The sequence below is a fragment of the Nonomuraea sp. 10N515B genome (genome assembly GCF_052245915.1).
Taxonomy (GTDB): domain Bacteria; phylum Actinomycetota; class Actinomycetes; order Streptosporangiales; family Streptosporangiaceae; genus Nonomuraea.
This window is the reverse complement of record NZ_JBQQBQ010000018.1, coordinates 113,644-168,500: the sequence shown is the minus strand read 5'-3', so window position 1 is coordinate 168,500 and position 54,857 is coordinate 113,644. Positions and strand designations below refer to the sequence as shown.

The following is a 54,857-nucleotide window of genomic DNA, read 5'->3' as shown; positions in this document are numbered from 1 at the left end:
CTGTCATCTCCTCGAGGACGTATTCCTGCACAGCCATCGCTGCTCCTCATATGGACGCAGGCGGCCTCTGCCGAGCAGAAAGAGCCCATGCAGAGGCGCGCCTCGCTCTACTCTCGAGACGAAAGCCCGCTGCTGGACTTCGGATCCAGTGTCCCCCGTGTCGTCAGAAGTATTCCTCCCTCGTGCGGTGACAGTAGGGTTGCTGCGTGACAATGCCGGATAACGGCGACGGGCCTGCGGCGGCCCTGAGCCTGACGTCGTCGACCGTCGATGGGATCACCGTGATCCGAGTCGACGGCGTGCTCGACGCGACGACGCGCGAGCAGTTCGCCGATTACCTGTCGATGGCGGGTTCCAACGTGATCCTCGACCTGGCGGGGGTGACGTTCATGGACTCACGCGCCCTCGGCCTGATCGTGCACCACTGGCAGACGAGCCTGGCGTCGGGCGCGCGGTTCGCGCTGATCGGAGTGGAATACTCCAAGTCCAAGGTGATGTGGATCACGGGGCTGGCTCAGCGGCTGCCGCTCTACGACACGCTCGACGACGCTCTGGCCGCCATTGGATAGCTGAGGCCGGACGGCCGAGGCCGGATGGCCGAGGTCAGCGGCGTGACTTGCGCTGGTGCTCGTCCACCAGGAGCCTGGCCAGGTCGGCCACCTTGACCTGGTGGTGCTGGGAGATCCTGCGCAGCTCCTCGAACGCGGCCTCGGGCGTGCATCCGCTGGTCTGCATGATGATGCCCTTGGCCTGGTCGATGACGGACCGCCCGGCGAGGGCGGCCTGCAACTGGGCGGCATCCGTACGCACCTCGTCGAACTCCGACATGTTGGCCATGGCCACACCGAGCTGCTCGGTCAGCATGTCGGTGAGCGAGTGCGCGCCCTGCGCCGAGAACGCGCCCGGGCGTACGGAGTAAAGGCCCACGACCAGTTCGGCGGGCGCCACGTCGATGGGCACGACCAGCGCCGAGCGCACGCCCCATCGGGTGGCCAGCGCGTCGTAGCGCGGCCACCGGCTGTCGGTCAGCACGTCCGTCACGGAGGCGCGGGCCCCGATCTTCCTGGCCTCGATGGACGGGCCCTCGCCAAGCTCGCGCTCGCCCTCGACGAGCATGATCAGCTCGCTGTGCGAGCCGGAGACCAGGACCCGTTGGTCGCGCCAGTGCTCGGCGGAGGCCCCCGAGCAGCCCGGTACGCCGGCCGCCAGGGCCGTGGTGAGCCCGCGCAGCACGCTCTCCGTCGACGTGTCCTCGCTCAGCCGGCCCAGCGTGGCCAGGTCGCGGGCGAGGCCGGGAGTGATCATCGCGGTCGATTCCATAGCGATAAGGCTCTACCCCCATATAGCAGTCAATATCCCGAGTGGCGTAGCGTCAGAGGGTGAGCATGCCGGACCTCGAACACGCGCTGGACGCGCTGGCCGGGCGCGTCTCGTCGCTGCGTGAAGCGAGGACCGCCTACCCCGCCGACCAGGCGCAAACCCTGGACGCCGCGCTCGCCGAGCTCGACACGGCCGTCGAACTGCTGGCCGAGGCCCGCGAGCAGCTACGCAAGGGCGCCAAGCGGAGCGGGGGCAAGAAGGACGGCACGCAGCGGGAGCTGAAACTGCTGCGCCAGGTGTTCCGGGCGTTCCCGGTGCCGGTGATCGTGCTGGACGGCGGCGGCGTGGTCAGGAGGATCAACCCGGAGACCTCGCGGATGCTCGGCAGCCCCGACGGTTACTTGGTGGGGCGCTCGTTCCCGCTGCTCGTGGACGTGTCGCGGCGGGCGGCGTTCCGCTCGCATCTGACGTCGGTCCTGCAGACCGGGCAGCCGTCGGCGTTCGAGACCCGGCTGGCGCACCAGGGGCGCACCCACACGGTGCAGGTGGCGCTGACCCGGCTGACCATGCCGGGCGAGCCGCAGCAGATGGTGGCGGCCGTGGCGCTGCCGACCGAGGTGCAGCTGCCCGAGCCGGGCGCGCGGCGGCCCGAGCAGTCCGACGGGGCGTTGCTGATCGCCGCGGCCAAGCGGCAGGACCTGCTGGTCAAGATGGGCAAGCTGCTGCTCGACGAGCAGGCGCTGCTGCGGCCGGTCGCGATGGCGCGGGCGACCCGGCTGCTGGCGGCCGAGTGGGCGGACTGGGTGGTCGCGGATCTCGTGCGTGGCGGGCTGCCGCGCCGCGCGGTCGTGATGGGGCCCAAGGATCATCCGGTCGGCGAGCTCGTACGCCAGGTCGAGGCGGCCGATCCGGCCGCCGGCCAGGTGGTGCTGCAGGTGTTGGAGCGGGGCTCCGGCGTCGTGCAGGAGATGGTGGACGACGAGACGTTGCTGGGCTTCTGCGCCGAGGGGCCGGTGCTGACGGCGATGGGCGCCGGCTCGATGGTGTGCGTGCCGATCGGGGCCGGCGACGGGGCGCTGACGCTGGTACGCACGCACGACAGGCCGCCGTTCACGCTGGCGGACCTGGCGGTGATGCAGGAGGTGGGGCTGCAGCTGGGGCTGGCGGTCCGCGCGCAGAGCAGTTACCAGAGCCGTTCGAGCGCGGCGGACGCCCTGTCGGCGAGCGTCGCGCCGCGCAACCTGCCCGACGTGCCCGGCTACGAGGCGGCGGCCGTCTACTACCCGGGCTCGTCGGTGGGCGCGGAGTTCTACGACGTCTTCCCGGTCTCCAAAGGATGGGCGTTCGCGCTGGGCGGCGCGGCCGGCAAGGGCGAGGAGGCGGCGTCGGTCAGCGCCATGGTGCGCGGCGGCCTGCGGGTGCTGAGCGCCTGGGAGTCCGATCCCGACCTGGTGATGCGCAAGGTCAACGAGGCCCTGGTCGCGCAGGGCACCGGCATGTTCGTGATGGCGGTGGCGGGGTTCGTACGGGGCCGCGAGATCCGGCTGTCGTCGGCCGGGCACCATCCCGCGGTGCTGCTGCAGCCCGACGGCGGCGTGCGGTACGCGGCGGGCGGCGGCGTGCCGCTGGGCATCGCGCCCGAGGCGGAGACCGGGGCGGAGACGCTGACGGTCTGCTCGGGCGAGACGCTGGTGCTGTACTCGGAAGGGCTGATCTCCTCCAGGAACGAGCGCGGCGAGCCGTACGGCGAGGAGCGTCTGGCCGACGTGCTCGGCCGGTGTGCGGGCCAGGCGCCGTCCACCGTGGTCAAGGCGGTGGAGTCGGACCGGAACGCCTTCTCCAGCGGCCAGGTGTGGGATGAGATCGTGGTGCTCGCCCTACGGGGTGTCTGATCTGTAGGGGTTTGCGAGCGCAGTAAACCTGGGTATCGTCGTAGACGTAGACGCATGTGCCTAAGACGCAGGCACACCTTAAACGCTTTCCACGCTGCTGAGGTGTGCCATGAATATTGCGATCGTCGCATCCGCCGGGGGAAACCAGCGCCATCGCCTCCTCGCCGTCGCACGCGAGCTGGGGCGCGAGCACCACGTCACGATCTACTCCCGCCGTGACAGCGCCGAGGGCAGGCCCAGGACGCGGGTGGCCCCGGGGGTCACGCTGGAGCAGCTGGACGTGGGCCCGCCCAAGGATCTGCCCGCCGACGACGTGCTGCCGTACCTTCATGACCTCGGCGAGCACCTGATGCGGCGGTGGAGCCAGGACAGGCCGGACGTGATCCACGCCCACAGCTGGACCTGGGGCCTGGCCTCCGTGGCCGGGGCCGAGGGGTTGTCGGTGCCGGTCACGCAGACGTTCCACACTGTCGACGCGCTGCACAAGGACGTGGAAAGGGCACTGGGCCGCAGGGCCAACGCGGTCATCGCGGGCTCCGGCGACGAGGAGTCGGCGCTGATCCGGCTCGGCGTGCCACGCGGCAACATCGCGATCGTCCCCTACGGCGTCGACACCGAGCGCTTCCAGCGGCGCGGCCCGGTGGCCACGCGCGGCTCGCGCAAGCGGCTCCTGCACGTCGGCCCGCTCACGCCGGACCGCGGCGCGCACACCATCGTGCGGGCGCTGCAGGGGCTCTCCGACGTGGAGCTGGTCATCGCGGGCGGACCCGAGCCCGATGACCTCGACGACGACAGGGACGCGCGCCGCCTGCGCTCCCTGGCCGAGCAGCTCGGCGTCGACGACCGGGTGACGCTGCTGGGCCAGGTCAAGCGGCCGGCGGTGGCGAAGCTGATGCGCAGCGCGGACGCCGTGGTGTCGGTGCCGCGCGAGGCCGTCACGGGGATCGTCGCGCTTGAGGCCATGGCCTGCGGCGTGCCGGTGATCGCCTCGGCCGTCGGGGCGCATCTGGACTCGGTCATCGACGGCGTCACCGGCCTGCTGGTGCCGCCCGACCGGCCGGCGCGTACCGCGCGGCTGGCCCGCGAGCTGCTGTGGGACCCGACCCTGCGGACCGCGCTCGGGTACGCGGGCGCCGACCGGGCCCGCTCGCGTTATTCCTGGGAGCGGGTGAGCCAGGAGCTGGTACGCGTCTACGAGCACGCCTGCGCCTGACCTGCGAAACGGCTCCGGCTCTGCCGGGGCCTTTTCCGTGGCCGGGAACGGGCGGCGGCGGACGGGGCTGTTACCAGAGTGAAAACTTTGCTTCTATGGGGCGCATGCTCAGACGCAGTTCGATCCTGGCGGCGACGGCGCTCCTGAGCGTCGCCGCGCTCCCCCAGACCGCGCAGGCGCAGACGTGGGGCGCGCCCGTCCTCGTCGAGAACTTCACCGGCTCCTCGATCAACACGAACAGGTGGATGATCTACCACTCCCCCACCGCCGAACGGAACCCGCGCACCGGGCGAGCGGCCACGGTCGCGAACGGCGTGCTGCGCCTCAAGGGCGGCATGTACGGCGGCAAGGACCTGTCGGGCGGCGTGGCCGCCAGGCACGCGCAGCAGTACGGCCGGTGGGAGGTCAGGTTCCGGGCCGAGGCGGGCGCCGGTTACACGCCGGTGGCGCTGCTGTGGCCGACGGCGCAGGGCCAGGGCGGCGGCTACGCCGAGGTCAACTTCGCCGAGATCGTGGACCCGAAGCGGCAGGGCGGCGGAATCTTCGTGCACGGCGGTCAGGGCCGGGCCCAGCGGCAGTTGCGTGCCGACTTCACCCGCTGGCACACGGCGGCCGTGGACTGGCTGCCGGGGCGGCTGACGTTCTGGCTGGACGGCAGGAAGGTGTGGGACTACCGCGGCGCGTACGTGCCCGGCGGCGGCCGGATGGCCCTGGCACTGCAGAACGACGTGGTGTGCGAGCCGCGCTGCCGCGACGCCTCGACCCCGGCCACCGTGTCGATGTACGTCGACTGGGTGAAGGTCTACAAGGCGTCCTGACCGAGCAGCCTGGCGGCCTTGAGCGCCAGGTGTACGGCCAGGCGGTCGTCGCCGTCCGAGAGGTCGCGGTGGGTGAGGCGCTCGGCCTTGCCCAGCCGGTAGTAGAGCGTCTGCCGGTGGATGCCGAGGTCGGCGGCCGCCTTCTGGGCGTGGCCGCCGAGGTCGAGGTAGACCTCCACGGTCTGGGCCAGCTCCGCGTCCAGCGCGGCGGTCTCGGCGGCCAGCTCACGCAGGTCGGGCCGGCCGAGGCGGGCCAGGAGGCGGTGCACGCCCAGGTCCTCCCAGCGGGCGACGGGCGCGTGCCGAGGGAAGTGCTCGGCGATGCGCAGCGCCTGGCGGGCCTCGCGCCAGCTCAGCCAGGCGTCGCCCGGATCGCTCCGGGGCGCGCCGAGGCCGGCCGCGGTGCCGTACGCGCTCTGCACGGTCTGCGCCACCTCGCCGGCCAGGTGGGCGGGGGCGAGCAGGGCGACCGGTGAGCCGGGGCGGGCCAGGACGCCGCGCGGGAGCGTCCAGAGGGCGGCGAGGCGCTCCTGCGACTCCCGTACGGCGATGGCCGTGACCGGCCCGGGCACCTCGATGGACACGCCGGCGCGTTCCTCGGGGTCGGGCGAGAACAGCGCGAGCAGGCCGCGGCCGAGGTCGCGGCGGCTCCTGGCCTCCTGGGCGAGCGCGGCGGCGGCCCTGGCCACGAGCGGCGCGGCCGAGCGCAGCCGCTCGCCGGTGAGCGCGCCCGAGTCGAGCAGCCACAGGTAGCCGTAGACGACGTCGCCGTGCCGCAGCGGCCAGCACACCCTGGCCAGGACCTTGAGGTCGGCGTCGCCGGGGATCTTGACCGGGCCTTCGGCCTTGGCGATGCCGTAGCGCTCGAAGTAGTCACGCACCTCGCCGGTGGCGCGCCTGCGCAGGATGGACTCCTGGCGGACCGTGTCGATGTCGCCGTGCTGAGCGCCGTAGGCCAGCAGCCGGAACGTGCGGTCCTCCAGCGTCGCGGACGCCCCCAGCCGGGCGGCGATCTCGTCGACGAGCTCTTGTAGGTCGGCCGAATTGTGCATTTGTACAACAGCCTGCCACACGCCGCGTTACGCGCGTCGATGGCCCCCTCTGAGCTGCGTTTTTAAACTGAGCACATGCTCGGTCACCTGCTGCTCGCCGCTTCAGGGAGCGGTGTCGTACGTCGCACCGTCTCCGGCTTCCCGCTCACCAGGAAGGTGGTCGGGCGGTTCGTCGCGGGCGAGAGCGCCGGGGAGGCCCGCGACGCCGTCGAGCGGCTGCGTGACGCCGGCCTGGCCGTCACGATCGACCACCTCGGCGAAGAGACGCGCGACGCGCGGGCCGCCGAGGCCACCGCGGACGCCTACATCAGGCTGCTGGAGGCGCTGCGGCCGCTGGAGCTCGGCGCCGCGGGCGAGGTGTCGGTGAAGTTGTCGGCCGTCGGGCAGCGGCTCGACGAGACGATGGCGCTCGAGCACGCCCGCGAGATCTGCGCCGCCGCCGCGGCGAACGGCTCGCCCGTCACGCTCGACATGGAGGACCACACCACGGTCGACTCCACGCTCGGCATCCTGCGCAAGCTGCGTGAGGACTACCCGTCGACGGGCGTGGCGATCCAGGCGTACCTGTTCCGCAGCGAGGAGGACTGCCGCGACCTGGCGGCGGAGGGCTCCCGGGTGCGGCTGGTCAAGGGCGCCTACCGCGAGCCCGCCTCGGTCGCGCACCAGGGGAAGACCGCCGTGGACAAGGCGTACGTGCGATGCCTGCGGATCCTCATGGCGGGGAAGGGTTACCCCATGGTGGCGACGCACGACGACCGCATGATCGCGATCACGGAGCTGCTCGCCGACCGATACGGGCGGACGATCGGCGACCACGAGTTCCAGATGCTCTATGGAATCCGGACCGACCGGCAGGAGGCCCTCGCCGGGGCCGGTCACACGGTCCGCGTCTACGTCCCGTACGGCGACGACTGGTACGGCTACTTCATGCGCCGCCTCGCCGAGCGCCCGGCCAACGTCGCCTTCTTCCTTCGTGCCCTTGGGGGTAAGTAATGGATGCCATCAGCAACGTCCCCGTTCCCGCCAACGAGCGGGTCTACGGCTACGCGCCCGGCAGCGCCGAACGCGGCACGCTCGAGGACCGCGTCAAGGAGCTGGCCGGGGCGTCGATCGACCTCACCATGACCATCGGCGGCGAGCAGCGGCTCGGCGGCGGCGCGCCCATCAACGTGGTGCAGCCGCACAACCATGCCTCCGTCCTGGGCCGTACCAACGACGCTACGGTCCAGGACGTGCGGGACGCGATCTCCGCCGCGCTCCAGGCGGCGCCCGCGTGGCGGGCGCTGTCGTTCGACGAGCGGGCCGCGATCTTCCTGAAGGCGGCGGACCTGCTGGCCGGACCGTGGCGGGCGACGCTGAACGCGGCCACGATGCTGGGCCAGTCCAAGTCGGTGCAGCAGGCGGAGATCGACGCGGCCTGCGAGCTGATCGACTTCCTGCGGTTCAACGTGGCCTACGCCCGGCAGCTCTACGCCGACCAGCCGATGTCGTCGCCGGGCGTGTGGAACAGGATGGAGTACCGGCCGCTCGAGGGGTTCGTGCTCGCGATCACGCCGTTCAATTTCACCGCCATCGCCGGAAATTTGCCGACATCTGCCGCTTTGATGGGGAATGTCGTCGTCTGGAAGCCGTCGCCGACGCAGCAGTTCGCCGCGCACTTCACTATGCGGCTGCTGGAGGCGGCCGGGCTGCCGCCCGGCGTGATCAATATGGTCACCGGCAACGGCCAGGCCGTCTCCGACGTCGCGCTCACGCACCCCGCGCTGGCCGGCATCCACTTCACCGGCTCCACCGCGACGTTCCAGCACCTGTGGAGCACGGTCGGCGCGAACATCGCCTCCTACCACGGCTACCCGCGGCTCGTCGGCGAGACCGGCGGCAAGGACTTCGTGGTGGCCCACCCGTCCGCCGACCCGGCCGTGCTCGCGACGGCGCTGGTCAGGGGCGCGTTCGAGTACCAGGGGCAGAAGTGCTCGGCGGCCTCGCGCGCGTACGTGCCGCGCTCGGTCTGGAGCCGGATGCGCGACGACTTCGTCGCCGCCACCGAGTCGCTGACCGTGGGTGACGTCTCCGGGGACCTGTCGACGTTCATGGGCGGGGTCATCGACGGCCGGGCCTTCGCCAAGCACAAGGCGGCCATCGACCGGGCGCGGGCGGCCTCGAACATCGATGTGCTCACCGGCTCGTACGACGACAGCGTCGGATATTTCGTGAAGCCGACCATCCTGGAGTGCGCCGACCCGGCCGACGAGATCTTCGTCAAGGAGTACTTCGGCCCGATCCTTGGCGTGCACGTCTACGAGGACCGCGACTTCGACCAGGTGCTCGACCAGATGGAGGGCATCGCCCCGTACGCGCTGACCGGGTCGATCATCGCGCAGGACCGCTACGCCATCGCCGCGGCCTCGGACCGGCTGCGCTTCGCGGCCGGCAACTTCTACGTCAACGACAAGCCGACCGGGGCGGTCGTGGGGCAGCAGCCGTTCGGCGGCGCCCGCGCCTCCGGCACCAACGACAAGGCGGGCTCGATCTTCAACCTGATCCGGTGGGTGAACGCCCGCACGATCAAGGAGACGTTCGTCCCGCCCACCGACCATCGTTACCCGCACATGGGCTGATTTCCCGGCCCCGCCACTCCGAGAGCCTCCGGGTCCTGCCCCCGGGGGCTCTCGGCATCCTGGTCTCGGGGCGGCGCCATGGCGGCAGGCGTCAGTCGATCCGCTGGCAGATGCTCACCGGCAGCCGAGCAGACCACCTCTTGGTGGCTTCGTCGTAGGCGCGCGCGTACCCGTTCTTGCTTCCGGCGCAGGGAGCGGCGATCGTCGTGTCGACATAGATGGTTCCGCCGGGCGTGATGGAGTGCGGCTGAGCGATCTGCCACTTGGAGAACGCCGCCCGGCCGGAGTTGTACTTGACGGTCAGGAAGACGCGGCCCCCCATGGTGAAATTGCCGCCAGCGATCTTGAGATGGCCGTTGAAGGTGTAATTGAACAGGAAGGGCCGATCCTGCCTGACCTCGTCGAAGGTGCCGGCGGACATGGTCGATGCGTTCGCGGGGGCGCTGAGGGCCGGGACGCCCAGGGCGACGATGCCCGCGGCGGCGGTGACTCCCAGCAGGGTGCGGATGGTGCGGCTCATCGGGATCTCCCCTGTGATGGTGTGAAGCATGCCGAGCCTGTCGGGGGCTCGCATCACCATTGACAGGTACGCCGCCTGCAACGTGCTTTCAGTAGCCCGACGGCCGCATGCAGACCGCTGTAGGTTGGCTCACCGCGCAACCAGGGGCCCTCGCAGCGTCTTGGCCGCCGGCGAGCGCCCCCAACTACTGGGGCAGGCCGTAAGATCGCGGCATCGCCGTTGATCGCACGGGACGTGTATCGTCGGGAACCATGTTCCGCCCTCTGCACGCCGGAGAGCCGACCCGGCTGGGTGACTACCGCATCGTGGCGGGCCTCGGTGAAGGCGGACAGGGCGTGGTCTACTTGGCCGAGGACGCCTCGGGCGAGCGGGTGGCGGTCAAGGTGCTGCACGCCAGGCTGGCCGGGAGCAGTGAGGCGCGCGAGCGGTTCTTACGCGAGGTGGACGCGGCCATGCGGGTGGCGGCGTTCTGCACGGCCCGCGTGCTGGATGTGGCGGTCGACGGCGACCGGCCTTACATCGTGTCGGAGTTCATCGACGGCTTGTCGCTGGAGAGTTCCGTCCGCGAGCACGGGCCCAGGTCCGGCGGCGCCCTCGACCGCATCGCGGTCAGCACGGCGACCGCGCTGGCGGCGATCCACCGGGCCGGGATCGTCCATCGTGACTTCAAGCCGTCCAACGTCCTGCTGGGCTCCGACGGCCCCCGGGTGATCGACTTCGGCATCGCGCGCGCGATCGACCTCACGGCCACCGGCGGCTCGGTGGGCACCCCGGCGTACATGGCTCCCGAGCTGATCCACGGTGAGCCGGCGCAGCCCGCGTCCGACGTGTTCAGCTGGGCGGTGACCGTGGCCTTCGCCGCGACCGGCCGCGCGCCCTTCGGCCAGGACACGCTGCCCGCGGTGATGTACCGCATCCTCCACGCCCAGCCGGATCTGGACGGCGTTCCCGAGCCGCTGCGCGCCCTTCTCGCCCGCTGCCTGGCCAAGGAGCCGCAGGCACGTCCCACGGCGGCCGAGGTCCTGCACCTCCTCCTCGGCCACGGCCAGACCTCGACCAAGCCCGTCGCACCACCCACTCCGGGAACGCCGCCCACGGGTGGCGTTCCGCCCGCCGACCCCACCACAGACGCGCGCCGCCGCAAGCGGTCCAGGCTCCTGGTGGCGGGCTCGGCCGCCACCGTGGCGGTGCTGGTGAGCGTGATCGTGGTGGCCCTGGAAGGGGGAGGGAGCGACTCCACGGCGACACCCACGCGCTCGGCGAACTCGGGCATACCGTCGGCGACGGCCGGCTTCGCCGCCCGGCCGTACGGCAGGCGGATCGCGAAGGCCATCCTCGGCGGCGAAGTGAACACCCTGGCGGTGAGCACCTACGGCGGACAGCGCGCGGTGCTGGCCGGCAGCACCAAGGGCGTGGCCAAGGCGTGGACGTTCGATACGCGCCCCAGCGAGCTGACCGAGCTGAAGAACTCCGGGAGCGAGGAGACGGACGCCGCCATCGACGTGGGCGAGGTGGACGGGCAGGCGGCCATGTTCCAGCGGCTGCAGAACGGTGGGGTCATCGTCTCCGGCGGGGACAGCCTCGAGCCGCTCGGCCCCGCCTACAAAGGCCACCAGAAGATCGTCTACACGATCGCCGCCGCGCAGGTGGCGGGCAAGACGGTCCTGGTCAGCGGTGACGAGGCCGGAAAGGTCCGCGTGTGGGACCCGAAGACGGGCAAGGACTCCGGGCCCCAACCCAAGACGGCGGGCGGCGAGCCGATGTTCGGTGTCGCGACCGGCACGATGGACGGGCACCCGTTCGCGGTGACCGCGTCGGCCGACGACACCGCGCAGGTGTGGAACCTGGAGACCGGCGCCCTGGCCGCCACCTTCCGCAGCCACATCGGTGACGTCTTCACCGTGGCGACCGCGGTGATGGACGGCCAGTCTCTGGGGGTCAGCGGCGGTTCCGACCACAAGGTCCGCGTCTGGGACCTGCGCAGCGGCCAGGAGATCACCTCGTTCTCAGGCCACACCGCCGAGGTCGCCTGCCTGGCGGTGGGCCGGGTCAAGGGTCGCGCGGTCGTCGCCTCCGGCGGGTTCGACGGAACCATCCGTGTCTGGGACCTGCGCAGCGGCAAGCCGATCGGCGACCCGCTGAAGTCTCCCGGCGGGCGCGTCTACTCGGTGGTGATCGCCGAGGACAATGGGGAGTCCTGGCTGGCCGCGGGCGACGTCAAGGGAAACGTCACAGGATGGAGTCTCGGCCCGGCCTCCCCTTAGAGCGGCCCCGCACCCACTCCTCCTCGGGTGCCCCCGCCTTCTCCTCGCGCCTCCGCCGGGCGTGATGGAGTGCGGCCGAGCGGTCTGCCACTTGGAGAACGCCGCCCGGCCGGACTGGCTGCGCTCTCCAGAGCTGGTGGCCTGGCACCAGGGCAACGTCATGGTCACGCATCAGGGGCATCGCCCTGACGGCAGAACAACGCCCGGGAAGACCCTAGAGTGCCCTCTCAGCGTCTTGTTCGTCGGGGATCGCTCCCAGCGGCAGCACGTCGAAGTGGATGACCACATGGCCAGCCGACCCATCACTCGGCGACGGCTCGCGTTCGCGGAGATCGGAAACCGTGCGGTACCTCTCCAGCACCTCCAGCACCTCGTCCCGCAACCGGGCCGTCTCCGCCACCGTGAGCCGCAGCGACCGCCGCCCGAACCCGCTGGCCTGCACCCACTTCTCCGGCGCCCGCGCCCCCTCCTCGCGCCACCTGGCCAGCTCCGCGCCCCGCTGGCGCACCAAGTCGTCGAGCAGGAGCTCCAGAGCGCTGGCCGCCTCGGGATCGGGCGGGGTCTCACCGTAGCTGAAGCCGCCGGGCACGATGCGCCAGTACTTCTCCTTCCCGCGCCCCATCTCGGGCACGACCTCGATCATGCCGTGCCTGGCCAGCTCCCTCAGGTGGTAGCTCGTCGCCCCGGTGTTCTGCCCGAGCAGGCCGGCGAGTCCGGTCGCCGTGGACGGTCCCCGCTCGTCCAGCAGCTCGTAGATCCGCAGTCGCAGGGGGTGCGCGAACGACTTCAATGCGTTCGCGTCGAGCGTACGAGCGGAAAAGCTCTTGCCTTGCTTCACTGTGCAAGCCTATCTTTGCAAAGAAATCTATGCACACTTTCTTTTGGACACTTCCACCCTATAGGAGCGAGTCGTGGCAGGTCTTGGGCGTCCGTTCGCCTTCCTGTGGTCGTCCACCGCGTTGTCCAACCTCGCGGACGGCGTGCTGAAGATCGGCGCGCCGTTGCTGGCGGTGTCGATGACCCGCTCTCCGACCCTGGTCTCCCTGGTAGGCGCCGCCGCGACGGCGCCGTGGCTGCTCCTGGCGCTGCACGCGGGGGCGATCGCCGACCGGGCCGACCGTCGCCGCGTCATGGTGCTGGCCAACGCCGCCCGGTCCACGATCCTCGCCACCACGGCGCTGCTCGCCGCGTTCGGCCTGCTCGACCTGTGGGTCCTGCTCGCGGCGGTGCTGGCGGCCGGGGTGAGCGAGGTCTTCGCCGACACCTCGGCGCAGTCCATCCTGCCGATGACCGTCCCTGCGGATCACCTGACCAGAGCGAACGGCCGGGTGTCCAGTGCCCAGCTGATCGGCAACGACTTCGTTGGCGCCCCCGTGGCCGGGCTCCTCGTCGCGGTGCTGCCCACCGCCCTGTTCGGCGCCCCGGCCCTGCTGTACGGCGCCGCAGGGCTGCTCCTGCTGGGCATGCGCGGCACGTACCGGTTAGCCGAGCCCCGCGCGGACCGCCGCCCGCTGCGGCAGGACATCGGCGAGGGGCTGCGCTTTCTGCGTTCTCACCATGTGCTGCGGAGCCTGGCGATCACGGCGGGCATGCTCAACCTCGCCAACGCCGCCTATTTCGCCGTCTTCGTGCTGTGGGTCGTGGGCGACGGGTCAGCGGTCGGGCTGGAGCCAGGCGGCTACGGTTTGATGATGACGGCGTTCGCGGCCGGTGCGGTGTTCGGGTCCCTGCTGAGCGGGCGTGTCGCGGGGATCTTCGGGGAGTTCCGCACGCTCGCGTGGGCCTGGCTGGTCAGCAGCCTCCTTCTCCTGGTGCCCATACTGCTGCCGTCTCCGTGGACGCTCTACCCGACCGCCGTGCTGTGGGGCGTGGTAGGGGCGGGGGGCAATGTGCTGGTGATCTCGGCGCGGCAGCGGCTCATCCCGGCGGAATTGCTCGGGAGGGTCAATTCGGCATACCGCCTCGTCGGGATGGGCGGGATGCCTTTGGGGGCGGCGCTCGGGGGCGTCGTGGCCGAGTTCGCCGGGCTTGCGGCCGTGCTCGCGGGCGCGACAGGAGTGTGTCTGGCGGCAGTCGGACTGGTGTGGCGCGCGTTGTCGGAACGAATTTCCAGGCCGCTGACCAGCGCACCTACACTTTCCGACATATCCGGATCACGTTAGTCACCCTAGACACTGTGCTGAAGTGACATGATTATCCCCGAGCTTGAGGGGATGGTATGCGGAAGATCGGCGGACGGTACCTCCTGAATGAGGAGGCCGGTCGTGGAGGTATGGGAGTCGTCTGGCGTGCGTTCGATCAGCTCCTCCACCGGACGGTGGCGCTTAAGGAGCTGACCTTGGCCGGTGAGGTCGAGATGGTGCGCCGCCGGGTGCTGCGTGAGGCCAGGATGGCTGCTGGGCTGACGCACCCCAACATCGTCACGGTGCACGACCTGATCGAAGAGGGCGGCAAGCTCTGGATCGTGATGGAGTATCTCGACGGACTCTCCTTGCACCAGTTGCTCTCCCAAGTGGGCACGCTGCCGGCGCAGTCGGTCGCCGCGATCGGGCAGCACCTGCTCGCCGCGCTGCGGACCGCTCACCAGGCCGGGGTGCTGCATCGTGACGTGAAGCCCGCCAACGTCATGCTGACCGGCGACCGGGTGGTGCTGACCGACTTCGGCATCGCCACGGCCGAGGGCGACATCCGCATGACGACGTCGCGGCGGCTGCGCGGCACGCCTGCCTTCATGGCCCCCGAGCGGCTCCACGGCGGGCCGGCCAGCAAGGAGGCCGACATGTGGTCCTTCGGCGCCACCCTCTACAGCGCCGTCGAAGGGCAGCCCCCTTACCCGGGCCAGGACGCGGCCACCGTGCTCGGCATGGCCAGGAGCGGCCCCTACCCGCCGCCCCGGCGGGCCGGGGTGATGCGGCCGCTGATCGAGGGGCTGCTGCACAACGACCCGGTGCGCCGCTTCACGCCGGAGCAGACGGCGGGTCTATTGGCCGGCATGCGCGCCAGCACGTTCCAAGCCGCCATCTAAGGCACCGCCGGGGACAGCGAAACGGCTGTTCTTGGTGAAAGCGGATCGCTGGGTGCGCAGGGCTGTCAACGCCGACAGCGGACGGCTAGCGTGGAGGAGGTGGATGTCGTCTACACCCCTTACGATCCGTCGATCAACGACGATCCGTACCCTGTCTACGCGCAGCTGCGCCGGGAAGCGCCGATCTACCACAATCCGGACCTCGACTTCTGGGCGTTGTCCCGGCACGCCGACGTCTCGGCCGCGTTGACCGACAGCACCCGCTACTCCAGCGACCACGGCCCCATGCTCGATCGCGGCGCGTGGGGACCGCACGCGCGGACGTTCCTGTCGTTCGTGGCCATGGACCCGCCCGAGCACACCCGGATGCGGTCGATCGTGTCACGCGCTTTCACACCGCGCCGGGTCGCCGCCCTCGAACCCATGATCAGGGAGATCGCCCGGGGCTACATCGCACTGGGCCTCGAGAAGGGCACGTTCGACTTCGCCCGCGATCTGTCGGCCAAGCTGCCGCTGGACGTGATCTCCGAGCTGATGGGCGTGCCGCCGTCCGACCGGGCCGAGGTACGCCGCAAGTCCGACACCCTGGTCAGGTACGACCCGCAGGGCCAGATGTCCGACGCCGGGCTCAAGAGCATCCTGTCGCTCGGCGACTACTACGCCTCGATCATCGCCGATCGCAAGATCACGCCGCGCGACGATCTCGTCTCCGCTCTCGTGGCCGACGGCGGCCTGACCGACGAGGAGATCGAGGCGTTCATCTTCCTGCTGATCGGGGCCGGCTCGGAGACCACGACGCACCTGCTCAGCGCCGCCTGGTACTGGGCGTGGCGCTATCCGGACCAGCGCGCCGCCGCCTTCGGCGGGGCGATCACGCCGTGGGTGGAGGAGTCATTGCGGTACGACACCCCGGCGCACGGCCTGGCCCGCCGCCTCGCCGAGCCCACCGAACTGCACGGCACACTCGTCCCCAAGGACGCCAAGATCTGGATCCTCATCGGCGCCGCCAACCGGGACGGGTCGGTCTTCCCCGTTCCCGACGCCTACGACCTGACCCGCGACACTTCCCGCGCCATCAGCTTCGGCGTCGGCCGCCACTACTGCCTCGGCGGCCCGCTGGCCCGGCTGGAGGCGCGGGTGACGCTGGAGGAGCTGACGAAGGCGGTCTCGCCCGGCTACGAGGTTCACGAGGAGGGCATCAGACGCACCGCGCACGGCAACGTCCGGGGCATGGTCCATCTCCCGACCACCGTCAGACCAACCTGAAGAGACTGCTACCTTCTGGTCATGGCTGAGATCGTGTACCCGCCGGTTATCGCCGCCGCGCGGACCCTCTTTCGCGCGCTCGACATCCGCTTCCATATGGAGGGGACCGAGCACGTGCCACAGTCCGGGGGGGCCGTGCTGGTGAGCAATCACATCAGCTACCTCGACTTCATCTTCGCCGGGTTCGCCGCGTTGCCGTCGAAGCGGCTGGTGCGGTTCATGGCCAAGCAGGACGTGTTCGAGCATCGGATCTCGGGGCCGTTGATGCGCGGCATGCATCACATCCCGGTCGATCGGGGGGCGGGCGCGGGGTCGTACGCGACGGCGCTGCGGATGTTGAAGGCCGGCGAGGTGGTGGGCGTGTTCGCCGAGGCCACGATCAGCCGGTCGTTCACCGTCAAGGAGATCAAGAACGGCGCGATCCGGATGGCGCAGGCCACCAACACGCCGATCATCCCGGTGGCGTTGTGGGGCAGCCAGCGGCTCTGGACCAAGGGGCGGCCGCGCAAGCTGCTGCAGCGGCACGTGCCTCTCACCATCCTGGTCGGGGAGCCGATGCACCCGAAGCGGGGCGAGGACGTCAACCAGCACACCACCGACCTGCATGCCCGCATGTCCGAACTGGTGGACCGCGCCCAGCGCACCTATCCGGAGATTACCCCGGGAGCGTGGTGGCAGCCCGCCCACCTGGGCGGCACGGCCCCGACCCCGGAGGAGGCGGCGGCCATGGACGCGGCGGAGGCCGAGGCAAGAGCGAAGAAGGCATAACGCCCGTCGAGGGTGGTGTGCGGGGCCAGTCCCGGCATGGTGGTGACGCCCAGGTCGAGAGCGAGCCGGTGCCCGGCCCGAGCGAGGCGGCCGACGACACGCTCCAGCTCTACTTCCTGTGCGCACACCCGCCCCTGACGCCGGCTGCGGCCGTCACGTACGGTTCAACCAGCCAGGTGACGTCGCCACGGTGCTGCTCCACCACGCACGGCGTCCCGCTCGGACCGCTCCCGACGGGAGGCTCGTGCCTCTGGCCGAGCAGGACCGCGGCCTGTGGAACACCCGCCTGATCGCCGAAGGCGTCGACGTGCCAGGCAGCCCTCGCCCGCGACCGGCTGGGCGAGTTCCAGGCCCAAGCCGCCATCGCCGCGTTCCACGCCGACGCCACGACGGCCGCGGAGACCGACCGGGTGCAGATCGTCGAGCAGGCCGCACGGCTCAACGCGCAGCTGCGCAGTTGAGCCCCAATGCGATTGACATTTCCGCCTCTTTCAGCGAGCAGATGGGTACGCCTACACCACGTGGAAGGAGGGAGGGGCTTGCTCGTCGGGCTCAAGCCCCCGACGTCCCGACCCCTCGAAGAAGGAATGAAGAAGCTCATAAATGCGGCGAACTCGGTCGTTGAGGACGCGTTGAACGGCATGGCCGCGGCCCATCCCTCGCTGCGGATCCGCGATCAGGTGGTCTACCGGGCCGAGGGCCCGCGTCCGGGCAAGGTCGGCCTGGTCTCGGGCGGTGGCTCCGGGCACGAGCCGCTGCATGCCGGTTTCGTGGGATACGGCATGCTCGACGCGGCCTGCCCCGGCGAGGTCTTCACCTCGCCCGTGCCCGACCAGATCATCGATGCGACGAGGGCGGTGGACAGCGGCGCGGGCGTCCTGCACATCGTCAAGAACTACACCGGCGACGTGCTCAACTTCGAGATGGCCGCCGAGCTGGTCGAGAGCGTCGAGGTGGCGAGCGTGCTGGTCGACGACGACGTGGCGGTGCGGGACTCCCTCTACACGGCGGGCCGCCGCGGCACCGGGGCGACGTTGTTCGTGGAGAAGATCGCGGGCGCGCTGGCGGAGGAGGGCGCGCCGCTGGCCGAGGTGGCGAGGGTGGCGGGCGAGGTGGACGAGCGCAGCCGGTCGTTCGGGATCGCGCTGACCTCGTGTACGACGCCACACGCCGGCAAGCCGACCTTCGACCTGCCGGAGCACGAGGTGGAGCTGGGGATCGGCATCCACGGCGAGCCGGGGCGCGCCCGGGCTCCGATGGCGTCGGCCCGCGAGCTGGCCGGGATCACGATGGAGACCATCCACGGGGACATGCCGCTCCACGGCGATCTCCTGGTCATGGTCAACGGCATGGGCGGGACGCCGCTCATGGAGCTGTACGTGGTGTTCGCCGAGGTGGCGTCCTTCGTCAAGGGGAAGGGCGCGCGCGTGTCCCGATCGCTGGTCGGCAACTACGTGACGAGCCTGGACATGCAGGGTTTCTCCGTGACGGTCTGCCTGCTGGACGATGAGCTGATGCGCTTGTGGGACGCGCCGGTCGAGACGCCGGGACTGCGCTGGGGGCGTTGAATGGACACCATGGAGACCTTGGACACCGCCTTCTTCGTGGCGTGGTTCGCGGAGGCGGCCAGGCTGGTTCGCCAGGACCGTGACCGGCTGACGGAGCTGGACGCCGCGATCGGCGACGCCGACCACGGCACGAACCTCGACCGCGGGCTCACCGAGGTCACCAAGGCGCTGGCCGAGTGGCCGCCGGAAACGCCGGTGCAGGTGCTGACGTCGGCCGGGGCGGCGCTGATCCGCCGGGTGGGCGGGGCTTCCGGGCCGCTGTACGGGTCGGTGTTCCGGCAAATGGGCAAGGCGTTGCGGGCGCCGGTGACGCTGGCGGGGTTCACGGCGGCGTTCGAGGAGGGGGTCGTGGCGCTGGAGCGGCTGGGCAAGGCGGCTCTGGGTGACAAGACCATGGTGGACGCGCTGGCGCCCGCGTCCCGTGCGCTGGCGCTGGCCGTACGGGACGGGGTGGGGCTTCGGGAGGCGTTCGAGCAGGCGGCGCGGGCGGCGGAGGAGGGCGCTGAGGCGACGATCCCGATGCAGGCCCGCAAGGGGCGGGCCAGTTACCTGGGCGAGCGCAGCGTCGGGCACGAGGATCCGGGCGCGGCGTCGGCGGCGTTGTTCATGGCTGCGCTGGCCACCGTGGCGGCCTGATGCAAGCCGCGCGATGACGGAGGCCGGGTGATGGTGGGCCTGGTGCTGGTGTCGCACAGTGCGGGCCTGGCGGCGGAGGCGGTGCGGCTCGTCCGGGGTATCGCCGGTGCCGGCACGCCGGTGGCGGCGGCGGGCGGCACGGACGACGGCGGGCTGGGCACGAGCCTGGATCTCATCGAGGCCGCGGTACGGGCGGTCGACCAGGGTGATGGGGTCGTCCTGGTGCCCGATCTGGGCAGCTCGGTGCTGACTGCCCGTCTGGTGGAGGAGCCGGGGCGGGTGGTGCTGGCGGACGTGCCGTTCGTGGAGGGCGCGATCGCGGCGGCGGTGGCGGCGAGCGCGGGGATGCCGCTGGCCGACGTGCTGGCCGCCGCCGAGGAGGCCCGCACCTTCCGCAAACTCTAGAAACCCGGCGATCGCTCGGCGCGCCGGGATCTCGAGCGCCCGTGGATCAGTGGCCCTTGAACGCCTCCTCCAGCCACCACGAGCCTCGATCCTTCGTGACCTTGGCATGCACGAGCAGGGGCCGGTCCCGTGGCCCCTTGAGCCATTCGGCCACGCCGGCCAGGTCGGCCTGCTCGGTGACGGTCACGGCGGCGAAGCCGTGGCCGCGGGCGATGGCGGCGAGGTCGGCCGGTGGGAAGGTGACGGTGTCCAGGGGATGGCCGTGGGGTCCGAAATGGTGCACCTCGGCCCCGTACGCCTCGTCGTCGTACACCACGACCACCATCGGCAGACCCAGGCGGACGACGGTTTCCAGCTCCGCGCTGCCCATGAGGGCGCCGCCGTCGCCGAGCGCGACCACCGGCAGCCGGTCCGGCTGGGCCAGGGCGGCGCCGATCGCCGTCGCCAGTCCCAGCCCGATGGACTGGAACGCCTGCGTGAAGCAGAACCCGCGCTCGTCCGGGACGTCGAGGAACATCGACGGGTATCCCATGAAATTTCCGGAGTCGATGGAGAGGATGCGTTCGAGCGGCAGCAGGTCGTCCAGGCCGATGGTGAGCGTCCTGGGGTCGATCCTGCCGCCGCCGCTCTCGTCCTCGTACGGCACGTCCCGCCAGCGACCCTCGGCCTGGATGCGTCGCGCGAGCGCCGGGGAACGATAACCCCGGACGCCGGTCGGCTCGGGGGTCAGGGCGGCCGCGACGGCCGCCACGTCACCCACCACGCCCAGGTCCACGGGCACGTACGTGCCGAACGCCGACCGGTCGAGGTCGACCTGTGCCACCTTCCCGTCCCGCGGGATCAGGGTGCCGTGGCGGGTGGTCCACATGTTGAGCGCGCACCCCCACCCGACGACCAGGTCCGCGCCGCCGATCAGCTCGGCCGCCAGCGGGGTCGCGAAGCCGCCGCTCACGTCCAGGTCCCATGGACTGCCGCGGAACAGCCCTCTGGCCACGGCCGAGGTGGCCAGAAGGGCGCCCACCCGGTCGGCCAGGGTCTCCAGCTCACGGCGTGCGTGCCGGGCGCCGCGCCCGGCGATGAACACGGGCCGCCGAGCGTGGCTGAGCAGGCGCGCCAGCTCCGGCACCGCACCGTCACTCGTGTTCACGGCACCGGACTCACCGCCGCCGGTGGGCCGGACGCCGGGCGGATCGCAGGGCATGGCCTGGACGTCGAGCGGGAGGTTGAGCAGGACCGTGCGCCGTTCCTCCACGGCCACCCGGTACGCCTCCACCGCCTGCTCCCCCGCCCCCTCCGGCGAGGCGACCCGCAGTGGCACCGCCCCCACCGCCGCGGCGAGGGCGTCCTGGTCGATGTGGAAGTTGGAACGGGGATCGGTGACCTCGCCGGCGAGGACGATCAGCGGGGTGCGGCTCTTGGCGGCCTCCGCGATGCCGGTCAGCGCATTCGTGAGCCCGGGCCCCTGATGCACGGACACGATCCCGGCCCGCCCGCTCATCCGGGCGTAGGCGTCGGCCATCGTCGCGGCCCCGCTCTCGTGCCGCGCCGCGACGAACCGCACGCCTGCGGCGACGAGCGCGTTCGTGACGTGGAAGTTGCCGCTGCCGACCACGCCGAAGACGGTCGTGGCGCCGCAGGCGGCCAGGGCCCGGCCCACGGCCTCCGCGACGATCAACGTTCCACCAGGGCCAGCACCCGGACAGGGCTGCCCGAGCCGCCCACGATGGGCAGCGGCGGCGCGACCACGACGGCGCCGGTCACCGGCAGGCGGTCGAGGTTGCGCAGCTGGGTCAGGCCGTATTTGCCGGCGCCGAGCAGGAACGAGTGGCAGGGGAACGCGGGGTCGAAGGAGTGGGCGGCGCCGGCGTCGGTGCCGACGGTCTCGACGCCCAGGCCGATGATCGGCGTGTCGGACGCCAGCCAGGAGGCGCATTCGACGGAGACGCCGGGCGTGTGGGGCCCGGTCTCGTTGGCGTTCAGGAAGGCGGCCTGGTCGGAGGAGCGGGTGTCCCAGCCGGTGCGGTAGAGCAGCCAGCCGCCGTCGGGCAGCGGCCCGTTGGCGCGTTCCCACTCCTTGACGTGGTCGATCTGGAGGAGGAAGTCGGGGTCCTTGGACGCCTCGGCGGAGAAGTCGAGGACGACGGCGGGCGCGATCAGCTTGCCGGCGGGCACCTGGGAGACGTCCTGGCCGTCGCGGGCGGTGATCCAGTGGACGGGGGCGTCGAAGTGCGTTCCCGTGTGCTCACCCGTGTGGATGTCGTTCCAGTACCAGGCGGGGCCGCGGTCGTCGTACCGGCTGATCTCCTCCAGCCGGAAGGGGATCGTGTTGCCGAACGGGTCGGGCAGCTGGAGGATCGGCGTCTGCGACGAGAGCGGCGCGGTGAGGTCGATCACCTCGATCGCGCCGCTGCGCACGTGGTCCACGAAGCTCTGCAACACCGACATGGCATCCTCCTTGATGGCTTGTGCGCATCCTCCTATGTCGGTGTTCAGGCCTTCAAGCCGGTGAAGCAGATCGCGGCCCTGGACTTCCCGGCCGCGGGTGCTGCCTACTCTTCGGCTCGATCCTTCTGCTCGGAGGTCTTGAGCTTCTCCCACTTCTCGAGCAGCCCCGTCATCTCGCCCTGGATGAAACGGAAGAAGTCCCGCATCTCGCCGACCCGGCCGCCGGCGCGCGTCTCGGGCCCGCCGAGCGCTTGGGCTCCGCCATCGGCCAGGTCGGCGATCATCGCGTAGACCCCGCCCGTGGTGGTGCTCGACAGGTACCAAGCGTTGTCCCGCAGCGAGTAGACATCGCGCCGCGAGCCGGGGATCGGGCGCCGGTCCATCAGGCCGATCTGGATGAGGTAACGCACGGCGCCGGAGATCGCCGACGGGCTCACGCCGAGGCGGCCGGCCAGCTCGCCGGCGGTGAGCGTGTCCTCCTCGGCGCACATCATGGTCAGCAGCACGCGCGCGGCCATCCGGGGGAAGCCCCACTCCGCGAACATCCGTGCGGTGCTCTCGACGAACTGCTCCACAGCCCGCTCGTCCCTAGATGTCACGGATCCTCCTTGATGCCGACATGCGCCAAGTTTACAGGTTTTTCAAACTTCACACTCGCGTGAAACGTGTGTAGGTTAATAACCATGACAACTGCGATCACGATCGCGAACCTCGTCAAGACGTTCGGCGAGACCCGTGCGCTCGACGACCTCGACCTCACCGTTCACACCGGCGAGGTCCACGGTTTCCTGGGCCCGAACGGGGCCGGCAAGTCCACAGCCATCCGCGTGCTGCTCGGCCTGATCCGCGCCGACTCCGGCACCGTGCGGCTGCTCGGGGGCGATCCCTGGCGCGATGCCGCCGAGCTCCACCGGCGCCTGGCCTACGTCCCCGGCGATGTGTCCCTGTGGCCCAACCTGACCGGCGGGGAGACCATCGACCTGCTGGGGCGGCTGCGCGGCGGCCACGACACCAGGCGCCGCGCCGAGCTCCTGGAGCGCTTCGAGCTCGACCCGCGCAAGAAGTGCCGCGCCTACTCCAAGGGCAACCGGCAGAAGGTCGCCCTGGTCGCCGCGCTGAGCTCCAACGCCGAGTTACTCATCCTCGACGAGCCCACCTCAGGGCTCGACCCGCTCATGGAGGCGGTCTTCCAGGAGTGCATCGCCGCGGAGCGCGGGCGCGGCCGTACGGTGCTGCTGTCCAGCCACATCCTGTCCGAGGTCGAGGCGCTGTGCGACCAGGTCAGCATCATCCGGGCCGGCCAGGTCGTCGAGACCGGCAGCCTGGAGGAGCTGCGCCACCTGTCCCGGACCTCCATCACGGCCGAGATCGGCTCCCCACTCCCCCGGCTCGGCGACCTGCCGGGCGTGTACGACGTGCACCACCAAGGAAGCAAGCTCAGCTGCCAGGTCGACCCGGCCGCGCTCCCGGAGGTCCTGCGGCTCCTCGGCCAGGCCGGCGCCCGCAGCCTGACCAGCCGGCCGCCCACCCTGGAGGAGCTGTTCCTGCGCCACTACACCCTCGCCGACCGGCACGCCGGGGCGCTGCGATGAACGCGCTCACCGGCACGGGCCGGCTCTTCCTGCTCTACCTGCGCCGCGACCGGCTCGTGGCCACCTGCTGGGTGGTGTTCCTGCCCCTGCTGGTGGTGAGCCAGGTCGCCTCCTACGAGACCATGCTGCCCACCGAGACCGACCGGGTGAACTTCGTCGCCCAGGTCGGCGGCAATGCCGCGCTCACCGCGTTCAGCGGCCGGCTCTACGGGGACGCGCTGGGCAACCTCGCGATGTGGAAGATCGGCGACATCGCCTACACGCTGGTGGCGTTCATGGCCGTGCTCAGCGTCATCAGGCACACCCGGGCGGAGGAGGAGTCGGGGCGCGCCGAGCTGGTCGGCTCCACGGTCGTCGGCCGGTTCGCCTCCCTCACGGCGAGCCTGCTGCTGGCCTGGGCGGTCTCGCTGGCGGCCGGGCTGCTGACCGCGCTCGGCATGATCGGGTACGGGCTGGATACGCCCGGCTCGTTCACCGTCGCGCTCGGGATGACCGGGCCCGGACTCGTGCTCGCCGCCGTCGCCGGGCTGGCCGCGCAGCTCACCGAGCGGGCCCGTACGGCCGGCGCGATCGCGTTCACCGTGCTCGGCCTCCAGTACCTGATCCGTTTCACCGCCGACGGCGGCGGCATCCTGTGGCTGCGCTGGCTCTCCCCGAACGGGTGGAGCCACCTGATGCGGCCGTTCGGCGGCGACCTGTGGTGGGTCTTCCTCCTGCCGGTGGCCGCGTGCCTGGCGATCAGCGCCGCCGCCTACCGGCTGGCCGCCCGGCGCGATCTGGGCGCGGGCGTGCTCCAGAGCCGCCCCGGCCCCGCGGTGGCGGCGCCCGGGCTGCGTAGCTCGCCGGCCATGGCCTGGCGGCTGGAGCGCGGCCAGCTCCTCGGCTGGACCGGCGCGTACGCCGGGTTCAGCGCGATCACGGCGGGCGTGGCCAACGGCATCCCCGAGATCGCCGAGCAGGCGGGCCCGCAGATCGAGGAGTTCTTCCGCCGCTACACCGCCTCCCCCGACGCCGACCTGTCCGACACCTTCATCTGGATGGTGCTGCTCAGCCTCGCCGGGATCGCCACGCTCTATCCCATGTTGTCGGCCGTGCGGCTGCGTGCCGAGGAAACCAGCGGGCGCGCCGAACTGCTGCTGTCGACGCCCGTGGGACGCGTGCGCTGGGCCGGCGGTCATCTGCTCTTCGCCGCCCTGGGCTCCCTGACGACCATGACCGCCTCCGGGCTCGCGGCCGGGCTCGTGTACGGCCTCACCACCGGCGACGTGGGCGCCCACCTGCCACGCGTGCTCGGCGCCGCCCTGTCGCTGGTGCCCGCGGTCTGGGCCGTCGGCGCGGTCGGCATCCTCGCCCTCGGCCTGATCCCCCGCTGGGCGGTGGCCACCGTGTGGGTGGTGTTCATGTTCCAGCAGCTCTTCGGCGAGCAGATCGGCCCCGCCCTGGGCATCGACTACTGGATCGCCAACGCCGTCGTGCCCATGCACCACATCCCGAAGGTCCTCACCGGCGCCGAATTCGACGCGACCCCGCTGCTCGTCCTCACCGTCCTGGCCGTAGCGCTCGGCGGCGTGGGCCTGACGGCGCTCAAGCGCCGCGACCTCACCTGACGCGAGCGCTCCGGAGGATCACGCTCGGGTCCACTCCGCGCAGCCGCCGGTCTGGAACGCCTTGTCCGTCGGCTCGATGGTGACGGTGGCCGGGCCGGTCGGCATGTCGGAGGTGATGATGTCGGCCAGGTTGGCGGACGTGCTCTTCATCCGGGCCCAGAAGCACATGGAGAACCCCGTGGTGGGCCCGGCGCTGCGGTAGGTGCCGGGTTGGATGTCCCTGCCGACGACGAACGTGCGGAGGGAGGCGGGGTTGATGGCCGGAGTCGCGCCGGCCCCAGCCGGTTGCGTCGTGCCGGGCTGCGTTGTTCCAGGCTGCGTTGCTCCGGGCTGGGTCGCTCCGGGCTGCGTCGCTGCGGGGTCGCTCGGCGCACTCTGCTGGGGTGCGCTCGAGGGCGGCGTGCTCTGGGCCGGCTGGTCGACGGGCGGGTCGGGGTCCTCCGCCGTCACCGTGATCGTGGGCGCGGGGCCTGCCGGTATCGTCCCCGCGCCGAACCCCACGAAGACCCCCAGGAGGAAGCCCAGCAGCGCGGCGAGTCCGGACACGAGCAGAATGATCGTCGGACTGCTCGTCGCCCGCGGGTAAGGAGGCGGGTACTCAGGAGGTCCGTACATCACGGACCCAAGCGTGCCATCCCTGTCAACGGTGGAGATAGTCGACGAGCGACGCCTTCTCCGTCTCCAGCTCCTCGATGGCGCTCTTCACCACGTCGCCGATGCTGACGATGCCGACCAGCCGGCCGTTCTGGACCACGGGCATGTGCCGGAAGCGCTGCGTGGTCATGATCCGCCGCAGCGCGTCGACGTTCTCCCCCGGCCCGACCGTGCGCACGTCGGTCGTCATGATCGCGGAGACCGGCTCGTCGAGGACCGCCGCGCCGCGGTCGTTCAGGTGGCGTACGACGTCACGCTCCGAGACGATCCCCTGGATCGTGACGCCGTCGGTGGAGACGACGACGGCGCCGATGTTGTGCTCGGCCAGCTTGGCCAGAAGGTCCCGGACGGACGCCTCCGGTGCCACGGTCGTCACGTCGCTGCCCTTGCCGCGAAGGATCGTCCCGATGAGCATGTGCACCACCTCTGCCCTCAGTGTTCCAAATCCTGGGTCCAGGCAAACAACCATGCGGGTACGCCGTCAAGGCGTCACGTAGGCTGCTTGCCGTACTAAATCCGATATAAGGACACAGACTAGATGACCGAGCCGCTCAACATCGGAAGCCATGACCTTCCCATCACCGAGGAACTGGCCGCATTCATGCGCACCGGCTGGGCGGATACGAGTCGGGTGGATGTGGCGGCGCTGCCGATCGCGCCGTGGGCGGCCAAGCGCCGCGCCGCGCTGGCGGGCCGGTTTCCCGGTGAGCGGCTGGTGGTCCCGGCGGGCACGCTCAAGGTCCGCAGCAACGACGCCGACTACCGGTTCCGGCCACACAGCGCGTCTGCGTACCTGACGGGCGCGGGCGAGCCGGACGACGTGCTGGTGATCGAGCCGTCCGGGGAGAGCGTGCTGTACCTGCGGCCGCGCTCGCCCCGCGAGGAGGGCCAGGAGTTCTACCGGGACCGCCGCTACGGCGAGTTCTGGGCCGGGCGCCGTCCTGACCTGGCGGAGGCCGCGGCGCTCTACCAGATGGAGTGCCGGCACATCCGCGACCTGGAGCTCGACAAGCCCGCCCGGGTGCTGCGCGGCGTGGACGCCTCGGTGGACGCGGGGGCGCCGCGCGGCGAGGGCGACGCCGAGTTCGAGTCGTTCCTGTCGGAGATGCGGCTGGTCAAGGACGAGTGGGAGGTCGGCGAGCTGCGCTCGGCCGTGGACGCCACCGTGCGCGGCTTCGAGGACGTCGTGCGGGCGCTGCCCCAGGCTGTCGGGCATCCGCGCGGCGAGCGGTATCTGGAGGGCGTGTTCGGGCTGCGGGCGCGGCTGGAGGGCAACGCCGTCGGCTACGAGAGCATCGTGGCCTCTGGGTCGCACGCGTGCGTGCTGCACTGGATCCGCAACGATGGTGCGCTGAGCGCCGGCGACCTGCTCCTGCTGGACGCGGGCGTCGAGTCGGACACGCTCTACACCGCCGACGTGACCCGCACGTTCCCCTTGTCGGGGCGCTTCAGCCCGGTGCAGCGGCAGGCGTACGAGCTGGTGTACGAGGCCCAGACGGCCGCCATCGCCACGCTCCGGCCGGGCGCCCGCTTCCGCGACTTCCACCTGGCGGCCATGCGGGTGATCTGCGACGGCCTGCGTGACTGGGGACTGCTCAAGGGCTCCACCGACGAGCTCATGGAGACCGGGCTCTACCGGCGCTACACGCTCTGCAGCAGCGGCCACATGCTGGGCCTGGACGTGCACGACTGCGCGAAGGCGCGGGCGGAGGTCTACCTGGACGGCGTCCTGGAGGAGGGCTACGCGCTCACCGTCGAGCCGGGGCTGTACTTCCAGCCGGACGACCTGACCCTGCCCGAGGAGCTGCGCGGCATGGGCATCCGCATCGAGGACGACCTCGTCGTCACCGCGGACGGCGCGGCGCTGCTGTCGTCCGGACTCCCGCGGCGCGCGGACGAGATCGAGTCCTGGATGAGTGCCCTGGCGTAACAGAGCCATCACGTTTCGTGCTGGGCTGACAAGGTGTGAGCTGGGTCTCATACCTTTTCCTCAAATTCGCCAGAAAGCGTCGACTACTAGAAAACCCGTCAGTAGGGTGACTGATCCGTAGGCGGCGGAGGTGGTCAGCTCATGGCCTTGTCCGGATTCGTCGGACGCAAGGCCGGGTCGGTGCTCGGGCAGGTCGGTGACCTGTTCGTCATCGCCCTGGAGGGGCTGCGCCGCAGCTGGGACGTCAAGAGCTGGTGGTGGGAGTTCGTCGACCAGTGCTGGTTCCTGGCCCGCGTCACCAGCGTGCCCGTCCTGCTCGTCTCCCTTCCGCTGGGCGCCACCGTGGCGCTGCAGGTGGGCGAGCTGGCCTGGCAGCTCGGCGCGGGCTCGGCCACCGGCAGCGCCGTCTTCGTCGGCCTGATCCGCGAGGTGGCGCCGCTGGCCAGCGCGTTGCTGATCGCCGGGGCCGGCGGCAGCGCCATGACCTCCGACATCGGCGCGCGCCACATCCGCGATGAGTTGTCCGCGATGGAGGTCATGTCGGTCAACCCGATCCATCGCCTGGTCACGCCGCGCATGTGGGCGGCCAGCACGATCGCGGTGTGCCTGTGCCCGCTGGTCATCCTGGCGGGCGCGAGCGGCGGCTACTTCTTCAACGTGGTCGTGCAGGGCGTCACGCCGGGCGCCTACTTCGACGGCGCGCTGTCCCTGGTGGTCGCCTCGGACCTGTATGTCACGCTGTTCAAGGCGTGGATCTTCGGGTTCATCGCGGCGGCGGTCGCCTGCTACAAGGGCATGACCTGCGCGACCAGCCCGGTCGGGGTGGGGCGGGCGGTCAACCAGTCGACCGTGGTGACGTTCATGCTGGTGTTCACGTTCAACTACGTGATCTCCGCGGTCTACTTCCTGGCCTACCCGCCGAGGTCGCTCTGATGGTGACGCGGACGGCCGGCCTCCGACTCGCCCTCCGGGGGCGGGATCTCGCCGAGCGGTTCGCAACGCTGGCCGACTGGCCGCTGTTCGTGTGGAAGGTCCTGTACTACTCCGTCCGCGACGTCGTGCTGCGGCTGCGCTACATCAAGGTCGTCTTACGGCAGGTCAGCGACGTCGTCGTGGGCGTCGGCGCGACCGTCATCGGCGGCGGCATGATCTTCGTGGTGTTCACGATGGCGTTCGTCGTGGGCGCGACCGTCGGCCTGCAGGGCTACCAGGGGCTGCAGGCGATCGGCGCGGAGTCGTTCATGGGCCTGGTGGGCAGCTTCGCCAACGTCCGCGAGATCACCCCGATCATCGCGGCGACGGCGCTGGCGGCGCAGGTCGGCTCCTCGTTCACGGCGGAGCTGGGCGCGATGCGGATCTCGGAGGAGATCGACGCGCTGGAGGTGATGGGCATCAACGCCTTCACCTACCTGATCTGCACCCGGGTCGTGGCGGCGCTGCTGGCGCTCATGCCGATCTACCTCATCGCGTTGTTCGCCAGCTTCTTCGCCACGCGGCTGATGTGCACGGTGTTGTTCGGGCTGGCGCCCGGCGTCTACGACTACTACTTCTACCTCTACCTGCCGGTCAGCGACATCGTGTTCAGCGTCGCCAAGGTGGGCGTGTTCGCCTTCGCGGTCATCGTGATCCATTGCTACCACGGTTTCTACGCCACCGGCGGCCCCGTGGGCGTGGGAGTGGCGGCGGGCCGCGCCATCCGCCAGTCGATCGTCACGATCGTGCTGCTCAACCTGCTGTTGTCGTACCTGTTCTGGGGCGGCGGCGGCAACATACCGCTGACGGGGTGAGCCGGTGGCCCGATTCGAACTCTCCCTCGCCGCCCGGGTGGGCATCGCCTTCGTCATGCTCGCTGTGCTGGCGGCGGCCACCGTGTACGTCATCCGCACCGCCACCCAGATCAGCGGGACCCGGATCGACGCCGTCTTCGCCCGGTCGGGGCAGGGCCTCGACACCAACTCGCCCGTCAAGATCCGCGGCATCACGGTCGGGGACGTGACGGCCGTGTCGCTCGACGCCAAGGGCCGGGCGGTGGTGACCATGCACATCGAGCCCGGCGTCAAGGTGCCCCAGACCGCGGTCGCCTCCATCGAGCCGTCATCGGTGTTCGGCCCGAAGTTCCTCGCGCTCACGCCCGGCACGGGCGAGACCACCGGCCCCTACCTGGCCAGTGGCGCCGTCATCACCGACACCGAAGGGCCGCTGGACCTATCCGACACGCTCGGCGCCGCCTACCGCGGCCTGGACGCCGTCGACCCGCGCGAGGTCACCGTGATCGTGCACACCATCGCCAAGGGGCTCGACGGCAAGGGCAAGCACCTGCGCGAGCTGATCGGCGACGCCGGCACCGTCATCGCCGTCGCGCACCGGCACCGCGGGCGGGCCAGGCAGTTCCTGCACGACACCGCCGCGCTCGGCACGGCACTGTCGGACAAGGGCGACGAGCTCGTCTCCATCTCCTCCGACGTCAACGTCATCACCCCCGATCTGCTCAAGCGCGCCGACAAGGTACGCGTCCTGCTCGACGAGGTCACCTCCGTCTCCGGCCAGGCGGCACACGGCCTGCGCAAGCACCGCCAGAACCTGCGGGCCGGGGTGCACTCGGGCGAGCGGGTGGCCGCGCTCATCTACGCCCAGCTCGGCCTGGCCGGCGACGGCATCCGCGGCGTCAACCGGCTCGTCGACCTGCTGAACGAGCTCATCGAGGCCCAGGGCCCAGGCGACACCCGCCAGCTGCAGGTCGAGGCGTTCCTCGCGACCGACATCTGCGAGCTGATCGTCGGCTCCTGCGGACCCACCGACGGGAGGCGCTGACATGGCCCGCCGGGGATGGTTGTTCGCCAGGTTCGCGCTGTTCATCGGGCTGACCATGACGCTGATCGTGCTGATCAGCGTGCAGATCGAGCGGGTCGGCACCGGCGGCGGCTACCGGCTCGTCGCCACGTTCGACGACGTGTCCGGGCTGACCGAGGGCGACCAGGTCAAGATCGCCGGAGCGCCCGTCGGCCAGGTCTCCGGCATCAGAGTCGTCGACGGGCGGGCGGAAGTGACCTTGGAGGTGCAGGACGCGGTCACCGTGCCGGCCGACACCGAGGCCGCCATCCGCTGGCGCAACGCCGTCGGCCAGCGCGTCGTCTACCTGATGCCCGGTACCGCCCCCGGCAAGCTGCCGCCCGGCGGCCGCATCGCCCGCACCTCATCGGTGGTGGACATCGGCGAGCTGGTCAGCGACCTCGGCCCGCTGACCCGCAGCCTGGATCCCGAGCAGATCAACCAGCTGCTCACCGCCGCCGCCAAGGCGCTCAAAGGCAACCAGCACAACATCCCGCGGCTGCTCGACAACGTCAACGCCATCACCACGACCGTCAACGAACGCAAGAAGACCATCGAGCAGCTGCTGGAGGACTACGCCACCGTGACCGGCGTGGTCGCGCGGCGGGACAAGCAGATCGAGCAGCTCATCGACAATCTGGTCGTGTTGTCGGACGCCTTCGCCGGCAACCGCAAGCTGATCGACGACTCGCTGGTGGAGCTGTCCACCACGATCCACACCCAGAACGAGGTGCTCGGCAAGAACGCCGGCGAGCTCGGTGCTCTGGTCGACAACCTGACCGGGCTGACCGGCGGCATCCGGCGGAACATCGGCAAGATCGACAAAGCGGTCGGCACGCTGCAGCCGTCGTTGGCGCGCGGCTACGCCACCGTCAACCGCGGCCACTACTTCATCACCGCGGTCCCCTGCCTGGCGCTGACCCCGGCGCCGTGCCCGTACGGGATGCAGACGCCGCCACCGCTGCGCAACACCCGGGTGCAGAGCTCCCAGGACCTCCAGAAGCTCATGGTGGGTGGCTGATGGCGCTCAAATCCTTCAGGGATCGCAACAAATACGCCGTCGGCCTGGTGTCGATGGCCACGCTCGCCGTCATCCTGGCCGCCACGTTCCTGGTCGGCAACCTCGGCCTGCTCGAGGGCGGCTACACGATGTCGGGCGTGTTCGCCGACTCCGGCGGCGTGCGCACCGGCAACGACGTGAGGGTCGCCGGGGTACGCGTCGGCGAGGTCACCGAGGTGCGCCCTGATTACGCGCAGGGCCAGGTGATCGTCACCTGGCGGGTCGACGACGGCGTGCGCCTCGGCCGCGGCACCCGCGCCGACATCGCCCTGTCGAACCTGCTCGGCGGCCGCTACGTCAAGCTCACCGGCGCGGTGTCGGCCCCGTACATGGACCAGCTGCCCGAGGCCCGGCGGCGCATCCCCATGGACCGCACCGGCGTGCCCACGCTGATCAACGACGCCATCAAGGACGCGACCCGCCTGGTCGAGCGCCTGGACACGGAGGCGGTGGACGACCTGCTCACCGAGCTCGGCAAGGTCGACCTCGCCAAACGCGGCCGCATCACCCGGCTGATGAAGAACATCGGCGACCTGTCGGACACGATCAGCAAGAGCGAGCCCCAGCTGCAGCGGCTGCTCGACCACGGCACCACGATCATGGAACTGCTGGAGAAGAAGGACAAGCAGCTCGTCCGGCTCATCGACGGCATCGAGATCATGCTGAACGAGCTGCGCAAACGCAGGAACGAGCTCCGCGTCCTGCTCGGTGACGGCAGCGACCTGGTGCGGAGCACCACCCGGCTGATCAGCGAGCACGAGCGGTCGCTCATCCAGGTCCTCGACGACAACGCGGCCATCACCACCCGGCTCAGCGACGGCAACGAGCAGCTCAATTCGCTCCTGGCATGGGCGGGCCCGACGTTCTCCGGCCTGTCCACGATGGGCGGTCAGGGCCCGTGGCTCGAGGCCATAGCCACGGGCCTCGGCCCCATCAACCCGGAGGTGCTCACCGCCATCACCAAGGACAGGAGGAACGACCGATGAGGCGGCTGACAGCGGTGCTGGTCGCCTGGGTGTTCCTGGCGTCCGGGTGCTCCGTGCTGGGGGCGGAGCCGTACCGGCTGGTGGCGATCTTCAGCAAGGCGCCCTCCTTGTACGAGGAGGCGCGGATCAAGGTGATGGGCCTCGACGCCGGGTACGTGGACAGCATCCGCATCGAGGGCGACAAGGTCCGGGTCGGGCTGCGGGTGGACCGGGACGTGCCGCTCCCGGCCGAGGTGAAGGCCGTGGTCGCGCCGCAGAACACCCTGGGCGAGCGCAACGTCGTGCTCTACCCGCCGTGGAAGCCGGGAGATGCGAAGATCGCGCCTGGGACGACCATCCCGCTGGAGCGCACCGACCTGCCGGTGGAGATCGACGACGCGCTCGACGCGTTCACCAAGCTGACCGACGCGCTGGACGACGACAAGCTGGGCGACGTGGCCGGGGACCTGGCCGACGGGGTCAGGGGCCGCGGCAAGACGATCAACAACGCGATCGCCGACACCGCCGAGCTCACCGGCACTCTGGCCAAGCAGGACCAGCAGCTCATCGACCTGGCCAAAGGGCTGAACCGGCTGGCCACCACGCTCAACGAGCGCGAGAGCCAGGTGACCGGCGCGATCGACTCCTTCTCCGAGGCCAGCGCGATCCTGGCCGAGGAGCGGCGGCGGCTGCGCGGCTTCGTCACCGGCATGGCCGAGTTCGTCCGGCGCGGCGACGTGATCATCGAGCAGTACGCGGAACGGCTGCCGCAGGCCGCCGGGACGCTGGCCGAGCTGGTGCTGACGGTCCGGGCCAACAGCGCGTCCATGGCGCAGGCGGTCAAGGGCGCGGCCGACTTCGCCGACGTGATCATCGACGCCTGGGACAGGAAGCAGCACGTGCTGAAGATCCGCGTCGTGCTGAACGCGATGACGAAGGCGTGGCTGACGCCGCTGTTCGAGGCGCTGAACCTGGGGAGGGTGCCGTGCCTGCCCGGCCGGCTGAGCAACTGTCCCTTCGAGCGGCAGGGGAGGCGGCAGTGAGGCTCTTCGCCGCGGCGCTCGCACTGGCCGTCACCACGTCGTGCTCGCTGCAGACGCTCGGCGCCACCACGGGCGACCTCACGCTGTACGCGGTCTTCGACGACGTGCAGAGCCTGGTGGCCGGGCACAGCGTGCAGATCGCGGACGTGCGGGTCGGCACGGTCACCGAGATCCGCCTGCAGGGCTACCGGGCCAAGGTGACGATGTCGGTCAAGTCGGAGCACCGGTTGCCCCAGGGCAGCACGGCGACCGTGGCCAAGACGTCGGTCCTGGGCGAGAACTACGTGCTGCTCACCCCGCCGAAGGGCAAGGACCTGTCCACGGGCCCGTACCTGGCCAACGGGGCCACGATCGCCGACACGTCGGTCGAGCCGGACATCGAGCAGGTCACCGCCAAGGCGGGGCCGCTCATCGAGGCGCTCGGCGCGCAGGACGTCAACGCCATCCTGGACGCCGCCTCGACCGCGTTCGCCGGGCAGGGCGACGAGGTCAACAAGCTGATCAAGCAGACGGCCGAGGTCACCGACGCCTACTCCGCGGCCCGCGCCGACCTGGCCACCACTATCGACGCGCTGGCGAAGCTGGGCGACGACCTCGCGGCGGGCAGCAACGAGCTGGACCGGCTGCCGGGCACGCTCGCCGCTGCCACCTCGCGGCTCGCGCACGGGCGCAAGCACATCAAGAAGACCATCGTCGCGCTGACGAACCTGGCCAGGGAGGCCAACCTCACCGTGTACCCGCGGCACGCGGCGCGGCTGCGTACCCTGCTGCGCGAGCTTCAGGCCATCTCGTCCTCCATCCAGCGGGGCAAGGAGGATCTGAAGGCGCTGGTGGCCAAGATCCAGACGTTCCTCGACGCGCCGCCGATCACGGCCAACGGCCAGGTGCTGATCTACGTCTGGCTGAAGGGTGTGCTGCTGCCCCAGAGGTCCGCCGAGGGGCCGCGGCCGAACCTGGTCGAGGACTTCCGCCTGCTGCTGGAGCCGCCGCGATGAGAAACCGGATTTATCTGAATTTGGGGTTCTTCGCGGCGCTCGGGATCGTGATGACGATCTGGGCGTTCAGCACGATCATCCGGCTCGACGCGATCGAGCGGCCGTACCGGGTGTCGGCGGAGTTCCTCTCCTCCCCCGGTCTGGTGCGCGGCTTCGATGTGGCCTATCTGGGGGTACGCGTCGGCAAGATCGGCGATGTGGGCCTGGCCCCCGGCAGGATCGTCGTCGGTCTGGACATCGACAAGGAGATCCGGCTGCCGAAGGGCGTGACGGCCGAGGTGCGGCGCAAGTCCGCCATCGGGGAGCCGTACGTGGAGCTCTCACCGCCGGCCACCGGTGTCGCAGGGCCGTCACTCGCGGCCGGGGACACGATCCCGCTCACCAAGACGACCGTCCCGCTCGACTACAAGAAGTTGTTCGAGGGCGTCGGCAAGCTCCTGAACGCGGTGCCGCCCCGGGACGCCAAGACGATCACCCATGAGCTGGCTGTGGCGCTGGACGGCCGGGCGCCGGCGATCAGGAGCCTCATCGACGACGCCCATTCCCTGACCGACACCCTCGCCGACAACGCCGACGTCCTCGACGATCTGTCGGTGCAGCTCACGCAGCTGACGCACACGCTGGCGGGCAAGAGGGAGCAGCTGGCGTCCGGGATCACGGACCTGAGCACGGTGACGGCGACGCTGCGCGCCTCACGTACCGACCTGAACACCATCCTCGACCAGGGGCCCGGGGTGTTCGCGCGGCTCGACGCGGCGGTCAGGACGTCCCGGCCCGGGTTCTCGTGCCTGCTGACGGCGGCGGGGCTGCCGCACCGGCCGGCGTTCTCGGCGGAGACCGGGCGGAACGTGCACCACCTGCTCAGCATCGTGCCGACCGCGCTGAGCCTGACCGACGACGTCAGCGACCGGCGCGACGGCACCGTCTACGCCAAGGCGGCGTTCGTGTTCAGCGTGCCGGGCGGGCCGACGCCTGCCGAGGAGTACGCGGGGGCGATCGGCCCGCCCAAGGTGCCCCGCCTGCGTGCGTGCCCCGATCGGCCGGCCGTGCCCGATCCCGCCGACACCGATCCCGACGACACCGATGCCGACGACACCGATGCCGACGACGTCGCGGACCGGGGCACCGGCCCCCGTCAGGACGCCGCTGCATCCCCGGGGCCTGGGGCGAAGAAGACCGAGGAGCCCAAGGAAAGCAAGCGCGTCGCCAAGACGTCGCCCAGCGGCGTGGCCGCCACCGGCGCCGCGTCGTCCCGCACCACACCGAACCCCGTCCCGCTGATTGTCGCGATATTCCTCGCCGTTGTGGCATGTGGTGGCATCGTGGGCTGGACCGCGGCGGGCCGGGCCGCTCGCCGCCGTGAGGAGTCATCGTGACCCCCAAGCAGGACCTCGCCGACGCCGCGTTCACCTCCGCCACGACGGATGGCGACATGCCCGACAGCGCCACCTCCGCCACGATGGAGGGCGCCGCAGATACGGCCGCCACGGACGGGGCCGCAGAGACCGCCGGCGCGGACGGGACCGCCGCTCCCGGCGGCGGCACCCGTGCTACCGGCTCGGCCACGGCCGACGCCGAGGCGTCCTCCTCCGCGGCGGATGCCGACATTCCGGACGGCGTCGCCTCCACCGCGGCGGCCGGTGCGGCGCCGGTCGCCGGGAAGGACGGCAGGCCGCGAATTGGGCGGGTGACCCGTGCCCGCCTCGTCGGGGCGCTGGCCGCCATGCTGGTGGCCGCCGTCGCGGCGACCGCCGTGCTGCAGTGGGTCGCCGCCGCTCAGGCCGACGACGCGCGGACCAAGCTGGAGGCCGAGCGGGCGCTGCGCCTGGAGGTGTCGGGCGCGGCGAGCGCGTTCAGCAAGGCCCTGCTCAGCTACGACTACCGGGATCTCCAGACCACCCGGGCGACCCTTACCGCGCAGGCCACGGGCGACTTCCTGACTACGTACGACACGGCGTTCGGCGGGGCGATGGCGCAGGTCATCGTGAAGCTCAAGGCCGTCTCGCAGGCCACCGTGCGCGAGGTGTATCTGGCTGATGTGGACGAGGCCACCGCGCACGCCATCGTCGTGGTCGACCAGCAGGTGAACACCTCCGAAGCGATCCGCTCAGTGAAGGATTCGCACCTTAAGATCGCTCTTGTGAAGGATAAAGGCACCTGGAAGGTCCACGACGTGACCGTGCTCGGCGCGGCCTCCGAGGATCAGTACACCCTCGACGGCGGCGACCAGAAGAAGAAGGACTGACCATCGGCCCCGTCGCGATGGGCGGCCACCCGGACGAGGTGCGCGCGCCGGAAACATGGCTCACCGACGTGGAACGGGAGCGGGCGGACCAGTTCAGGTTCCCCCGGGACCGCGCCGGCTTCGTCGCCGCCCACCTCCTGGCCCGGATCTGCGCCGGCGCAGCGCTCGGCGCCGAACCCGCCGAGCTGACGCTGCTGCAGCACTGCGAGGTGCACGGCCCCGGGCACGGCAGGCCGTACCTCGAACAGGCCCCCGAGCTGGGTATCAGCTTGAGCCACACCCGCGGCTACGTGTGCGCCGCGGCCGGTCCCGGGAAGGTCGGCGTGGACGCCGAGCAGGTGCCCGCGGGCCGGCTGGACGAGATGCTGGCCGAGCGCGTGCTCACTGCCCGCGAACGCGCGCTGGTCATCGGGAACGACGACCTGATCAAGCACTGGACGCGCAAGGAGGCGCTGATCAAACGCGGCGAGTTGTCGCTCGACCGGCTGGCCTCGGGCGGCGACGACCTGAACGGCCGGCATCTGCTGGAATGGCGCGCCGAGCCGGACATCAGGGTGGCCGTCATCGCGGACGCCCCGGTCAGGAGGCTGCCCATCCCGCGGATAGGCTGACCGCATGTTCTACAAGAAATCGGTCGAGGAGCGGATCGCCGACCGCATGGCCAAGCGCCGGCCGCTCGAGGAGGGCAAGACCTTCGAGCACGGCCCGGCCAAGTTCATCTTCGTCTCCTTCATCGTGATCATCGTCGTCGTGCACTTCGTCGGGCTCGCGATCATCATGGAGTTCAGCTGAGCCCACGGCCAGGCCGGGGACGTGCGATAGATTGGAGATCATGAGCGCGCCTCGCTGGCTATCTCCCGCCGAACAGCGTGCCTGGCGTACGCATCTGGCCTTGCACAAGCTGCTCATGCACCGGCTCGACCGCGAGCTGCAGGAGCATTCCCTCTCGTTGAACGACTACGAGATCCTCGTCAACCTGTCCGAGAGCCAGGACCGGCGCATGCGCATGAGTGACCTGGCGGACGCGACCATCCAGTCACGCAGCCGCCTGTCGCACCAGATCTCCCGCATGGAGGCCAAGGGCCTGGTGACCAGGGAGGACTGCCGGGACGACCGGCGGGGCACCTTCGCGGTGCTGACCGACGAGGGCTGGGAGACGATCCAGCGGGTGGCGCCGGACCACGTGGCCGGCGTGCGCGAGCACTTCGTCGACCGGCTCACCGACGACCAGCTCAACGCGATCGAGGCGGCGTTCGCGCCGATCGTCGAGCATCTCAAGAAGCTGCGCTGACACCCAACCGATATCCGCGACCCCGCACGACGTTCCCAAGCGCTCGCTACGATCCGGGCATGCTCAGAAAGCTACTGATCGTGGCCGTTCTCGCGCTGGCGGCGGCGTGCTCGTCGGGCGGCGGCGGGGCCGAGCTGCCCACCGGTCCCGACCTGATGAAGAAGGCCGCGGAGGCCATGAAGACGGTCAAGTCGGCCACCTTCTCGATCTCCACTGAGGGCAAGCCGAAGGTGCCGGTCAAGAAGGCCGACGGCAGGCTCACCGCCGCCGGTGACGCCGATGGCACGATCACGATCGACATTCTGGGCAACCTGCAGGAGGTCACCTTCGCCCTGGTCGGGGAGACCGTGCACTTCAAGGGCCCGACTGGCGGCTTCCAGAAGATGACCAGGCAGCAGCTGGCGCAGTTCTACGACCCGTCGGTCATCCTCGAGCCGACCAAGGGCATCGCGCAGCTGCTGTCCGCGGCCACGGACCCGAAGGTCGAGGCGGTGGAGGACGGCTCCTACCGCGTCGCCACGACGTTCCCCGGCCAGGTGGTCGGGCAGATCGTCCCGGGCGTCACGCAGGGCGTCAACGGCAAGGTCTGGGTCGACCAGGCCACCAGCAGGCTCACCAAGGCCAGCCTGCCGTTGCAGGACGGCACGGTGACGGTGTCGTTCAGCGACTACGACGCACCGGTCACGATCACGCCGCCCGCCGCGGGATGAGGGCCGCCCGCCGGGTCGCGCTCGGCGCCGGGGGCGCGGTGGTGCTGCTGGCCGCGCTCGACGCGTACGTGGTGGTGACCGTTCTCATCGACATCGCCAGGGATGTGGGTGTTCCGCTGAACCACCTGGAGCGGGCCACGCCGATCGTCACCGGGTTCCTGCTCGGGTACGTGGCGGCGATGCCGCTGCTCGGCCGGCTCTCCGACCGGTACGGGCGGCGGCCGCTCATCCACGCCTGCCTGGCGGCGTTCGCGGTCGGGTCGGTGCTGACGGCGCTGGCGGCGGGTGAGGTGATGGTGGTCGCGGGGCGTACCGTGCAGGGCGTGGCCGGCGGGGCGCTGCTGCCGATCACCATGGCGCTCATCGGCGACCTGTGGGACGAGCACGAGCGGCCCCTGGCGTTGGGGGCGGTGGGGGCGGCCCAGGAGCTGGGGAGCGCGCTGGGGCCGCTGTACGGCGGGTTGGTGGCGCAGATTTCCAGCGTCATGCTTGTGGGAGTGGAGCTGGGTGGCTGGCACGCCATCTTCTGGATCAACGTGCCGCTGGCGGCGCTGGCGGCGGTGGCGGTCCAGCTCACGGTGCCAGGCCGCCCGGCAGCGCCGGCCGCCCCCGGCGCGGCAGGCGCGCCGCTCGACCCGACCGGCGCGGCGCAACCGTCGGCCGGGCGGGTCGATGTCGTGGGCGGGGCGCTGCTGGCGGTGGCGCTCGCGCTCCTGGTCATCGGGCTCTACAACCCCGATCCGGCCACGGCCGTCCTGCCGCCGTGGGGTCTGCCGATGATCGCGGCGGGGGCGGCGGCGGCCGGGGTGTTCGTCTGGTGGGAGATCCGCTCCCCCGTACGCCTCCTCGACCTGTCCGGCACGCGCAAGGGACCGCTGCTGGCCACTCTCGGCGTGAGCTTCCTGGCGGGCGCGGCGCTCCTGGTCACCATGGTGTTCGTCCAGTTCACCGCCCAGACGCTGCTGGGCAAGGACGAGCTGGGCGCGGCGCTCGTGCTGGCCAGGTTCCTGGCCGCGCTGACCGTCGGCGCCCTGCTCGGCGGGCTCCTGGCCAGGAGGCTCGGCGAGCGGGCCGTGGCGGTGGCGGGCATGGTGGTGGCGGCGGCCGGCTACTGGCTGATGAGCCGCTGGCCGCTCGACCTGGCCGGCGCGGGGCTCGTCATGGACATCGACCTGGTGGTGGCCGGGCTGGGCCTCGGCGTGGTCATCGCGCCGGTGTCCTCCGCGGTGCTTCGGGTGAGCCCGGCGGCCCAGCACGGCGTGGCGTCGGCGGCGATCGTGGTGGCCAGGATGATGGGCATGCTGATCGGCATCGCGGCCGTGTCCGCGTGGGGGTTTTACCGGTTCCAGTCGCTGACCGCCCAGCTGGATACGCCGCTCCCGTTCGGCGTGGAGGCGGCCACGTACCAGCGGCAACTGGCCGAGTACACCGCGAAGGTGCAGGCGGCGCTGCACACCGAGTACACGGAGATGTTCCTGGTCACGGCGTTCATCTGCCTGCTGGGTGCGGCCGTCGCGCTGCTGATGCCCCGCTCCGGGTGATCGCCAGAATCGCCATGTCGTCGTCGCGCGGACCGCCGGTCCAGCGCTCGACATCACGGACCAGGACCTGGATCACCTCGTCCGGGTTCCGGAACGGGCCCCGCCCGGCGAGCCGGCTCGCCGGCTCGTAGAAAGTGCCTGAACGGTCTCGGGCCTCCGTCACTCCATCGGTGACCAGCAGGAGCGTGGCCCCGGCCGGGAACGGCCATTCCCCGGGCTCTGCCCGCGGCGCACCCAGGCCGCTCATGCCCAGGGGAAGACTCGGCTCGTCCGGATCCAGCGAGGACACCGTGTCGCCCTGGAGGAGATACGGCGAGGGGTGGCCGCAGTTCAGCAGCCGCACGCGGTCCGCGCCCGCGGTGATCTCGCCGAGCACCGCCGTGACGAACCCTTCCATCCGCAGGCTCTCCTCGCGCGACGAGGCCTCTCTGACCAGGGCGCGCTCCATACGCTCGGCCAGCACCACAAGGTCGGGTGCCCGCTCTGCCGCCTCCCGGAACGCGCCCAGCAGGACGGACACGGTGCCGACCGCGCCCAGGCCTTTGCCCCGCACATCCGCGATCAGCAGCCTGGTGCCGTACGGCGTGTCCTGCACGGCGTACGCGTCTCCGCCGATCAAGGCCTCGATCTGCGCGGTCTTGTAGACGGCGGCGATCGCCAGCGGGCCGATGCCTGCCGGCGGAGCGGGCAGCACGGCACGCTGGGCGGCCTCGGCGACGGAACGCACCGCTTCCAGCCGGCGCCCATGGCGAGCGACCACGCGGTTCACCCCGAGGCCGACGAGCGCGGTGAACACCGCGTTGATCAGTGAGAGTGTGCCGGCGGTATGACCGAAGTAGCCGTCCTTGATCAACAGTGCCAGCTCGACCAGGACAAGAGCCGCTCCGGCCGCGATCGTGTGCCGGAGCGAGAGCAGCGCTCCGGCCAGCACGACCGCGGCGCCCAGCTGGTAGTCGCCCCAGTAGTCGCGCGGAGACAGAATATTCAGGACGGTGCCGATGACGATCAGGGCAGCCGGTATGAACCAGACGTACCGGGGCCACCTGAAGGAGGGTGGGTCCATCCGCGCCCCGATCCCACATCCGAGGTGGAACACCACGTGAATTCCTCTGGGGTTCGCCGCACGCATTTCCCCAGATCCTGGCTTTGATCCTTTCTAGTGGATGTCGAATTCCGTGTCGAGGCGACACTCGGGCAAGGCTAGGGCGAGAGCCGGTGCAGGTCGCGGGGGAAGGCGGTGGTCTGGCGGATGTTGGTCGCGCCCGTCAGCCGCGCCGTCCACCGCTCCAGCCCCAGCGCGAACCCGCCGTGCGGCGGCATCCCGTACCGGAACGCCTGCAAATAGCCTTCATACGGCTCCACCGGCTCCCCGCGCTCGCCCAGCGCCGTCAGGTAGTCCTCGTACCGGTGCAGCCGCTGGCCACCCGTCACCAGCTCCAGCCCGCGGAACAGCAGGTCGAAGCCGTTGGAGTAGCCGGGCCGCGCCGGGTCGGGATGGGTGTAGAAGGGCCGCTTGGCCATCGGATAGCCGGTCACGAAGAGGAAGTCCGACCCGTGCTCCCGCAGCGCCCACTCCGACAACCATCGTTCCTGCGCCGGCGCCAGGTCGGGCTCGTCCGACGAGGTCAGCCGCTGGGCCTCGGTGAAGTGGATGGCCGGGATCTCGGCGGACACGGCAGGCAACGCGATCGCGAGCGACGCGACGGCGGAGGCGGCACGGCGGCGTACCGACTCCAGCATGCCCGCCACCGTCTCCCGCAGCACCGCCATGACGTCCCGATGGTCGGCGACGAAGCCCAGCTCGGCATCCAGACTCGTGTACTGGGCCAGGTGGCGTACGGTGTCGTGCGGCTCGGCCCGGAAGACCGGCCCGACCTCGTACACCCGCTCGAACACCCCCACCATCGCCTGCTTGTAGAACTGCGGCGACTGCGCGAGGTAGGCGGGCCGCCCGAAGTAGTCGATGCCGAAGACGTTCGCGCCCGACTCGGTGGCCGAGGCCACGATCTTCGGGGTGTGGATCTCGGTGAAGCCGAGCCGATCGAGCGCCTCCCGGAACCCGGCCACGCTCGCGGCCGAGATCTCCAGCGGCGCCCGCAGCAGCGGGTGCCGCAGCGCGACCGGCGCGTGGTCAAGGATGGTCGGCAGCGCCGCGGGCACCACCGGCCGGTAGAGGTCGAACGGCGGCGGCGCGCCGGGCTCGGCCAGCACCTCGAGGTCCGGCTTGACCAGCTCGACGCCTCCCGGCGCCTGCGAACTCGCGGTCACGGTGCCGGTGATCTGGACGACGCTCTCCTCGCCCGGCAGGTCGCCTCCGGCGACCACCTGCGCCAGGCCGGTACGGTCCCTGATGACGAGGAAGGACACGGATTTCAGCTGCCGGCGGCGATGGACCCAGCCGGCGATCGTCACTCGTTGACCCACGTGCTCGGCGAGCTCCGCGGTCATGACACGAGAGATCATTACAACTCCTTGGAGAAGGATGTGCATGATCCCTTGGAAGTGCGGGGGAGAAGGGTTGCTCCCGGTGCCACTGCACTTTCACCGCCCCGCGGCGAGCGGGGCGGCCTCGACGACCCGATGACGGGGGTCAGACCGGCGGGGCATTTCCTCCCCGCACTCAGGAGTGTCTTCGCCCGCGGGACGCGGGGCCGCCTTCGCAGCTGCCGGCGGCTCTCTGGACCCGCGAAGGCCCGCGGCTACTCGTCTCCCTCGACGTTTGCCGTCGATCTTACGGCCGCGCCGGAGCCACCGGCAAAGCGATTACTTCTCCTTCTTGGCCCGCTTCTCGCGGATCTTCATCGTGACCTCGATCGGCGAGCCGGCGAAGCCGAACTCCTCCCGGATGCGCCGCTCGACGAAGCGCCGGTAGGTGTCCTCCAGCCAGCCGGAGGTGAACAACACGAACTTGGGCGGCTCGACCGATGCCTGCGTGGCGAAGAGGATCTTCGGCTGCTTGCCGCCCCGGACCGGCGGCGGCGTCTGCTGCACGAGCTCGGTCAGGAACGCGTTGAGCCGGGCCGTCGGCACCCGCGTGGACCACGAGTCGAGCGCCTTCTCCAGCGCCGGGACCAGCCGGTCCACGTGCCGCCCGGTCAGGGCGGAGATGTTGACCCGCAGCGCCCACGGCGTGCGGACGAGCTGCCGGTCGATCTCCTTCTCCAGGTAGTAGCGGCGGTCCTCGTCGACCAGGTCCCACTTGTTGAACGCGACCACCATGGCTCGCCCGGAATCGATGACCAGGCCGATGATGCGCAGGTCCTGCTCGGTGAGCGGCTCGCTGGCGTCGATGAGCACGATCGCCACCTCCGAGCGCTCCAGCGCGGCGCGGGTCCGCATGGCGGCGTAGAAGTCGGCGCCCTGCAGCTCGCGGTCGCGCCGCCGGATGCCGGCCGTGTCGACGAAGCGCCAGGTGCGCCCGCCCAGCTCGATCAGCTCGTCCACGGGGTCGCGGGTGGTGCCGGCCATGGGGTCGACCAGCACGCGCTCCTCCCCCGCCAGCTTGTTGAGCAGGGAGGACTTGCCCACGTTGGGCTTGCCGAGCAGCGCCACCCTGGCGGGGCCGCGCTGGGCCTCGAAGGTGACCTGCGGCGTCTCAGGCAGCGCGTCGAGCATCACGTCGAGCAGGTCGCCGCTGGAGCGCCCGTGCAGGGCCGAGACGGGGTACGGCTCGCCGAGTCCGAGCGACCACAGCCCCGCGGCCTCGAGCTCCATCTGCTGGTTGTCGACCTTGTTGGCGGCCAGGATGACCGGCTTGCCCGACTGGCGCAGGATCGAGCCCACGATCTCGTCGGCGTCGGTCGCGCCGACGGTGGCGTCGACCACGAACACGATCACGTCGGCCAGCTCGACCGCGACCTGGGCCTGCTCGGCGATGCGCAGGCTCATGCCCGTGGCGTCGGGGTCCCAGCCGCCGGTGTCGACCACGGTGAAGCGGCGACCGCGCCAGTTGGCGTCGTAGGTGACGCGGTCGCGGGTGACGCCCGGCACGTCTTCGACGACCGCTTCGCGGCGGCCGATAATGCGGTTGACCAGCGTGGACTTGCCGACGTTCGGCCGTCCTACGATGGCGACGACCGGCAGCGGCGTCGCATCGCCGTGCTCGGTGATCTCAAGGTCGTCGAGGTCGGCCTCGACCCAGTCCCCCGTTGTCACGAATGTTCATCCTTAATGTGAGTCCCGCACCTGACGTCCGGTCAGGTGCGCTCTTTGACCAGCCTCAACACCTCCGCGATGACTTCTTCCAAGGTCAGCGCGGTGGTGTCGACCTCGACGGCGCCAGCCGCCATCGAGAGTGGGTCCGTCTTACGTGTCGAGTCCAGGGTGTCACGCCTGGCCATGGCCTCCTGCTGTGCCTCCGCCGTGGTGCCGGCCAGCTCGGCGCTGCGCCGCTGGGCGCGCGCCTCCGGGCTGGCCGTCAGGTAGACCTTGACGGGGGCGTCGGGGTAGACGACGCTGCCGATGTCGCGGCCCTCGACCACGATGTCACCGGCGCCGATGATCTCCCGCTGCAGCGCGACCAGGCGCACCCGCACCTCGGGGACGGCGGCGACGGCGGAGACCGCGCCGGTCACCTCGGCCTCCCTGATCGGCCCGGCCACGTCGACGTCGTCGACGTGGATCGCAGGACCGTCGGGGTCGGTGCCGGAGACGATCCGCGGCTCGCCGCAGCGGGCCGCGATCGCGGCGTGGTCGGCCAGGTCGACGCCCTGCTGGAGCATCCACCAGGTCATCGCGCGATACATGGCCCCGGTGTCGAGGTAGCGCAGTCCCAGCGCACGGGCGACCCCGCGCGAGACGCTCGACTTGCCCGACCCCGAAGGGCCGTCCATGGCGATGACCAGACCGGCCACGGTCTCTCCCTCTTCACGTTTTCCGTCCAACTTGACGAGGGTACCGTCTCCAGCTCAGTCAGCGATCCAGCTCCCGTGGAAGCCGAGCGGCACCCGGGCCGGCAGGTGCACGGTGGCGACCGGCTCGCCGGTGAAGTCCTGCGCGGAAAGGATCACCAGGTCGGCCGCTCCCCTGGCCGGGTTGTTGACGTAGGAGAGCACGTAGCCGTCGTCCTCGGCCTGGCCGGAGGCGACGAAGACCGGCTCCCCCACGTACGCGCCGCGCCCGAACTGCCGCTTTTCCTGCGTGCCGTCCTCCAGGTCGTGCTTGATGAGCGTGTTGTCGAAGGCCTCGTCGGGCAGGTCTTCCAGCTCGGTGTCCGCCGGGTAGATCACGTCGGTCAGGTCGCGGGTGGCCGCGGTGTAGCCGTAGCGGTAGGCGCGGCCGGTGAGCCGCTCGTCCATACGCGGGAACTCCTGCGCCCGGTCGTCCAGCCGCGTCTGGTCGACCTTGCCCGTGCGCGGGTCGATCCGCCACCGGTCCAGCGTGGGCGTGCCGCCCAGGTCGAGCCGCGCGTCCACGAACCGCTGGGGGTAGCGCACCAGGTCCACGACCACCTCCTCGCCGTCGTCGTAGGCGTTGAGCGTGTGGAACACCCAGCATGGCTCCACCTCGACCCAGCGCACCTCGCCAGTGGTACGGGACATCAGGCCGACCCTGGCGCCGTGTGCGTCGTTCCACGCGTACGGCAGCGGGACGCCCTTCTCGGCGTGGGCCATGCTGAACGTGACCGGCAGGTCGTAGATCACGACGTATCGCTCGGTGAGGGCGAAGTCGTGCAGCATCGGCGCGTCCGCGATCGGGATGTCCCTGACCTGCGTCACGGCGCCCTTGGCGTCGATCACGATGTGCTGGTGGTGGTCCCAGCCGAAGAAGTAGGCCATGGCGTGCAACTCGCCGGTGGCCGGGTCGGCGTGGGTGTGGGCGGCGTACCCGCCGGGCAGGCCGCCGTCGAAGTCGCACGCGCCGATGGTGTCGAGCTCATAGCTCAGCTCGTACGGCAGCGCCCCCGCCTCGACGGTCGCGAACGTGCGCCCGGCCAGCCCGATGACGTGCGTGTTGGCCGCGAAGTCCATGCCTTCGTGCGTGGGACCCGGCCGGGGCTCCTCGCCGAGGCGCCGGGCGACGGCGGCGTTGCGGACCCAGCGGTTGCGGTACCACTCGGCACGGCCGTCGCGCAGCCGCACCCCGTGCACCATGCCCTCGCCGATGAACAGATGGCTCGCGCTCGGGTCGTCGAGGCTGAGCGGGTTGGGGCCGTTACGCAGGTAACGGCCGTTGAGCTCGTCCGGGATGCGCCCGGTGACCGCCAGGTCGAAGGCCGTGATCTCCTCGGTCACGGGCGTGAAGCCGCCCCTGAACGGTGTGGTGGTCATGGTGTGGTCCTCTCATCGGGAGGAAGGTCGGAAGGAAGCAGGTAGGGCGAGAGCACCGAGGAGCACAGCGCCCGGTAGCGCCGCGTCGCCTCAGGCTCGTGGAAGAAGCCGGAGATCTCCAGGCTCACCGCGCCGTGGACCGCCATCCACAGCAGGTCGGCGATCTCCTCGGCGGTGCCACCGCGCAGCAGTCCCGGCTCCAGGCAGTCCTGGACGCGGCGGACGAGCAGCTCGAACGTGCGCTTGGCCGTCGCCACGGCCTCGGGCCCCGGCTGCAGCCCGGGAAGAGCGCCCTGGAACATGACCCGGTAGTAGTCGGGCTCGGCCAGCGCGTAGTCCCGGTAGGCCTCCAGTCCGGCATGCAGGCAGGCCAGCGGGTCGCTCAGGGCGGACACGGCGAGCAGCCGCCGCTCGAACCTGGCGAACCCCTCCAGCCACAACGCCTCGCCGAGGCCGTCTTTACCGCCGAACAGCGTGTAGATCACCTTCGTGGAGCAGCCGACCTCGCCGGCGATGCGCCGCACGGTCAGCGCCGCCGGGCCCTCGGTGACGAGCAGTCGCGTGGCGGCGTCGAGGATGGCTGCCCGGACGACGTCCTGCCCTTCCTGCTGCGCCTGCTGGTATGCGGTGCTCGTCATAGTGGGTAACACCGTTTCTCTTGGGTAACGCTGTTACCGATCTTTATATGCCTGCTCCGCCCACGTGTCAACCGACCCGCCGAGGAGTAAGCGCGTTCTTCCCGGTAAGTGACCTCGTGTGGCAGATGGAGCGCGGGTCACGGTCGTGGTGGCCAGCAAGGACAGGTTGCGGTCGCTGGCCCGCTCGCTCCCCTTGCACCCGCGCCCCGTGATCCTCATCGACAACGGCTCGACCGACGGGACGGCGGCGTTCGTTCGCAAGCACTTCCCCGACGTCCACCTCGTCGAGGCGGGCACGAACCTGGGGGCGCCCGCGCGCAACGTCGGCGTGCGGCTGGCCGAGACCCCGTACGTGGCCTTCGCCGACGACGACTCCTGGTGGGCGCCCGGCGCGCTGGAGCGGGCCGCCGACGTGCTGGACGCTCATCCGCGGCTGGCCATGCTGGGGGCGCGTGTGCTGGTGGGGCCGCAGGAGCGGCTGGATCCTGTGTCGGAGCTGATGGCACGCTCGCCGCTCGGCATGGAGCCCGACCTGCCGGGGCCGAGCGTGCTGGGGTTCCTGGCGTGCGGGGCGGTGGTGCGCAGGGAGGCGTTCCTCGACGCGGGTGGGTTCGATGACGTGATCTTCTTCTTCGGCGAGGAGGAGCGGCTGGCCGTGGACCTGGCGGCGCGCGGGTGGGGGCTGGCGTACGTGGACGACGTCGTGGCGCACCATCACCCGTCGCCCGCTCGGGATCGGCGCGGGAGGCAGGCGCTGGCCGCGCGCAACGCCGTGCTGACCGCCGTCCTGCGGCGGCCGTGGCGCGTGGTGGCCCGGCGTTCGTTCGACGCGCTGCGCGCCGGCCCCGCCGGCTGGGAGGGGCTGCGTACGGCGGTGCGGCGCTTCCCCCGCGCGCTGGCCGCGCGACGCGAACTCCCCGTCGCGGTGGAACGAGCCCGCCGCAGGCTGGAACGGGATGACGGGTGATCAGCGGGCCCGTCGTTACGTCACATGAATGACGGGCAGCAGGCATCGGCCCGAACGCCGTCAGTCAGGCGGTGACCAAGAAGTGACGTGGGGGCGCGGCGGGCGAGATCACCGGCTCGTCCGCCGCGCTGTGTCCGATCATGCGAGCCCGGCCGTCAGCGCGAACATCCAGACGGGCACCAGACCACGCTTGAGCAGCTTGAACGTCGGGATCGGGCTGCTGGACACCGTTTCCTTGTAGACGACCGCCGCCCGCCCGGTCAGGAACCACCGGCGCGGGCTGTCGTCCGGCCGGGTGAACTGGATGACTCCGTCCTTACGCCCGAGGCTGACGGGCTGATGAATGTACCCGAACCTGAACGGTCTGGGCGTCTTGCCGCGCAGCGTGGCGGCCAGGGAGTCGGCCGCGTGCAGCCCGGTCGGGATGCCGCCCTGGCAGGTGCCGTGCATCACCCCGAACGGCTGGGTGATGGCGGCGGCGTCGCCGACGGCGTAGACGTCCGGATGGGACACCGAGCGGAGCGCGGAGTCCACGACGATCCTGCCGCGCTTGTCGACGGTGAGCTCGGACTCCGCGGCCACCGGCAGCCCGCTGGTCCCGGTGGTCCAGAGCGTGGCGTCGGAGTGGATCAACTCGCCGCCGGCCAGCTCGACCGCGTCGGGCAGGACCTTGGCGACGTCGACGCCGGCGCGTACCTCGACGCCGAGCCGTTCCAGCGCCGCGTCCAGGTAGGCGCGGGCCTTCTCGCCCATCATGGCGCCCGGCCGGCCCCGCGTGACCAGGACGACGTGCAGATCCGGATGCGCCTCGGCCAGCTCGGTGGCCGACTCGACGCCGGTGAGCCCGCCGCCGGCCACGACCGCCGTTCCGCCCTCGAGTGCCGCGAGGCGCTCGGCGAACCGCTTGGTGCCCGCGTAGTCGTCGTAGACGTGGGCGTGCTCGGCCACGCCGGGCACCGAGGCATCGGTGACGGTGCCGAGCGCGTAGATCAGCTTGTCGTAGCCGAGCACGCGCCCGTCGTCGAGCCGCGCCTCGCGCCGTCCGGCGTCGAGCCCCGCCACCCGGCCCTGGACAAACCGGATGCCGGTGCCCGCGAGCAGGTCTTTCAGTGAATGGTCCGCCAGCTTCTCACCGGCCGCCGTCTGATGCAGCCGGAGCCGTTCGGTGAACCGCGCCGAGGCGTTCACCAGCGTGACCTTGCCGCCGATGCGGCGGGTCCTGACGGCGACCCGGATGGCCGCCGCGATGCCGGTGTAACCGCCGCCCAGAACAAGAATGTCAGTCATCTTCCTTACCTCCTCGATTCAAACCAGGGACGTATCGAGGAGACTCGGATGTGACATCGCGGCTCGCCTTGCGGGACCTGCCTAGGGGACGACCTGCCTAGGGGACGTGCCAGCCTAGGGGACGTGCCAGCCGCGTTCGCGCAGGGCGTCGGTGAGCGGGATGGCGGCGCCGGGCTGCACGGACAGCTCAGCGATGCCCAGGGGCAGCCCGGGCGCGTGCTCCAGGCGCACGTCCTCGACGTTGACCCCCACCTCGTCGCACACCTGGAACAGCCGGGCGAGCTGGCCGGGCCGGTCGCCGATGACGACCTGGACGACGGCGTACGCGGAGGCCGGACCGCCGTGCTTGCCCGGAATGCGGTCGTGCCCGGCGACGCCGCGCTTGAGCAGCTGGGTCAGCTCGCCGGTGGCGGTGCCGTCACCCTCGGCCAGGGCACGCAGCGCACTCGCGGCCTCGGCCAGGTCGTGCGCGACGGCCTCGAGCACCTCGGCGACGGGAGTGGCGTTGCCGGACAGAATGCCGATCCAGAGCCCTGGGTCGCTGCCGGCGATCCTGGTGACGTCGCGTACGCCCTGCCCGGCCAGGCCGAGCGCGACATCCGTGGCGTCGGCCAGCCGCGCGGCCACGGCGGAGGAGGCCACGTGCGGCGCATGGGAGACGACGGCCACCGCGCGGTCGTGGTCGTCGGCGTTGACCTCGACCGGGTTGGCCCCGCACAGCTCGATCAGCCGCAGCACGGCCGCCTTCGCGTCGGGACCGGCCTTCTCCGTGGGGCACAGCGCCCACGGACGGCCCAGGAACAGATCGTCCCGCGCGGCGCCGGGACCGGACTTCTCGCGGCCGGCCAGTGGGTGGGAGGCGACGTAGGTCGCCAGGTCGCAGCCCAGCTGCGTGGCCCGGTCGATGGGCTCGACCTTCACACTGGCGACGTCGGTGTAGAACCTGGCCACGCCGTGCCGCTGCAGCTCCAGCAACTCGCTCGCCACGTGCGCCGGGGGCACCGCGATGACCGCCAGATCCACCGTCTCGTGGCCGTCCCATTCCTCACCCGCGCCGAGCTCCCGTGCCAGCCGTACGACTCCCTGGTCGCGGTCCGCGAGCAGGACGCGTACGCCGCGCTTGCGCAGCGCCAGCGCCGCGGAGGTGCCGATCAGACCGGTGCCCACGACGAGCACGGTACGAAGTTCCATCTCGGTGTCCTGATATGTCGGGCCGTTGGGGGGAGGTGAGTGTCTCTGGTGGTGCTTGCCTGCGGCTTACTGTGCGATGTCCTGCCGGAGCGCCACGGCGCCGCGCAGGTAGACATGCTGGATCTCGGCCCGGGGGCGATCGGTCTCGACGTGCGCCATCAGGCGGACCACGCGAGGCAGCGCGCCCGGCACGTCGATCTCGGTGCAGCAGATCAGCGGCACGTCGTGGAAGCCCAGCTTCCGCGCCGCCAGTGCGGGGAACTCGGCCGTCAGGTCGGGCGTCGCCGTGAACAGCACGCTGATCACATCGTCCGTGGTCAGCTCATTGCGCTCCATGATCGCGCTGACCAGCTCGGTCGTGCCCTCGACAATCGAGTCACGATCGTTGGCGTCCACCTGAATCGCCCCGCGGATCGCCCGCACCATCTGGTTTGTCCCCTTCTCTGAGCGAGAGAGCCCGTGCGGAGGTTCGCACGGGCTCCTGCGTTCCGGTCAGATTACAGCTTCACGGCCGCGTACAGTTCGCCGACCTCTTTCAAGCTCAGCGCGCGTACGGTCCCGGGCTTGGTACGGCCCAGCTTCACCGGCCCGAACTCGATCCTGGCCAGGTCGATCACCCGGTGCCCGGCCTCTTCCAGCATGCGCCTGACGACGTGATTGCGCCCTTCGTGCAGCACGATCTCGACCAGCGCCTGCTGGCCGTGCTCCTGCACGATGCTGAAGCCGTCGGCCTTCGCGATGCCGTCCTCCAGCTCGATGCCCTGCTTGAGCCGGCGCCCCAGGTCCCTGGGGATCGGCCCGGGCACCTTGGCCCAGTATTTCTTCTGCACGCCGTAGCTGGGGTGCGTCAACCGGTTGGCCAGCTCGCCGTCGTTGGTGAGCAGCAGCAGGCCCTCGGTCTCGGTGTCCAGCCTGCCCACGTGGAACAACCGCGGGGCCAGCTCCTGCACGAAGTCCGCCAGGCACGGGCGGCCCTGCGGGTCGTCCATGGTGGACACGACGCCGATGGGCTTGTTTATGGCGTAGTAGACCAGGTCGGGGGCGGTGGGGATGCGCTTGCCGTCCACGTGGATGACCTGGGTCGCGGGGTCGACCTTGGCACCGAAGCGCCGTACGACCTGGCCGTTCACGGTGACGCGGCCCTCGCCGATCATCTCCTCGCAGGCCCTGCGGCTGGCCACGCCGGCCTGCGCGAGCACCTTCTGCAGCCGTACGCCGTCCGGCACCTCGGTGGTGTCGCGCTCGTCGGTGTAGCCCTCGGGGTAGAAGTCGCGGTCGCGGAGGGGCTGGCGGGCCGCCTTGATCCGGTCCCGCTGCGGGCTGCCGTAGCTCTTGCCGACGGTCTGCACGTCGTCGCGCCTGGGGGCGCGGCCGGTACGGGCATCGCGGGGGGCGTCGCCGTCCCGCCTGCCGTAACGGGCGCGGCTCGAGGACGTGCCCCGGGGGGCGAGATCCTCTCGTCCGCCGCGCGACGGACGCTCGCTCTCCCTGCGCCCGCTGCGGTCGGCCCGGAACGCGCCCCTGTCGGCGCCACGCTCGTCACGCCGACCGGCACCGTAGCCGCCGCGGTCATCACGACGGCCGGCACCGTAGCCACCACGCTCGTCACGACGCTCGGCACCATGGCCGCCCCGGTCGTCACGGTGCTCGGCGCCATAGCCGCCACGGTCATCCCGACGGCCGGCACCGTAGCCACCACGGTCATCACGGCGCTGGGCACCGGCGCCATAGCCACCCCGCTCGTCACGGCGCTGGGCGCCATAGCCACCACGCTCGTCACGGCGCTGGGCGCCGTAGCCGCCACGGTCATCACGACGGCCGGCACCATAGCCGCCACGCTCGTCACGACGCTGGGCACCGGTGCCATAGCCACCACCCCGCTCGTCGCGACGCTGGGCGCCATAGCCACCACGCTCGTCACGACGCTGGGCACCGGCGCCATAGCCGCCGCGCTCGTCACGGCGATCGGAACGGCTACCATCCCGGTCGCCGCGGGAACGCTCGTCGCGGTCTCCGCGCGCAGGCCGGCCGTCTCGATCTCCGCGGGACCACGAGTCGCGGTCACCACGCGTGCCGTAACGATCCTCGCGAGCGTCACGTCCGTTTCGGTCGTCACGTGGGGATCGGTCCTCACGCTCGCCGGAGGTGCCGTACCGGGCGCGGGTCCCGGAGCGGTCGGCACGGAGGGAGTCACGGGAACCGCTCTGGACGTCATCACGGTCGGAGCGGAAGGCGGGACGTCCGCCGCGGCCGGCACTACGGCCCGAGCCGCCGGTACGTCCACGACCGCGTCCATCACCGGACGGGGTGCTTCGCCTGTTGATCACTTTGTTGTCTCCTCGAGATTTTCCACGTCGTCGGGGAGGAGAGGGGCGAGCTCGGGGAGCTCGCTGAGATCCCGCAGTCCCAGACGTTCAAGGAAGTATGAGCTTGTCCGGTAGAGCACTGCCTGGCTCTCCGGGTCGGTGCCGGCCTCTTCGACCAGCCCCCTGGCGACGAGCGTCCGCATGACGCCGTCGCTGTTGACGCCGCGCACGGCGGCGACGCGGGCACGGCTCACCGGTTGCCGGTAGGCCACGACCGCGAGAGTTTCGAGCGCGGCCTGGGTCAGCCGCGTCTGCTGGCCGTCGCGTACGAACCGCTCGACCAGCGGCGCGCAGTCGGCCCGCGTGTAGAACCGCCAGCCGCCCGCCACTTCTCTCAGATCAAAACCCCGTCCGGCAGCGGTATATTCCGCCGCCAACCCCCGCAAGGCCGCGGCCACCTCATGGGTGGGCCGCTCCAGCACCTGCGCCAGGGTCACCTCAGCGACAGGCTCGTCAACGACAACCAGGATAGCCTCCAACGCCGCCTGCAGCGTCGGGCCCCCAGCGCTACCGTCCTCCGCCTCGGTTACGTCATCCTCCGGCGCTCCGGTTACGTCGTCCTCTGGCGTCCCGGCCACATCGAAGCCGGCGTCCTCCACGTCCCCCGCCGCACGCGTCGCGCCGAACTCCACCGCACCACGCCCCGCCGACCCGGCGCCGGAGAACCCGGGCCCGGCGGCCACAGCCGATAGGCCGGTCTCCGCCTCAGCGGCCGAAGAGCCGTCCGCCAGCTCGGCGATCTTGTCGGCATCCACGTCCTGCGCCGCACGCGTCGCGCCGAACTCCACCGCACCACGCCCCGCCGACCCGGCGCCGCCAGACGCCGCCTCCGGGGCCGTAAGCGCAGGGCCGGCAGCCGATTCGGGGGCCGGAGCGTCTGACGTCTCCACCACCGGCGGCGGATCGGCCGGCGCACCAGCGTCCGGCACCACGCCTGAACCCGGCACCGCCTCCGACGCCGCGGCCATGTCCGCCGACGCCACATCGGGCTCCGCAACCGGTTTGTCGGCCAGCGCCGCATCGGCCTCCGCAATCGGCACGTCCGCCGGCGCCGCAGCGGGCGTGTCCTCGGACGTGGTGTCCTCCGCCGCCGGCGGCGGCGACTGGGCGAGGGAGCCGGGCAAGCTCATCCAGGCGGGGAGCGGGGGTCCGGAGTCCGGGGACCGGCGGGGGGTGGGCAGCGGGTTGGGGTTGTCAGTCATTGCGTTGGCTTCTCCGCGGATTCCTCGTAGTCGTCCCCCACCGCGACGTCCCCGTCGTCGGAGCCCGTCCAGGTCACGTGCAGGTCCCCGAGCGGCTCGACCTGCTCGAACGTGACCGCCGACTCCCGGAACAGCTCCAGCACCGCCAGGAACCGCGCGATGACCTCGTAGGTGCCCTCGCAGTCGGACACCAGCGCGCGGAAGGTGGCCCGCCGCAGCCGGCGCAGGTGCATGACCAGGAGCGCGGCCTGCTCCTTGACGCTCGCCAGGGGCTGGTAAATGTGCCCGACACTCACGGTGGGCGGCAGCTTGGGGGTGAAGGCGCGGGCGGCGATCTTGGCGAGCTGCTCGGGCCCGATGCCCAGCACCAGCTCGGGCAGCAGGTTGGCGAACTGCGGCTCCATCGGCACGGTGCGTGGGAAACGCAGCGCCTCCTCCGCCATCCGCCCCGCGAAGATCTTCGCCACCTCTTTGTACGCCTTGTACTGCAGCAACCGGGCGAACAGCAGGTCCCTGGCCTCCAGCAGCGCCAGGTCCTCCTCGTCCTCCACCTCGCCGGAGGGCAGCAGCCGGGCCGCCTTCAGATCCAGCAGCGTGGCCGCCACCAGCAGGAAGTGGCTGGTCTGGTCGAGGTCCCACTCGGGCCCGCGCGAACGGATGTACGC

The 54,857-nt window shown here is 70.9% G+C and carries 55 protein-coding genes and 1 pseudogene (2 of these 56 only partly in view); 34 read left to right on the top strand and 22 right to left on the bottom strand.

Annotation, left to right across the window (positions count from 1 at the left end; translation table 11 throughout):
- Positions 1–37 carry the 5' portion of a SigB/SigF/SigG family RNA polymerase sigma factor gene (locus tag ACTWQA_RS27170; protein WP_305922150.1) on the bottom strand. It extends 734 nt beyond the left edge of the window, so 37 of the gene's 771 nt are visible here — the first part of the coding sequence; its start codon is at positions 35–37; the stop codon falls past the left edge of the window.
- A 175-nt stretch (positions 38–212) separates the two neighbouring features.
- Between ACTWQA_RS27170 and ACTWQA_RS27165 the strand changes: the two genes are divergently transcribed.
- Entirely contained in the window at positions 213–569 is a 357-nt protein-coding gene (locus ACTWQA_RS27165) for an STAS domain-containing protein (RefSeq protein WP_443161903.1), read from the top strand.
- Positions 570–603: 34 nt separating this feature from the next.
- Here ACTWQA_RS27165 and ACTWQA_RS27160 read toward each other — a convergent pair whose 3' ends face one another.
- A complete protein-coding gene (locus tag ACTWQA_RS27160; protein WP_443161888.1) occupies positions 604–1,320 on the bottom strand; it encodes an ANTAR domain-containing protein in 717 nt (238 codons plus the stop codon).
- A gap of 65 nt (positions 1,321–1,385) precedes the next feature.
- Between ACTWQA_RS27160 and ACTWQA_RS27155 the strand changes: the two genes are divergently transcribed.
- The 3 genes from ACTWQA_RS27155 (at position 1,386) to ACTWQA_RS27145 (ending at position 5,243) form a co-directional block, all read left to right on the top strand.
- Positions 1,386–3,212: a SpoIIE family protein phosphatase gene (locus tag ACTWQA_RS27155; RefSeq protein WP_443161902.1), complete on the top strand. Its 1,827-nt coding sequence runs from the start codon at positions 1,386–1,388 to the stop codon at positions 3,210–3,212.
- A 109-nt stretch (positions 3,213–3,321) separates the two neighbouring features.
- The gene (locus ACTWQA_RS27150) at positions 3,322–4,425 is read left to right on the top strand and encodes a glycosyltransferase (RefSeq protein ID WP_443161887.1); all 1,104 of its coding nucleotides are present in this window, start codon (positions 3,322–3,324) and stop codon (positions 4,423–4,425) included.
- Positions 4,426–4,529: 104 nt separating this feature from the next.
- Positions 4,530–5,243, top strand: a complete 714-nt coding sequence (locus ACTWQA_RS27145) for a glycoside hydrolase family 16 protein (protein WP_443161886.1) — start codon at positions 4,530–4,532, stop codon at positions 5,241–5,243.
- On the opposite strand, the gene ACTWQA_RS27140 is transcribed toward ACTWQA_RS27145, so the two are convergent.
- Positions 5,228–6,295 (bottom strand): PucR family transcriptional regulator, encoded by a 1,068-nt coding sequence (locus tag ACTWQA_RS27140; RefSeq protein ID WP_443161885.1) that lies wholly within the window; start codon positions 6,293–6,295, stop codon positions 5,228–5,230. The two genes, ACTWQA_RS27145 and ACTWQA_RS27140, sit on opposite strands and share 16 nt — an antisense overlap.
- 75 nt (positions 6,296–6,370) lie before the next feature.
- Between ACTWQA_RS27140 and ACTWQA_RS27135 the strand changes: the two genes are divergently transcribed.
- Positions 6,371–7,288 carry a proline dehydrogenase family protein gene (locus tag ACTWQA_RS27135; RefSeq protein WP_443161884.1) on the top strand — a complete coding sequence of 306 codons (918 nt, stop codon included), beginning with the start codon at positions 6,371–6,373 and terminating at the stop codon, positions 7,286–7,288.
- Complete coding sequence (gene pruA, locus ACTWQA_RS27130; protein WP_443161883.1) at positions 7,288–8,913, top strand: L-glutamate gamma-semialdehyde dehydrogenase; 1,626 nt, start codon at positions 7,288–7,290, stop codon at positions 8,911–8,913. Before ACTWQA_RS27135 ends, pruA begins: the two co-directional genes overlap by 1 nt.
- A gap of 91 nt (positions 8,914–9,004) precedes the next feature.
- Here pruA and ACTWQA_RS27125 read toward each other — a convergent pair whose 3' ends face one another.
- Positions 9,005–9,433 carry a hypothetical protein gene (locus ACTWQA_RS27125; RefSeq protein ID WP_443161882.1) on the bottom strand — a complete coding sequence of 143 codons (429 nt, stop codon included), beginning with the start codon at positions 9,431–9,433 and terminating at the stop codon, positions 9,005–9,007.
- A gap of 251 nt (positions 9,434–9,684) precedes the next feature.
- Between ACTWQA_RS27125 and ACTWQA_RS27120 the strand changes: the two genes are divergently transcribed.
- Entirely contained in the window at positions 9,685–11,697 is a 2,013-nt protein-coding gene (locus ACTWQA_RS27120; protein WP_443161881.1) for a serine/threonine-protein kinase, read from the top strand.
- A gap of 214 nt (positions 11,698–11,911) precedes the next feature.
- On the opposite strand, the gene ACTWQA_RS27115 is transcribed toward ACTWQA_RS27120, so the two are convergent.
- On the bottom strand, positions 11,912–12,535 hold the full coding sequence (locus tag ACTWQA_RS27115) for an ArsR/SmtB family transcription factor (RefSeq protein ID WP_443161880.1): 624 nt from the start codon (positions 12,533–12,535) through the stop codon (positions 11,912–11,914).
- A gap of 73 nt (positions 12,536–12,608) precedes the next feature.
- On the opposite strand from ACTWQA_RS27115, the gene ACTWQA_RS27110 reads away from it, so the two are divergent.
- The 8 genes and pseudogenes from ACTWQA_RS27110 to ACTWQA_RS27075 all read left to right on the top strand — a co-directional run bounded on the left by ACTWQA_RS27110 (position 12,609) and on the right by ACTWQA_RS27075 (position 19,365).
- Complete coding sequence (locus ACTWQA_RS27110; RefSeq protein WP_443161879.1) at positions 12,609–13,859, top strand: MFS transporter; 1,251 nt, start codon at positions 12,609–12,611, stop codon at positions 13,857–13,859.
- A 56-nt stretch (positions 13,860–13,915) separates the two neighbouring features.
- On the top strand, positions 13,916–14,722 hold the full coding sequence (locus tag ACTWQA_RS27105) for a serine/threonine-protein kinase (RefSeq protein ID WP_305922141.1): 807 nt from the start codon (positions 13,916–13,918) through the stop codon (positions 14,720–14,722).
- A gap of 99 nt (positions 14,723–14,821) precedes the next feature.
- Positions 14,822–15,988 (top strand): cytochrome P450, encoded by a 1,167-nt coding sequence (locus ACTWQA_RS27100; protein ID WP_443161878.1) that lies wholly within the window; start codon positions 14,822–14,824, stop codon positions 15,986–15,988.
- A gap of 21 nt (positions 15,989–16,009) precedes the next feature.
- Positions 16,010–16,756: a lysophospholipid acyltransferase family protein gene (locus ACTWQA_RS27095; protein WP_305922139.1), complete on the top strand. Its 747-nt coding sequence runs from the start codon at positions 16,010–16,012 to the stop codon at positions 16,754–16,756.
- Between the two features lie 29 nt (positions 16,757–16,785).
- Positions 16,786–17,181: pseudogene (locus ACTWQA_RS27090) on the top strand (DUF6596 domain-containing protein); the annotation flags it as partial.
- A gap of 162 nt (positions 17,182–17,343) precedes the next feature.
- Positions 17,344–18,324 (top strand): dihydroxyacetone kinase subunit DhaK, encoded by a 981-nt coding sequence (dhaK, locus tag ACTWQA_RS27085; protein ID WP_443161877.1) that lies wholly within the window; start codon positions 17,344–17,346, stop codon positions 18,322–18,324.
- A gap of 9 nt (positions 18,325–18,333) precedes the next feature.
- Positions 18,334–18,960 (top strand): dihydroxyacetone kinase subunit DhaL, encoded by a 627-nt coding sequence (gene dhaL, locus ACTWQA_RS27080; protein ID WP_443161876.1) that lies wholly within the window; start codon positions 18,334–18,336, stop codon positions 18,958–18,960.
- A 30-nt stretch (positions 18,961–18,990) separates the two neighbouring features.
- The gene (locus tag ACTWQA_RS27075; RefSeq protein ID WP_443161901.1) at positions 18,991–19,365 is read left to right on the top strand and encodes a PTS-dependent dihydroxyacetone kinase phosphotransferase subunit DhaM; all 375 of its coding nucleotides are present in this window, start codon (positions 18,991–18,993) and stop codon (positions 19,363–19,365) included.
- Positions 19,366–19,411: 46 nt separating this feature from the next.
- Here ACTWQA_RS27075 and ACTWQA_RS27070 read toward each other — a convergent pair whose 3' ends face one another.
- From ACTWQA_RS27070 to ACTWQA_RS27060, 3 genes are all read right to left on the bottom strand, one after another.
- Entirely contained in the window at positions 19,412–21,040 is a 1,629-nt protein-coding gene (locus tag ACTWQA_RS27070; protein ID WP_443161875.1) for a thiamine pyrophosphate-binding protein, read from the bottom strand.
- Positions 21,037–21,810 (bottom strand): cyclase family protein, encoded by a 774-nt coding sequence (locus tag ACTWQA_RS27065; protein ID WP_443161874.1) that lies wholly within the window; start codon positions 21,808–21,810, stop codon positions 21,037–21,039. Before ACTWQA_RS27065 ends, ACTWQA_RS27070 begins: the two co-directional genes overlap by 4 nt.
- Positions 21,811–21,914: 104 nt before the next feature.
- A complete protein-coding gene (locus ACTWQA_RS27060; protein WP_443161873.1) occupies positions 21,915–22,409 on the bottom strand; it encodes a GbsR/MarR family transcriptional regulator in 495 nt (164 codons plus the stop codon).
- A gap of 84 nt (positions 22,410–22,493) precedes the next feature.
- Between ACTWQA_RS27060 and ACTWQA_RS27055 the strand changes: the two genes are divergently transcribed.
- The gene (locus ACTWQA_RS27055; RefSeq protein WP_443161872.1) at positions 22,494–23,402 is read left to right on the top strand and encodes an ABC transporter ATP-binding protein; all 909 of its coding nucleotides are present in this window, start codon (positions 22,494–22,496) and stop codon (positions 23,400–23,402) included.
- Positions 23,399–25,009 (top strand): ABC transporter permease, encoded by a 1,611-nt coding sequence (locus tag ACTWQA_RS27050; protein WP_443161871.1) that lies wholly within the window; start codon positions 23,399–23,401, stop codon positions 25,007–25,009. The genes ACTWQA_RS27055 and ACTWQA_RS27050 overlap by 4 nt, the downstream gene beginning before the upstream one ends.
- 18 nt (positions 25,010–25,027) lie before the next feature.
- Here the strand turns inward: ACTWQA_RS27050 and ACTWQA_RS27045 are convergent, their stop codons facing one another.
- On the bottom strand, positions 25,028–25,555 hold the full coding sequence (locus tag ACTWQA_RS27045) for a hypothetical protein (RefSeq protein ID WP_443161870.1): 528 nt from the start codon (positions 25,553–25,555) through the stop codon (positions 25,028–25,030).
- A 94-nt stretch (positions 25,556–25,649) separates the two neighbouring features.
- A complete protein-coding gene (locus ACTWQA_RS27040) occupies positions 25,650–26,078 on the bottom strand; it encodes a CBS domain-containing protein (protein ID WP_305922130.1) in 429 nt (142 codons plus the stop codon).
- Positions 26,079–26,201: 123 nt separating this feature from the next.
- On the opposite strand from ACTWQA_RS27040, the gene ACTWQA_RS27035 reads away from it, so the two are divergent.
- The 15 genes from ACTWQA_RS27035 to ACTWQA_RS26965 all read left to right on the top strand — a co-directional run bounded on the left by ACTWQA_RS27035 (position 26,202) and on the right by ACTWQA_RS26965 (position 40,272).
- Positions 26,202–27,593: an aminopeptidase P family protein gene (locus ACTWQA_RS27035; protein WP_443161869.1), complete on the top strand. Its 1,392-nt coding sequence runs from the start codon at positions 26,202–26,204 to the stop codon at positions 27,591–27,593.
- 141 nt (positions 27,594–27,734) lie between these two features.
- The gene (locus ACTWQA_RS27030; protein WP_327583034.1) at positions 27,735–28,526 is read left to right on the top strand and encodes an MlaE family ABC transporter permease; all 792 of its coding nucleotides are present in this window, start codon (positions 27,735–27,737) and stop codon (positions 28,524–28,526) included.
- Positions 28,526–29,380 (top strand): ABC transporter permease, encoded by an 855-nt coding sequence (locus ACTWQA_RS27025; RefSeq protein ID WP_305922127.1) that lies wholly within the window; start codon positions 28,526–28,528, stop codon positions 29,378–29,380. The genes ACTWQA_RS27030 and ACTWQA_RS27025 overlap by 1 nt, the downstream gene beginning before the upstream one ends.
- A gap of 4 nt (positions 29,381–29,384) precedes the next feature.
- On the top strand, positions 29,385–30,404 hold the full coding sequence (locus ACTWQA_RS27020; protein ID WP_443161868.1) for an MCE family protein: 1,020 nt from the start codon (positions 29,385–29,387) through the stop codon (positions 30,402–30,404).
- A 1-nt stretch (position 30,405) separates the two neighbouring features.
- Positions 30,406–31,443, top strand: coding sequence for an MCE family protein (locus tag ACTWQA_RS27015; protein ID WP_443161867.1), 1,038 nt, complete (start codon positions 30,406–30,408; stop codon positions 31,441–31,443).
- Positions 31,443–32,468, top strand: coding sequence for an MlaD family protein (locus ACTWQA_RS27010; RefSeq protein WP_443161866.1), 1,026 nt, complete (start codon positions 31,443–31,445; stop codon positions 32,466–32,468). Before ACTWQA_RS27015 ends, ACTWQA_RS27010 begins: the two co-directional genes overlap by 1 nt.
- Positions 32,465–33,490, top strand: coding sequence for an MCE family protein (locus tag ACTWQA_RS27005; RefSeq protein WP_443161865.1), 1,026 nt, complete (start codon positions 32,465–32,467; stop codon positions 33,488–33,490). The genes ACTWQA_RS27010 and ACTWQA_RS27005 overlap by 4 nt, the downstream gene beginning before the upstream one ends.
- Positions 33,487–34,485: an MCE family protein gene (locus tag ACTWQA_RS27000; RefSeq protein WP_443161864.1), complete on the top strand. Its 999-nt coding sequence runs from the start codon at positions 33,487–33,489 to the stop codon at positions 34,483–34,485. The genes ACTWQA_RS27005 and ACTWQA_RS27000 overlap by 4 nt, the downstream gene beginning before the upstream one ends.
- Complete coding sequence (locus ACTWQA_RS26995; RefSeq protein WP_443161863.1) at positions 34,482–35,861, top strand: MlaD family protein; 1,380 nt, start codon at positions 34,482–34,484, stop codon at positions 35,859–35,861. The genes ACTWQA_RS27000 and ACTWQA_RS26995 overlap by 4 nt, the downstream gene beginning before the upstream one ends.
- A complete protein-coding gene (locus tag ACTWQA_RS26990; protein WP_443161862.1) occupies positions 35,858–36,730 on the top strand; it encodes a hypothetical protein in 873 nt (290 codons plus the stop codon). The genes ACTWQA_RS26995 and ACTWQA_RS26990 overlap by 4 nt, the downstream gene beginning before the upstream one ends.
- Before the next feature lie 17 nt (positions 36,731–36,747).
- Complete coding sequence (locus tag ACTWQA_RS26985; RefSeq protein ID WP_443161861.1) at positions 36,748–37,341, top strand: 4'-phosphopantetheinyl transferase family protein; 594 nt, start codon at positions 36,748–36,750, stop codon at positions 37,339–37,341.
- Positions 37,342–37,345: 4 nt separating this feature from the next.
- Entirely contained in the window at positions 37,346–37,522 is a 177-nt protein-coding gene (locus ACTWQA_RS26980; RefSeq protein WP_443161860.1) for a hypothetical protein, read from the top strand.
- 40 nt (positions 37,523–37,562) lie between these two features.
- Positions 37,563–38,021 carry a MarR family winged helix-turn-helix transcriptional regulator gene (locus ACTWQA_RS26975; RefSeq protein ID WP_327583042.1) on the top strand — a complete coding sequence of 153 codons (459 nt, stop codon included), beginning with the start codon at positions 37,563–37,565 and terminating at the stop codon, positions 38,019–38,021.
- A gap of 59 nt (positions 38,022–38,080) precedes the next feature.
- The gene (locus tag ACTWQA_RS26970; protein ID WP_443161859.1) at positions 38,081–38,731 is read left to right on the top strand and encodes an LppX_LprAFG lipoprotein; all 651 of its coding nucleotides are present in this window, start codon (positions 38,081–38,083) and stop codon (positions 38,729–38,731) included.
- Positions 38,728–40,272, top strand: a complete 1,545-nt coding sequence (locus tag ACTWQA_RS26965) for an MFS transporter (protein WP_443161858.1) — start codon at positions 38,728–38,730, stop codon at positions 40,270–40,272. Before ACTWQA_RS26970 ends, ACTWQA_RS26965 begins: the two co-directional genes overlap by 4 nt.
- Here ACTWQA_RS26965 and ACTWQA_RS26960 read toward each other — a convergent pair.
- The 6 genes from ACTWQA_RS26960 to ACTWQA_RS26935 form a co-directional block, all read right to left on the bottom strand.
- Positions 40,220–41,335: a PP2C family protein-serine/threonine phosphatase gene (locus ACTWQA_RS26960; protein WP_443161857.1), complete on the bottom strand. Its 1,116-nt coding sequence runs from the start codon at positions 41,333–41,335 to the stop codon at positions 40,220–40,222. The genes ACTWQA_RS26965 and ACTWQA_RS26960 overlap by 53 nt on opposite strands.
- A gap of 137 nt (positions 41,336–41,472) precedes the next feature.
- Positions 41,473–42,735, bottom strand: coding sequence for an aspartate--tRNA(Asn) ligase (aspS, locus tag ACTWQA_RS26955; RefSeq protein ID WP_443161856.1), 1,263 nt, complete (start codon positions 42,733–42,735; stop codon positions 41,473–41,475).
- Positions 42,736–43,035: 300 nt separating this feature from the next.
- A complete protein-coding gene (der, locus tag ACTWQA_RS26950) occupies positions 43,036–44,427 on the bottom strand; it encodes a ribosome biogenesis GTPase Der (protein WP_443161855.1) in 1,392 nt (463 codons plus the stop codon).
- A 41-nt stretch (positions 44,428–44,468) separates the two neighbouring features.
- Positions 44,469–45,104, bottom strand: a complete 636-nt coding sequence (gene cmk / locus ACTWQA_RS26945) for a (d)CMP kinase (protein ID WP_305922236.1) — start codon at positions 45,102–45,104, stop codon at positions 44,469–44,471.
- Positions 45,105–45,179: 75 nt separating this feature from the next.
- Positions 45,180–46,541 (bottom strand): carotenoid oxygenase family protein, encoded by a 1,362-nt coding sequence (locus tag ACTWQA_RS26940; protein WP_443161854.1) that lies wholly within the window; start codon positions 46,539–46,541, stop codon positions 45,180–45,182.
- A complete protein-coding gene (locus tag ACTWQA_RS26935) occupies positions 46,538–47,179 on the bottom strand; it encodes a TetR/AcrR family transcriptional regulator (protein ID WP_443161853.1) in 642 nt (213 codons plus the stop codon). The genes ACTWQA_RS26940 and ACTWQA_RS26935 overlap by 4 nt, the downstream gene beginning before the upstream one ends.
- 118 nt (positions 47,180–47,297) lie before the next feature.
- Between ACTWQA_RS26935 and ACTWQA_RS26930 the strand changes: the two genes are divergently transcribed.
- Complete coding sequence (locus ACTWQA_RS26930; protein WP_443161852.1) at positions 47,298–48,146, top strand: glycosyltransferase family 2 protein; 849 nt, start codon at positions 47,298–47,300, stop codon at positions 48,144–48,146.
- A gap of 138 nt (positions 48,147–48,284) precedes the next feature.
- Here ACTWQA_RS26930 and ACTWQA_RS26925 read toward each other — a convergent pair whose 3' ends face one another.
- The 4 genes from ACTWQA_RS26925 to ACTWQA_RS26910 all read right to left on the bottom strand — a co-directional run bounded on the left by ACTWQA_RS26925 (position 48,285) and on the right by ACTWQA_RS26910 (position 51,973).
- Positions 48,285–49,433, bottom strand: coding sequence for an NAD(P)/FAD-dependent oxidoreductase (locus ACTWQA_RS26925; RefSeq protein WP_443161851.1), 1,149 nt, complete (start codon positions 49,431–49,433; stop codon positions 48,285–48,287).
- 114 nt (positions 49,434–49,547) lie between these two features.
- Positions 49,548–50,624, bottom strand: coding sequence for a prephenate dehydrogenase (locus ACTWQA_RS26920; protein WP_443161850.1), 1,077 nt, complete (start codon positions 50,622–50,624; stop codon positions 49,548–49,550).
- Between the two features lie 66 nt (positions 50,625–50,690).
- Positions 50,691–51,050, bottom strand: a complete 360-nt coding sequence (gene aroH / locus ACTWQA_RS26915) for a chorismate mutase (protein ID WP_305922105.1) — start codon at positions 51,048–51,050, stop codon at positions 50,691–50,693.
- A 71-nt stretch (positions 51,051–51,121) separates the two neighbouring features.
- Complete coding sequence (locus ACTWQA_RS26910) at positions 51,122–51,973, bottom strand: pseudouridine synthase (protein ID WP_443161849.1); 852 nt, start codon at positions 51,971–51,973, stop codon at positions 51,122–51,124.
- A gap of 273 nt (positions 51,974–52,246) precedes the next feature.
- Between ACTWQA_RS26910 and ACTWQA_RS26905 the strand changes: the two genes are divergently transcribed.
- Positions 52,247–53,065 carry a hypothetical protein gene (locus ACTWQA_RS26905; RefSeq protein ID WP_443161848.1) on the top strand — a complete coding sequence of 273 codons (819 nt, stop codon included), beginning with the start codon at positions 52,247–52,249 and terminating at the stop codon, positions 53,063–53,065.
- Here ACTWQA_RS26905 and scpB read toward each other — a convergent pair.
- Positions 52,948–53,481 carry an SMC-Scp complex subunit ScpB gene (gene scpB / locus ACTWQA_RS26900; RefSeq protein WP_327591137.1) on the bottom strand — a complete coding sequence of 178 codons (534 nt, stop codon included), beginning with the start codon at positions 53,479–53,481 and terminating at the stop codon, positions 52,948–52,950. The two genes, ACTWQA_RS26905 and scpB, sit on opposite strands and share 118 nt — an antisense overlap.
- Before the next feature lie 707 nt (positions 53,482–54,188).
- Positions 54,189–54,857, bottom strand: partial view of a segregation and condensation protein A gene (locus ACTWQA_RS26895; protein ID WP_443161847.1) — the 3' portion only. Its footprint extends 150 nt past the window's final position; the window shows 669 of its 819 coding nt (coding positions 151–819); its start codon lies beyond the right edge, outside the window; the stop codon is at positions 54,189–54,191.

What these genes read in the sequence shown, in the direction of transcription:
- ACTWQA_RS27030 (WP_327583034.1), top strand. Translation starts at nt 27,735, where the DNA reads ATGGCCTTGTCCGGATTCGTCGGACGCAAGGCCGGGTCGGTGCTCGGG.
- ACTWQA_RS27155 (WP_443161902.1), top strand. Translation starts at nt 1,386, where the DNA reads ATGCCGGACCTCGAACACGCGCTGGACGCGCTGGCCGGGCGCGTCTCG.
- ACTWQA_RS27135 (WP_443161884.1), top strand. Translation starts at nt 6,371, where the DNA reads ATGCTCGGTCACCTGCTGCTCGCCGCTTCAGGGAGCGGTGTCGTACGT.
- ACTWQA_RS27040 (WP_305922130.1), bottom strand. Translation starts at nt 26,078, where the DNA reads ATGCTCATCGGGACGATCCTTCGCGGCAAGGGCAGCGACGTGACGACC.
- ACTWQA_RS27050 (WP_443161871.1), top strand. Translation starts at nt 23,399, where the DNA reads ATGAACGCGCTCACCGGCACGGGCCGGCTCTTCCTGCTCTACCTGCGC.
- ACTWQA_RS26995 (WP_443161863.1), top strand. Translation starts at nt 34,482, where the DNA reads ATGAGAAACCGGATTTATCTGAATTTGGGGTTCTTCGCGGCGCTCGGG.
- ACTWQA_RS26920 (WP_443161850.1), bottom strand. Translation starts at nt 50,624, where the DNA reads ATGGAACTTCGTACCGTGCTCGTCGTGGGCACCGGTCTGATCGGCACC.
- ACTWQA_RS26970 (WP_443161859.1), top strand. Translation starts at nt 38,081, where the DNA reads ATGCTCAGAAAGCTACTGATCGTGGCCGTTCTCGCGCTGGCGGCGGCG.
- ACTWQA_RS26905 (WP_443161848.1), top strand. Translation starts at nt 52,247, where the DNA reads ATGGCCGCCCCGGTCGTCACGGTGCTCGGCGCCATAGCCGCCACGGTC.
- cmk (WP_305922236.1), bottom strand. Translation starts at nt 45,104, where the DNA reads ATGGACGGCCCTTCGGGGTCGGGCAAGTCGAGCGTCTCGCGCGGGGTC.
- ACTWQA_RS27150 (WP_443161887.1), top strand. Translation starts at nt 3,322, where the DNA reads ATGAATATTGCGATCGTCGCATCCGCCGGGGGAAACCAGCGCCATCGC.
- ACTWQA_RS27145 (WP_443161886.1), top strand. Translation starts at nt 4,530, where the DNA reads ATGCTCAGACGCAGTTCGATCCTGGCGGCGACGGCGCTCCTGAGCGTC.
- dhaK (WP_443161877.1), top strand. Translation starts at nt 17,344, where the DNA reads ATGAAGAAGCTCATAAATGCGGCGAACTCGGTCGTTGAGGACGCGTTG.
- ACTWQA_RS27015 (WP_443161867.1), top strand. Translation starts at nt 30,406, where the DNA reads ATGGCCCGCCGGGGATGGTTGTTCGCCAGGTTCGCGCTGTTCATCGGG.
- ACTWQA_RS26960 (WP_443161857.1), bottom strand. Translation starts at nt 41,335, where the DNA reads ATGGACCCACCCTCCTTCAGGTGGCCCCGGTACGTCTGGTTCATACCG.
- dhaL (WP_443161876.1), top strand. Translation starts at nt 18,334, where the DNA reads ATGGAGACCTTGGACACCGCCTTCTTCGTGGCGTGGTTCGCGGAGGCG.
- ACTWQA_RS27120 (WP_443161881.1), top strand. Translation starts at nt 9,685, where the DNA reads ATGTTCCGCCCTCTGCACGCCGGAGAGCCGACCCGGCTGGGTGACTAC.
- ACTWQA_RS27055 (WP_443161872.1), top strand. Translation starts at nt 22,494, where the DNA reads ATGACAACTGCGATCACGATCGCGAACCTCGTCAAGACGTTCGGCGAG.
- pruA (WP_443161883.1), top strand. Translation starts at nt 7,288, where the DNA reads ATGGATGCCATCAGCAACGTCCCCGTTCCCGCCAACGAGCGGGTCTAC.
- aroH (WP_305922105.1), bottom strand. Translation starts at nt 51,050, where the DNA reads ATGGTGCGGGCGATCCGCGGGGCGATTCAGGTGGACGCCAACGATCGT.
- ACTWQA_RS27160 (WP_443161888.1), bottom strand. Translation starts at nt 1,320, where the DNA reads ATGGAATCGACCGCGATGATCACTCCCGGCCTCGCCCGCGACCTGGCC.
- ACTWQA_RS27105 (WP_305922141.1), top strand. Translation starts at nt 13,916, where the DNA reads ATGCGGAAGATCGGCGGACGGTACCTCCTGAATGAGGAGGCCGGTCGT.
- ACTWQA_RS27035 (WP_443161869.1), top strand. Translation starts at nt 26,202, where the DNA reads ATGACCGAGCCGCTCAACATCGGAAGCCATGACCTTCCCATCACCGAG.
- ACTWQA_RS27005 (WP_443161865.1), top strand. Translation starts at nt 32,465, where the DNA reads ATGAGGCGGCTGACAGCGGTGCTGGTCGCCTGGGTGTTCCTGGCGTCC.
- ACTWQA_RS26965 (WP_443161858.1), top strand. Translation starts at nt 38,728, where the DNA reads ATGAGGGCCGCCCGCCGGGTCGCGCTCGGCGCCGGGGGCGCGGTGGTG.
- ACTWQA_RS27075 (WP_443161901.1), top strand. Translation starts at nt 18,991, where the DNA reads ATGGTGGGCCTGGTGCTGGTGTCGCACAGTGCGGGCCTGGCGGCGGAG.
- ACTWQA_RS27065 (WP_443161874.1), bottom strand. Translation starts at nt 21,810, where the DNA reads ATGTCGGTGTTGCAGAGCTTCGTGGACCACGTGCGCAGCGGCGCGATC.
- ACTWQA_RS27025 (WP_305922127.1), top strand. Translation starts at nt 28,526, where the DNA reads ATGGTGACGCGGACGGCCGGCCTCCGACTCGCCCTCCGGGGGCGGGAT.
- ACTWQA_RS27010 (WP_443161866.1), top strand. Translation starts at nt 31,443, where the DNA reads ATGGCGCTCAAATCCTTCAGGGATCGCAACAAATACGCCGTCGGCCTG.
- ACTWQA_RS26975 (WP_327583042.1), top strand. Translation starts at nt 37,563, where the DNA reads ATGAGCGCGCCTCGCTGGCTATCTCCCGCCGAACAGCGTGCCTGGCGT.
- ACTWQA_RS27165 (WP_443161903.1), top strand. Translation starts at nt 213, where the DNA reads ATGCCGGATAACGGCGACGGGCCTGCGGCGGCCCTGAGCCTGACGTCG.
- ACTWQA_RS27125 (WP_443161882.1), bottom strand. Translation starts at nt 9,433, where the DNA reads ATGAGCCGCACCATCCGCACCCTGCTGGGAGTCACCGCCGCCGCGGGC.
- ACTWQA_RS27140 (WP_443161885.1), bottom strand. Translation starts at nt 6,295, where the DNA reads ATGCACAATTCGGCCGACCTACAAGAGCTCGTCGACGAGATCGCCGCC.
- ACTWQA_RS26940 (WP_443161854.1), bottom strand. Translation starts at nt 46,541, where the DNA reads ATGACCACCACACCGTTCAGGGGCGGCTTCACGCCCGTGACCGAGGAG.
- ACTWQA_RS26925 (WP_443161851.1), bottom strand. Translation starts at nt 49,433, where the DNA reads ATGACTGACATTCTTGTTCTGGGCGGCGGTTACACCGGCATCGCGGCG.
- ACTWQA_RS26935 (WP_443161853.1), bottom strand. Translation starts at nt 47,179, where the DNA reads ATGACGAGCACCGCATACCAGCAGGCGCAGCAGGAAGGGCAGGACGTC.
- ACTWQA_RS26985 (WP_443161861.1), top strand. Translation starts at nt 36,748, where the DNA reads ATGGGCGGCCACCCGGACGAGGTGCGCGCGCCGGAAACATGGCTCACC.
- ACTWQA_RS26980 (WP_443161860.1), top strand. Translation starts at nt 37,346, where the DNA reads ATGTTCTACAAGAAATCGGTCGAGGAGCGGATCGCCGACCGCATGGCC.
- ACTWQA_RS27095 (WP_305922139.1), top strand. Translation starts at nt 16,010, where the DNA reads ATGGCTGAGATCGTGTACCCGCCGGTTATCGCCGCCGCGCGGACCCTC.
- aspS (WP_443161856.1), bottom strand. Translation starts at nt 42,735, where the DNA reads ATGATCTCTCGTGTCATGACCGCGGAGCTCGCCGAGCACGTGGGTCAA.